Origin of the sequence: Pseudoxanthomonas indica, from assembly GCF_900167565.1 — a bacterium.
Lineage (GTDB): Bacteria > Pseudomonadota > Gammaproteobacteria > Xanthomonadales > Xanthomonadaceae > Pseudoxanthomonas_A > Pseudoxanthomonas_A indica.
Genome location: NZ_FUZV01000001.1, coordinates 1581968 through 1639638, shown reverse-complemented (window position 1 = coordinate 1639638; position 57671 = coordinate 1581968). Strand labels below are relative to the sequence as shown.

At 65.9% G+C, this 57671-nt stretch carries 35 protein-coding genes and 2 pseudogenes (2 of these 37 running past the window's edge); 23 read left to right on the top strand and 14 right to left on the bottom strand.

Going from position 1 to position 57671, the window contains the following annotated elements; translation table 11 throughout:
* Positions 1-1376, bottom strand: partial view of a hypothetical protein gene (locus tag B5X78_RS07700; RefSeq protein ID WP_139381452.1) — the 5' portion only. The gene continues 484 nt to the left of window position 1, outside the view; only the first 1376 of its 1860 coding nucleotides appear in the window; it begins with the start codon at positions 1374-1376; its stop codon lies beyond the left edge, outside the window.
* A 271-nt stretch (positions 1377-1647) separates the two neighbouring features.
* Here B5X78_RS07700 and B5X78_RS07695 point away from each other — a divergent pair.
* From B5X78_RS07695 to B5X78_RS07670, 6 genes and pseudogenes are all read left to right on the top strand, one after another.
* A pseudogene (locus tag B5X78_RS07695) lies at positions 1648-2295 on the top strand (response regulator transcription factor); the annotation flags it as partial.
* Between the two features lie 404 nt (positions 2296-2699).
* Positions 2700-12263 carry an SdrD B-like domain-containing protein gene (locus B5X78_RS07690; protein WP_079723833.1) on the top strand — a complete coding sequence of 3188 codons (9564 nt, stop codon included), beginning with the start codon at positions 2700-2702 and terminating at the stop codon, positions 12261-12263.
* Positions 12260-15721 (top strand): TonB-dependent receptor, encoded by a 3462-nt coding sequence (locus tag B5X78_RS07685; RefSeq protein WP_139381451.1) that lies wholly within the window; start codon positions 12260-12262, stop codon positions 15719-15721. Before B5X78_RS07690 ends, B5X78_RS07685 begins: the two co-directional genes overlap by 4 nt.
* The gene (locus B5X78_RS07680; protein WP_079723831.1) at positions 15718-16737 is read left to right on the top strand and encodes an OmpA family protein; all 1020 of its coding nucleotides are present in this window, start codon (positions 15718-15720) and stop codon (positions 16735-16737) included. The genes B5X78_RS07685 and B5X78_RS07680 overlap by 4 nt, the downstream gene beginning before the upstream one ends.
* A gap of 84 nt (positions 16738-16821) precedes the next feature.
* Entirely contained in the window at positions 16822-18237 is a 1416-nt protein-coding gene (locus B5X78_RS07675) for a sensor histidine kinase (protein ID WP_139381450.1), read from the top strand.
* A 122-nt stretch (positions 18238-18359) separates the two neighbouring features.
* Positions 18360-19541, top strand: coding sequence for a cation:proton antiporter (locus B5X78_RS07670; protein ID WP_079723829.1), 1182 nt, complete (start codon positions 18360-18362; stop codon positions 19539-19541).
* Between the two features lie 36 nt (positions 19542-19577).
* Here the strand turns inward: B5X78_RS07670 and B5X78_RS07665 are convergent, their stop codons facing one another.
* Positions 19578-21641, bottom strand: coding sequence for a phytase (locus tag B5X78_RS07665; protein ID WP_079723828.1), 2064 nt, complete (start codon positions 21639-21641; stop codon positions 19578-19580).
* A gap of 209 nt (positions 21642-21850) precedes the next feature.
* Between B5X78_RS07665 and B5X78_RS07660 the strand changes: the two genes are divergently transcribed.
* On the top strand, positions 21851-24439 hold the full coding sequence (locus B5X78_RS07660; protein WP_079723827.1) for a TonB-dependent receptor: 2589 nt from the start codon (positions 21851-21853) through the stop codon (positions 24437-24439).
* A gap of 104 nt (positions 24440-24543) precedes the next feature.
* Positions 24544-25890, top strand: coding sequence for a histidine-type phosphatase (locus B5X78_RS07655; RefSeq protein ID WP_079723826.1), 1347 nt, complete (start codon positions 24544-24546; stop codon positions 25888-25890).
* 132 nt (positions 25891-26022) lie between these two features.
* On the opposite strand, the gene B5X78_RS07650 is transcribed toward B5X78_RS07655, so the two are convergent.
* The 7 genes from B5X78_RS07650 to iolG (B5X78_RS07620) all read right to left on the bottom strand — a co-directional run bounded on the left by B5X78_RS07650 (position 26023) and on the right by iolG (B5X78_RS07620) (position 31655).
* The gene (locus B5X78_RS07650; RefSeq protein ID WP_079723825.1) at positions 26023-26427 is read right to left on the bottom strand and encodes a hypothetical protein; all 405 of its coding nucleotides are present in this window, start codon (positions 26425-26427) and stop codon (positions 26023-26025) included.
* Positions 26428-26722: 295 nt separating this feature from the next.
* Positions 26723-27232 carry a hypothetical protein gene (locus B5X78_RS07645; RefSeq protein WP_139381449.1) on the bottom strand — a complete coding sequence of 170 codons (510 nt, stop codon included), beginning with the start codon at positions 27230-27232 and terminating at the stop codon, positions 26723-26725.
* A gap of 72 nt (positions 27233-27304) precedes the next feature.
* Positions 27305-28039 (bottom strand): DUF429 domain-containing protein, encoded by a 735-nt coding sequence (locus B5X78_RS07640; RefSeq protein WP_079723823.1) that lies wholly within the window; start codon positions 28037-28039, stop codon positions 27305-27307.
* Positions 28040-28153: 114 nt separating this feature from the next.
* A complete protein-coding gene (locus B5X78_RS07635) occupies positions 28154-28438 on the bottom strand; it encodes a hypothetical protein (RefSeq protein WP_079723822.1) in 285 nt (94 codons plus the stop codon).
* A gap of 244 nt (positions 28439-28682) precedes the next feature.
* Positions 28683-29477 carry a hypothetical protein gene (locus tag B5X78_RS07630; protein ID WP_079723821.1) on the bottom strand — a complete coding sequence of 265 codons (795 nt, stop codon included), beginning with the start codon at positions 29475-29477 and terminating at the stop codon, positions 28683-28685.
* A 204-nt stretch (positions 29478-29681) separates the two neighbouring features.
* The gene (iolG, locus tag B5X78_RS07625; protein ID WP_079723820.1) at positions 29682-30659 is read right to left on the bottom strand and encodes an inositol 2-dehydrogenase; all 978 of its coding nucleotides are present in this window, start codon (positions 30657-30659) and stop codon (positions 29682-29684) included.
* A gap of 9 nt (positions 30660-30668) precedes the next feature.
* On the bottom strand, positions 30669-31655 hold the full coding sequence (iolG, locus tag B5X78_RS07620; RefSeq protein WP_217698649.1) for an inositol 2-dehydrogenase: 987 nt from the start codon (positions 31653-31655) through the stop codon (positions 30669-30671).
* Between the two features lie 130 nt (positions 31656-31785).
* Here iolG (B5X78_RS07620) and B5X78_RS07615 point away from each other — a divergent pair, with 130 nt between their 5' ends.
* The 9 genes from B5X78_RS07615 to B5X78_RS07575 all read left to right on the top strand — a co-directional run bounded on the left by B5X78_RS07615 (position 31786) and on the right by B5X78_RS07575 (position 43470).
* Complete coding sequence (locus tag B5X78_RS07615) at positions 31786-32685, top strand: MurR/RpiR family transcriptional regulator (protein WP_079723818.1); 900 nt, start codon at positions 31786-31788, stop codon at positions 32683-32685.
* Between the two features lie 89 nt (positions 32686-32774).
* Complete coding sequence (locus B5X78_RS07610) at positions 32775-34694, top strand: bifunctional 5-dehydro-2-deoxygluconokinase/5-dehydro-2-deoxyphosphogluconate aldolase (protein WP_079723817.1); 1920 nt, start codon at positions 32775-32777, stop codon at positions 34692-34694.
* A gap of 1 nt (position 34695) precedes the next feature.
* On the top strand, positions 34696-36540 hold the full coding sequence (gene iolD / locus B5X78_RS07605) for a 3D-(3,5/4)-trihydroxycyclohexane-1,2-dione acylhydrolase (decyclizing) (protein ID WP_079723816.1): 1845 nt from the start codon (positions 34696-34698) through the stop codon (positions 36538-36540).
* A complete protein-coding gene (gene iolE / locus B5X78_RS07600; RefSeq protein ID WP_079723815.1) occupies positions 36537-37427 on the top strand; it encodes a myo-inosose-2 dehydratase in 891 nt (296 codons plus the stop codon). Before iolD ends, iolE begins: the two co-directional genes overlap by 4 nt.
* Complete coding sequence (gene iolB / locus B5X78_RS07595; protein ID WP_079723814.1) at positions 37424-38233, top strand: 5-deoxy-glucuronate isomerase; 810 nt, start codon at positions 37424-37426, stop codon at positions 38231-38233. The genes iolE and iolB overlap by 4 nt, the downstream gene beginning before the upstream one ends.
* A gap of 24 nt (positions 38234-38257) precedes the next feature.
* Positions 38258-39757: a CoA-acylating methylmalonate-semialdehyde dehydrogenase gene (locus B5X78_RS07590; protein ID WP_079723813.1), complete on the top strand. Its 1500-nt coding sequence runs from the start codon at positions 38258-38260 to the stop codon at positions 39755-39757.
* 46 nt (positions 39758-39803) lie between these two features.
* A complete protein-coding gene (locus B5X78_RS07585; RefSeq protein ID WP_079723812.1) occupies positions 39804-41147 on the top strand; it encodes an MFS transporter in 1344 nt (447 codons plus the stop codon).
* Positions 41148-41206: 59 nt separating this feature from the next.
* Positions 41207-42016 (top strand): inositol monophosphatase family protein, encoded by an 810-nt coding sequence (locus tag B5X78_RS07580; protein ID WP_217698648.1) that lies wholly within the window; start codon positions 41207-41209, stop codon positions 42014-42016.
* A complete protein-coding gene (locus B5X78_RS07575) occupies positions 42013-43470 on the top strand; it encodes an alkaline phosphatase D family protein (RefSeq protein WP_079723811.1) in 1458 nt (485 codons plus the stop codon). Before B5X78_RS07580 ends, B5X78_RS07575 begins: the two co-directional genes overlap by 4 nt.
* A 60-nt stretch (positions 43471-43530) precedes the next feature.
* On the opposite strand, the gene B5X78_RS07570 is transcribed toward B5X78_RS07575, so the two are convergent.
* Together B5X78_RS07570 and B5X78_RS07565 are read right to left on the bottom strand one after the other, a co-directional pair.
* Complete coding sequence (locus B5X78_RS07570; protein ID WP_079723810.1) at positions 43531-44460, bottom strand: alpha/beta fold hydrolase; 930 nt, start codon at positions 44458-44460, stop codon at positions 43531-43533.
* A gap of 30 nt (positions 44461-44490) precedes the next feature.
* The gene (locus tag B5X78_RS07565; RefSeq protein WP_079723809.1) at positions 44491-45240 is read right to left on the bottom strand and encodes an SDR family oxidoreductase; all 750 of its coding nucleotides are present in this window, start codon (positions 45238-45240) and stop codon (positions 44491-44493) included.
* Between the two features lie 104 nt (positions 45241-45344).
* On the opposite strand from B5X78_RS07565, the gene B5X78_RS07560 reads away from it, so the two are divergent.
* Entirely contained in the window at positions 45345-46259 is a 915-nt protein-coding gene (locus tag B5X78_RS07560) for a LysR family transcriptional regulator (protein WP_079723808.1), read from the top strand.
* A 20-nt stretch (positions 46260-46279) separates the two neighbouring features.
* Here B5X78_RS07560 and B5X78_RS07555 read toward each other — a convergent pair whose 3' ends face one another.
* Entirely contained in the window at positions 46280-48517 is a 2238-nt protein-coding gene (locus B5X78_RS07555) for a CocE/NonD family hydrolase (RefSeq protein ID WP_079723807.1), read from the bottom strand.
* 70 nt (positions 48518-48587) lie between these two features.
* Between B5X78_RS07555 and B5X78_RS07550 the strand changes: the two genes are divergently transcribed.
* The gene (locus B5X78_RS07550; protein WP_217698647.1) at positions 48588-49142 is read left to right on the top strand and encodes a dihydrofolate reductase family protein; all 555 of its coding nucleotides are present in this window, start codon (positions 48588-48590) and stop codon (positions 49140-49142) included.
* A gap of 67 nt (positions 49143-49209) precedes the next feature.
* A complete protein-coding gene (locus B5X78_RS07545; RefSeq protein WP_079723806.1) occupies positions 49210-49617 on the top strand; it encodes a hypothetical protein in 408 nt (135 codons plus the stop codon).
* A gap of 36 nt (positions 49618-49653) precedes the next feature.
* Here B5X78_RS07545 and B5X78_RS07540 read toward each other — a convergent pair whose 3' ends face one another.
* Positions 49654-51138, bottom strand: a complete 1485-nt coding sequence (locus B5X78_RS07540) for a DUF1254 domain-containing protein (RefSeq protein WP_079723805.1) — start codon at positions 51136-51138, stop codon at positions 49654-49656.
* Between the two features lie 238 nt (positions 51139-51376).
* On the opposite strand from B5X78_RS07540, the gene B5X78_RS07535 reads away from it, so the two are divergent.
* From B5X78_RS07535 to B5X78_RS07525, 3 genes and pseudogenes are all read left to right on the top strand, one after another.
* Positions 51377-53998 carry a TonB-dependent receptor plug domain-containing protein gene (locus B5X78_RS07535; protein ID WP_079723804.1) on the top strand — a complete coding sequence of 874 codons (2622 nt, stop codon included), beginning with the start codon at positions 51377-51379 and terminating at the stop codon, positions 53996-53998.
* Between the two features lie 80 nt (positions 53999-54078).
* A pseudogene (locus B5X78_RS07530) lies at positions 54079-56663 on the top strand (M14 family zinc carboxypeptidase).
* A gap of 194 nt (positions 56664-56857) precedes the next feature.
* Complete coding sequence (locus B5X78_RS07525; protein ID WP_079723803.1) at positions 56858-57439, top strand: hypothetical protein; 582 nt, start codon at positions 56858-56860, stop codon at positions 57437-57439.
* An 81-nt stretch (positions 57440-57520) separates the two neighbouring features.
* Here the strand turns inward: B5X78_RS07525 and B5X78_RS07520 are convergent, their stop codons facing one another.
* Positions 57521-57671 carry the 3' end of a right-handed parallel beta-helix repeat-containing protein gene (locus tag B5X78_RS07520; protein WP_176140795.1) on the bottom strand. The gene runs 959 nt beyond the window's last position, so only the last 151 of its 1110 coding nucleotides appear in the window; its start codon lies beyond the right edge, outside the window; its stop codon occupies positions 57521-57523.

Sequence of the window (57671 nt, the reverse complement as noted above, 5' to 3'; positions counted from 1 at the left end):
TCGTAGGTATGCGAGGGGTAGTTGTCGTAGCCGGTCAGGCGCACGTCCTGCGCATTGCTGAAGACCTGTTCCTGCTGCACGGTGGTGTCGACGCGGCCATGCGACGTGTTGACGTAGCCGGCGATCTCCCAGGCGCGGCGATAGCTGCGTGCCACCTGGCCGATCAGCGTCGTGCCCTCGATGCTCCAGTCGTTCTGCTCCGTGCTGGCCTGCACCGGCACGCCGTTTAAGCTGTTGCGCAGCACCGCCCCGGTGATCTGCGTGCTGCCCGCATCCAGGTGCAGCAACAAGGCCGCGGTGGAGTAGGTGCCGCGGAAGGATCCGCTCACATCGCCGTACTGCACTTCCAGGATATGCACGGAGCCATTGCTCAACAGCGCGGCGAACGGGGTCAGATCGACGCGGAACGGCATCAAGTTGATCGACTGCGGCGTCGGCACCGGCACGTCCACGCTGCGATGGAAGCGGATGTTGATGTCGCTGTTCAACCACGGATACAGCGGCGCGGTGCCCACCGCCTGGCCATCGAGGAAGACGATCACATCCTTGTATGCGCTGCCTGCGCAGCCCTGCGAATCAGGCTCGTAGGTGCCGTCGTTGTCGCCGGGCGCCAGCGGTGTCTGCACCAGCAGCGGCCAGTTGGTCGCGGCGTTGTCGGGTACGCAGGTGAACCAGAACGGCGGCAGTTGCGCGTACACGTCCAGGTAGGCGCGTTCGATGTTGCGCGGCAGGTTGTCCAGTTGCGCCGAGCCGTACGCCAGCGGCATCACCACGTCGGCGGTGCGCGCCACCGTCTGCGGCGTGGTGGCCGGGTAGAAAATCATGCGGCCGCTGGCGCGTGCGCCGTCTTCGCGATTGGGATCGCGATAGTAGCCATCGGTATCGCGCGCGAAGCCCGGGCGTGGCGTGCGCAGCAGCGGCGCGTACTCGGTGATGTCGCGCTCCACCCGCCAGCTGGGCTGGCCGGCATTGAACTGGGCGCCGCCGACGAACAGGCGCGTGGAAAACACCGGGTTGTGGCTGGCGTCGCCCAGCCCGATGGTGATGTTGGCGATGTGGGTGGTGCCGGGTCCGGCCAAGTCCACGCTCAGGATCACTTTGGCCCATGGCCAGGGACACGCTGCGGGCGGCGCGTAGGCGAATTCCGGTTCGTTCTCCGGCTCGGCGAAATAGCCGGTGCCCACGTCGCGGAACAGTTCCACCACGCAGGGCGTGACGCCCAGTCTTGGCACGCGCGGTTCCACCGACAGTCGATTCATCGGTGGCGCCGGCGCGGGCGCACTTTGCGCGTTGAGCGTGGCCACGTGCGAGAAGGCGGCAATCACCAGGCCGCAAACCACGACGGGAAGAGTCGAGCGCAACGACGGCAGATGCATGGCACACCTCGCGGAGCTGGCGCGCTCGACGGGCTGCGCAGCCGAGCGGGCGGCAAGTCTTCGCTCGTGCGGGTGATTAGCAGGTGACCAACCGGCGCTGCGCGCGGGCTGGATCGGCGCCGCGTGCGTGCTGGTCCGTCGTTGAGCAACTGTGAGCCAGTGAAAGGCGGCGATAGCGCGGTGTGCGAAGGAAGAAAATCCATTTTCCCGCCTGTCGGAATGTGGACACAAACTGGGTTACGCTGCGGACGTCCCCCGCAATTTGTTGCCCATGCGCGATTCCAGCTTGCACCTTTCGCCGCCGCGGGTCGCGGTGGTCGAGGATGAAGACGAACTGCGAGACCTGTTGGTTGACGATCTGAAGGCCAAGGGTTTCGTGGTGACCGGTGTCCCCAGCGCGGAGTCGCTGTACCGGCATATGAGTGTCCAGCCGCTGGATGTGGTGGTGCTCGACATCGGCCTGCCAGGCGAAAGCGGACTGGGCGTGGCCGCACACCTGCGCCAGCTGTCCTCGGTGGGCATCATCGTGCTGACCGCGCGCGGCGAGGCCAAGACCATGGCCCGGGCGCTGGCCGAGGGGGCGGATCTGTTCCTCAGCAAGCCGGTCGACTTCGATGTGCTGGCGGCCGGCATTGCCAACCTGCATAGGCGTCTGCGTGGGCCGGCAACGGCGGATGCCAATGCCGGCAGTCGTGCGTCCGGCCAGGGCTGGAAACTGATCGAAGGCGGCTGGACGCTGCAGACACCCAATGGCCAGACCCTGGCCTTGCAGGAAGCCGAGCGCGCCTTCCTGCAGTTGCTGTTCGCGCATCCGGGCAAGCCGGTGGCGCGCGAGACCCTGATTGCCGCGCAGACCAGACAGCCGCAGGACTTTGATCCGCATCGGCTGGAGGTGTTGCTGCATCGGCTGCGCACGCGTCTGAAGACGAGGACGGAGTTGGCGTTGCCCGTGCGGGCCGTGCGTGGCTCGGGCTACTTGATGGTGGTGGACGCCTCGGCGGAAAGCTGACCGGCTTCCAGCCCCTTCCCCCGCCTGCGGGGAAAGGCGGGGATGGGGGCAGACCGCGTGCGGGAGATCCTTTGAGAGCGAGAGTGAGCGCACGTCATTGACGTGACGAACTTCACATTACAAAATATAAACACCTGTGGTTCGGGCAGATGGTCTTCCTTTGTCCTCCGCAGTGGCGTCTGAGTTTTCGGGCGTCCTTCGCTTAGCCACCTCGAAGGTCCGGACACGCCGCGGCTGACCAGTCGCAGCGCTGGTCCGTTTTCGCGTGTGGTTCGGCCGCGTATTTGCGCGGCATACGGAACAGGGGAAAACCAGTGACCCAGCAGATGGCAACGGCGCCCGGCGCCGTGGGCGCGTTCGCGCGCGCGTGGAAAACGTGGACCGCGGCTTCGTCGCGTCCGTCAGTGATGCTGTCGCGCGTGCCCGCCGCACGCAGCGCCGTCGCCCGCTCGTTGCTCACCGGCGTGCTGTTCGCCGCCTTGCCGCTGTCCGCCTTCGCCGCGGATCTGCAGATCACCGATCTCTCCGACACCGACTACGACCCCACGCCGGCCGGTGGCCAAATCCGCTACAGCGTGACGATCGAGAACGGCGCCGCCGACACCGTCACCAACGCGGTCACCATTTTCGATTTGCCGGCCGGTACCACCGCCGGCACCCTGCCGGCCTACTGCAGCGCCGATGCCGTGGTGCCCACGCGCATCGTCTGCCTCAACGGCACCCTGGTGGGTACGCAGAGCGCCAGCGGTGAGCCGGTCACCTTCACCCTGGGCGTCAACACCACCGGCCATGCGCCGGGCACCATCAACATCCGTGGCGCCGTCGGCTTCGCCAACAACATTCCGGCCGCCACCACGCCGATCAGCAGCCTCACCAGCGCCGATCCGTTCTTCGTGGGCGATACCAACACCGCCAACAACCAGCGCGGCGAATCCACCACCCTGACCACCGCCGGTGATCTGCGCCTGAGCAAGACCGCCACGCCGGATCCGGTGGTCGGCGGCGCGATCATCACCTACCAGCTGACCGTGACCAACGACGGTCCCAGCGCTTCGTCCAACTTCAACGTGGTCGACACGCTGCCGGCCGCCACCAGCTACATCGCCGGCAGCTTCAACGGCGGCAGCGCATGGACCTTCGCGCGAGGCACCATGACCGCCACCCATGCCGGCACCTTGAACGTCGGCCAGAGCGCGAGCTTCACCTTCCAGGCGCGCGTCAACGCCGGCAGCGGCAACATCGTCAATGCCGCGGTGGTCAATCCGGTCGGCACGCCGGATTCCAACGCCGACAACAACGATGCCGAAGTGACCACGCCCGTGGTCCCCGGCGCCGACCTGGCGATGAGCAAGACGGTGGCGCCTGCGCCGGCGATTTCCGGCCAGCCGGTCACCTTTACCCTGACCGCACGCAACCTGGGTCCGAGCGCGGCGCAGAACGTCAGCTGGACCGATGCCTTGCCGGCAGGCTTCGTGATCACCGGCGGCACCCAGCCGGCGGCGTGGACCTGCAGCAACAACGCCGGCGCCACCGAGCGTAGCTGTACCCGCAACAGCGACATGCTCAACGGTGCGGTGGAAACCTTCACCATCGAGGCCACGGTGCCCGCCACCGGCGCCAACAGCAGCGGCAACGTCAGCAACAGCGCCACCATCACCTCCAGCACTGCGGATGCCAACAGCCCCACGCTGGGCACCAACAACAACACCGGCACGGTCAACTTCACCGTACTGGCCGACGGCGCGGATCTGACTCCGAGCAAGACCAAGACCCCCGAACTGGTGGCGATCTGGGACGGCATCGGCAGCGATGCCTACAGCCTGATGACCTCCACCATCACGGTGCACAACCAGGGCCCGCGTGCGACCACCGGCCAGGTGCAGATCGTCGATGAACTGGCTGCTGGCGAAGAGTTCATGTCCCACTCCAGCACCGGCGCATGGACCTGCACGGTCAACGCCGCCTATGCCGCGCCGCCGGCGCGCCAGCGCGTCACCTGCGATCTCAACTCCGGCGTCGTCGCCGTTGGCGGTACCAGCCCCAACCTGGTGCTGATCACCCGCGCGCGCGCGGCCGGCACCCTGACCAACCAGGTCTGCACCGGCGGCACCAATGGCTCGCTGGAACCGCTGACCGGCAACGGCGTCAACGTCGACCCGGTCGACAACAACGACTGCACCGGCGCCGGCACCCGTACCACCAACGAGCGCACGGACCTGCGCATCAGCAAGCGCACCAATGCGCCGGGCGACAGCGACAACGTGATGAGCGCCGGCGAAGACGAGGTGACCTACACCATCGTCATCAACAACGACGGCCCGGACGCCACCACCGGCGTGGTGATGAACGATCCCATCCCCGGTTACGTCCCCGGCCGCACCCGCATCGACTGGGTCAGCGTGCCGCCGGGTTGGGACTGCTTCGAGGGCAGCACGGTCATGTGCTCGTCCACCACCACCCTGCTGGGCGCGGGCGACAGCGTCACCATCGCCTTCACCGTGCGCCGCGCGCTGTTCGACAGCGCCGGTTTGGGCGCAAGCACCTGCGGTGGCGTACCGATCAACAACGCCTTCTGCAACACCGCCGGCGTGGGCATCGATGCCAGCGTTCCCGGTTCGGTCGGCGAGACCAACCCCAGCAACAACTCGGCGTCGGACTGGTTGCGCGTGGATCGCGTGGCCAACGTGCAGACCACCAGCAAGGCCATCACCTCGGCCGCCACCGGCCAGGCCGGTGTCAACACCACCTATGTGATGTCCTACCTCAACGAAGGTCCGTCGGCGGTGCCGGCGGTGCGCTTCCGCGACACCTTCTACCTGCCCGCCAACGACGCCGGCTTCGTGTTGATCTCGGCGATCCGCACCGGCGGTGGCACCACCACCTGCGTCGGCGCACCGGGTCCGGGCATCACCACCGCGCCCGCGGCCGGTGGCACGTCCTATGCCAACCCCACGCCGGGCACCGCGCCGATCACCATCACTTGTACGGCGCTGGACATGGCCAATGGCCAGACCGAAAGCCTGACCGTGGTGATTCGCCCCAACGTCAACGTGGGCAACACCGGTCGCCAGTTCACCAACGAGGCCGACTTCTTCCTCGATCGCAACAACGACGGCGTGGCCGATTCGGCCACCGGCAGCGACGCCAACGGCAGCTTCAACTACAACGTCGACTTCAGCGGCGGCGATGACAAGCGCAGCGCCACCCTGACCTTCGGCAGCGGCAGCGTCGATCTGATCACCAACAAGGTCGACACCGGCTTCACCGGCGGCATCGATCCGTTGGGCTTCGACGCCACCAACCTGGCCAACAACGCCATCACCTACCGCGTGACCGTGCGCAATGATGGTCCGTCGGTGGCCACCAACGTACGCATCAGCGACACCCTGACCCCGCGGCCCAACCGCACCGTGCGCTTCCTCGGTGCATCGGCGAGCACCAGCGGTTTCGATCCGGCCATGTGTACGGTGACCGGCGGCGCCAACCCGACCACCGGCGCGCCGCTGACCGTGGACTGCCCGATGCCGGGCGCCGGCTTCGGCAACAACATCGAAGGCGTGGTCGGTGCATTGCAGACCAGCACGATCTATCTGCGCTACCAGTACGAGTCGGCGCCGGGCGCTTCGGGCGATACGCTGGACAACTCGGCTACCGCCAGTGCGGCCGAAGCCGACACCAACCTGGAAAACAACACCGCCGACCAGGACACCACGATCCGCGCGCGCGCCGATCTGGCAGTCAGCAAGAGCGCCATGGTGATCGCGCCCGACGCCAATCCCGGCGTGGCCTTGCCGGCGGCGGTGACCAGCGTGTCGCTGCGCCAGCCGTTCTACTGGGTGGTGGAAGGCGTCAACAACGGTCCCGGTGCGAGCCTGTCGCGCGATCGCAGCGGCACCAATCCGCTCAATGGCACCGGTACGGTGATCGTCGATACGCTGCCGGCCGGCCTGGTCGTCACCGGCGACATCACCTGGCAGAAGATCGGCCCGGATCCGGGCGGCGATGAAGTGCCCAACGGCGTCGGCGTGTGCGCGCGCAATGGCGTCAACGTCACCTGCAACCTGGGTGACATGACCGTGACCGGCCGCGTGCGCATCATCGTGCCCGCGCGCTGGGATGCGTACCCCACCGGCGGCACCGCCAACAACACCGCCACGGTCAGCACCGAACAGGTCGACCCCAATCCGAACAACAACACGGTGACCGTGCCGTTGGCGGTGACGCGTTCGTCGCTGGCCGGCGTGGTGTTCCAGGATCGTGATCGCGCGGGCGCCAACGGCGGTACCCACCAGGGCGTGGGTACGGAACCGGGCATCGGCACCGTGCAGATCCGCCTGACCGGTACCGACGCCTATGGCAACGCGGTCAACCTGGTCGCCAACACGGTGGCCGCCGGCACCTACAGCTTCACCAATCTGTCGCCGGCCAACGCGGCCGGTTACACGCTGACGCAGACGCAACCGGCCGCCTACATCAACGGCCCGATCGATCCGCCCACCACCGGCCCGAATGCGCCGTCGCTGGGCGGCACTTACGCCGCCGGTTCGCCCAACTCCACTTACACCGCCATTCCGGTGGGCGTGGACCAGGCCGGCGTGCGCTACAACTTCCCGGAAGTGCGGCGCCCGTCGCTGGGTGGCTACGTTTACGTCGACACCAATTTCAGCAACGTGCGTGACGGCGCGGACACCGGCATTGCCGGCGCCACGGTGGAGCTGCTCAATGCCACCACCGGTGTGTTCATCACCAGCACCACGACCAATGGCAGCGGCGCCTACACCTTCACCAATCTGGATCCGTTGATCGTCTACACGCTGCGCGAAGTCTTGCCGGCCGGCAACTACCGCAACCGTCCGACCGCAGTGAACCCGGGCCTGATCGGCACCGTGGCCTGCACCAGTGGCTGCGTCCCGGGCACGGCGGTCAGCGGCGACGCCGCCACCACCGATCGCATCAGCACCATCGATCTGGGCAGTGGCCAGGACGGCACCGTATTCAACTTCGGCGAAGACGCCATCGCCGCGATCAGCGGCAGCGTCTATCTGGATCGCAACCGCAACGGCGACTTCGACATCGCCGACGCCGGCACCGTCAACTCGCAGCCCAATGGCGGCCTGCGCAACGTCACCGTCACCCTCAACGGCGCGGGTGCCGACGGCATCTTCGGCAATGGCGATGATCCGCTGCCGGTGTCGGTGCAGACCGACGCCAATGGCGCCTACCAGTTCACCGATCTGGTGGTGGGTCAGAACTATCTGATCACCGAAAGCCAGCCCGACGGTTACGGCAACGGCGTCGAGAACGCCAGCAACGCCATCAATGTCACCACGCTGCCCGCCGCCGGCGTCACCGGTCGCGACTTCGGCGAAGTGCTGGGCTCGCTGGCCGGCTTCGTGTACGAGGATTTCTCGAGCACCGCCGCCAACAACAACAACGGTGCGTTCAACAGCGGCGAGAATCCGATCGCCGGCGTCACGGTCACCCTGACCGGCACGGACCTGCTTGGCAACCCGGTCAACGTGGTGCGCCAGACCACGGGCACGGGCGCGTACGTGTTTGACGATCTGCTGCCGCCGTTGGCCGCCACGACGTACACGATCACCGAGACGCAGCCCACCGGCTACCTCGACGGTCGCCACACCGCCGGCAACGCCGCCACGCCGGGTGGCACCAGCACCGCCAATGTGATCGACGGCATCGTCATCTCTGCGGGCCAGCAGGCCACCGGCTATCTGTTCGGCGAACTGGCCAACGCGATCATCAGCGGCACGGTCTACCTGGATCGCAACGACAACGGCGACCAGGACGGCACCGACGTGGGCATTGCCGGCGTCACCGTGACGATCCAGGGCGCGGGCCCGGATGGCATCCATGGCAACGGCGATGATCCGGCGCCCGTGGTGCTGATCACCGATGCCAATGGTGGCTACAGCTACGGCGGCGCGATCGCCGGCCAGGACTACCGCATCACCGAAACCCAGCCCACCGGCCTGGCCAACGGTGAGGAAAACACCAACAACCTGATCGAACTGGTCAACCTGCCGGCCACCGGTTCAAGCGACAACAACTTCGGCGAACTGGCCTCGGCCATTGCCGGCCGGGTCTGGCTGGACGCCAACAACAACGGCCTGATCGACGGCACCGAAACCGGCATTGCCGGTGTCAGCCTCAGTCTGCCGGCCGGCACCCTGGACGCGGTGGGCAACCCCGTCGCTGCGGTGACCACCGACGCCAACGGCAACTATCGCTTCAATGATCTGCTCGGCGGCACCTACACCGTCACCCAGCAGACCGCGCAGCCCGTGGTCGGCGGCATCACGACGCTCAATGGCATCACCGTGGCCGGCGTCATCGGCACCGTCAGCACGGGCACCGCCACCGGCGTGGCCGTTGTCCCCAGCGCAGTCAGCGGCATCGTGCTGCCGGGCGGCGCCGCCTCGGTGCAGAACAACTTCGGCGAAACCCTGGGCGTGACGCTGGGCGGCCGCGTGTTCTTCGACGCCAACAACGACGGCGCGCAGAGCGGCGCTTCGGAAGCCGGCATCGTCGGCGTGACCATCAACCTGAGCGGCACCGATGACACCGGCGCTTCGGTCACCCTGAGCACCACCACCAATGCCGATGGCGAGTTCCAGTTCAACGGTCTGCGTCCGGGCACCTACACGGTCACCGAACCGAACCAGCCCACCGGCACCAGCAACGGCCAGACCGTGGCCGGCACCGTCGCGGGCGCGTCCTCGGGTACCGCCACGCCCATCACCACCGTGCCCAGCGCGATCAGCACGATCGATCTGCGCACCCCGGGCAGCGCCTCGATCGACAACCTGTTCGGCGAAATTCCGCTCAACAGCGCGATCAGCGGGCGCGTCTGGGCCGATGCCAACAATGACGGCGTGATCGATACCGGCGAGCAGGGCATCGCCAACGTCACCGTGCGCCTGAGCGGCACCGACCTGGCCGGCAACACGATCACCCGTGACGTGACCACCCAGGCCGATGGCAGCTATGCCTTCACCGAGCTGCCTCCGGGTACTTACGTCATCACCGAACCCGACCAGCCCACCGGCACGCTCAACGGCATCACCGTGCCGGGCAGCGCAGGCGGCACCGCCACCGCGGTGACCACCACGCCGTCGGCGATCAGCGCCGTGGTACTGGGCGTGGCCGAAGAAGCCACCGCCAACAACTTCGGCGAGATTCCCTCGGGCAGCATCAGCGGCCGCGTCTACAACGACGGCAACAACAACGGCGTGATCGACAGCGGCGAAGGCGGCTTCGCCAATGTGCCGGTGCGCCTGACCGGCTTCAATGATCTGGGCGAAACCATCAACGTCACGGTCAATACCGACAGCGAAGGCCGCTACCGCTTCGACGATCTGCGTCCGGGCATCTACGGCGTGACCGAAACCGTGCAGCCGCCGGAAACCCTCAACGGCATCACCAGCGCCGGCACCATCGATGGCGTCAGCACCGGCATTGCCACGCCGGTGGAGACCACGCCGTCGGCGATCAACGCGATCACCCTGCCTACCGGCGGCCAGTCGATCGACAACAACTTCGGCGAGATCGGCGATTCGCCGGACCTGGTGGTCAGCAAGGCCGCCACGCCGACCACGTTCACCGTCAACAACGACGCGCGTTACACCGTGCGCGTGCGCAACATCGGCCAGCAGCCGACCGCGGGCGAGTACGTGGTGGAAGATCGCCTGCCGGCCGGCATCACCCTGGCCGCCACGCCCACCGGCAACGGTTGGATCTGCGTCGGCAACCCGGGCGAGAGCCGCTTCAGCTGCCGCAACAGCACGGTGATCGCGGCCGGCGCCACCCTGGCCGACACGATCATCGCGCAGGTGCGCGTGGCGGCCAGCGCCGCCACCGGCACGCCGGTCAACAACGCGGTCATCGTGCAGGGCGGCGGCGAGAACCCGTTCCGCACGCCGACCACCGAAGAGCGCAGCGATTTCGAAGGCAACACCGGCGATCTGCCGGTCTGCGATCCGGCGATCAGCCAGAACGCCTGCCGTCTGCCGACCGCGGTGCAGTTGTCGGCCTCGGTGTCGGGCACGGTGTGGTACGACCTGGGCAGCGACTACGGTCACCTGGACGGCGGTGATCGCCGCCTGGCCGGCTGGAACGTGGAAGTGGTGAACGCCGACGGCCAGATTGTCGGCACCGCCAGCACCGCCGCCGATGGTTCGTACTCGGTCGCCGATCAGGTGCCGGGCGTGCCGCTGCAGATCCGTTTCCGTTATCCCAACACCGGCGTGATCTGGGGTTGGCCGGTCAATGGCGAAACCGCCGGCAGTGCACCGGCCGTGTGCGACGCCAGCAATGCGATTGCCAATGGCACCGCCAGCTCGTGCGTGAGCACCGAAGGCAACAGCACCCACCTGGCCGTGATCCTGGCGGCGGGCGCCAACCTGCCGCAGCAAAGCCTGCCGCTCAATCCGGGTGGCGTGGTGTATGACGCGATCACGCGCAACCCGGTGCCGGGTTCGCGGGTGACCCTGTCGCCGGTGGGCAGCTGCCCGGCCTACGCGCCGGAGCAGCATCTGCTCAACACCAGCCTGGGCGGCTACACCATCGAAGGCACCTCGGTGTCGATGACCGTCGGCAACGAAGGCTTCTATCAGTTCCTGATGGCGCCGAGCGCGCCGGCCACCTGCCGCTTCTCGATCGTGGTGGTGCCGCCGGCCGGTTATGGCTTCCAGTCCGGGATGATCCCGGCGGAAACCACACCGCTGGTGCCGGCCGCCACGCCGGGCGTGGGCCAGCCGGTGCAGCCCAATGCCACCGCGCCGACCGGCCCGGTCGGGCCGGCCACCACCTACTACCTGGAGACCGATCTCGGTTCTTCGGTCGCCACCCCGGTGCACAACCACATCCCGCTGGATCCGCAGATCGCACCGGGCCTGGTGATCACCAAGGTCGGCGATCGCAAGACCGTGGAAGTGGGCGACAGCCTGGTCTACACCATCACCATCCGCCAGACCGCGGGTGAGTCGCTGGCCACGGTCAACGTGATCGACCGCCTGCCGCGCGGCTTCACCTACATCGACGGCACCGCGCGCCTGGATGGCGCCGGTATCGCCAACCCGCGTGGCAAGCCGGGTCCGGTGCTGGTGTTCGACGTCGGCTCGCTGGCGGTGGGTGCACAGAAGACCCTGAGCTACCGCGTCCGCGTGGGCGTGGGCAGCCAGCAGGGCGACGGCATCAACCGTGCGCGCGCCCATGGCTGTTCGATTGACGGTGGTTGCGTGGATGACAGCACGCTCACGCCGTACACCCACGGCGGCGTGGTCAGCTCCAACCCGGCCGAATACCGCGTGATCATCACCGGTGGCGTGTTCACCGACGAAGGTTGCGTGCTCGGCAAGATCTTCGTCGACTGCAACGTCAACCACGTGCAGGACAGCGAAGAGCTGGGCATCCCCGGCGTGCGCATGTACTTCGAGGACGGCACCTGGTTGATCAGCGATTCGGAAGGCAAGTACAGCTACTGCGGCCTGCCGCCGAAGAGCCATACGCTGAAGGTCGATGCCTCCACGCTGCCGGTCGGCTCGCGCCTGACCACCAGCAGCAACCGCAACCTGGGCGATGCCGACAGCCTCTTCATCGATTTGAAGAACGGCGAGCTGCATCGCGCCGACTTCATCGAGGGCAGCTGTTCCAACCCGGTGATCGAGCAGGTCAAGGCACGCCGCACGCAGGGTGAGGTGCGCGCACCGGAAACCGAACGTGGGCAGCCGCCGCTGCGCTTCGAGAGCAAGCCGCAACGCTCGCCGCAGCAGGGCACCGACTCGGCCAAGCAACAGCCGATCGTCGACCCGAGGCCGACCACGCCGGATGCGGACGCAGGCCAGGAGGTGCAGCCATGAGCCGCACCTTCCTCTGCCCCTCGTCCTTGCCGGAAGCCTCGCCCATGCGTGTCACCTCAGCGCGTGCTGCCCGCCAGCACGTGATCCGCTCTCCGCTGCATCCCTTGGCGCTGGCCTTGCTGGTGGCCTGTGTGCCGGCCACGCTGCAGGCGCAGACCGTCTCCGGTGATCAACGCTTCACCCCGGTGCTGGGCCAGGCCACCCCGCTGTATCCGCAATCGACCACCACCACCAGCCGCGACAACGGTGCGCAGCCGCTGTTCGCGCAGCCGGGCAATGTCGACTACCGCATCAATGCCGGTGTCGATCGCGTGGTGGTGGAAGTGGATCGCGACGGCGTGCCGGCCGATGGCCAGTCGCCGGTGCATGTGGTGGTGCAGCTGTTCAACGCCGACGGCACGCCGATACAGGGCGATGCCTTTGCCACCATCGAGAACAGCGGTGGCCGCATCAAGCTGATGGACGGACGCACCGACGAGTTCGGTCCCGGCCAGCTCGACGCCGACAAGGCCACGCCCGGCGTGCAGTTGCCGGTGCGCAACGGCCGCGCCGAGTTCGACCTGCTGGCCCCGCATGATCCGCAGGACGTGTTGCTGCGGGTCACCGCCGGTGGCCAGAGCGCCGAAGGCGTGATCGGCTTCGTCCCGGAAATGCGCGACATGATCGCCACCGGCCTGCTGGAAGGCGTGATCAACTTCCGCCGCAACGGCAGCGGCCTGCTCAACACCAGCCAGCAGGGCGACGGCTTCGAGCGCGAAATCCGCCGCTGGGAAAAGCAGTTCAACAACGGCAAGGCCAACGGCGCCGCGCGCGCCGCGTTCTTCGTCAAGGGCACGATCCAGGGCAAGTACCTGCTGACTGCCGCCTACGACTCGGACAAGGAAGTGCGGGGCCGCCTGCTGCGTGACATCCAGCCGGAAGAGTTCTACCCGGTGTACGGAGATGCCTCGATGCGTGGCTTCGATGCGCGTTCGGCCGAGCGTCTGTATGTGCGCGTGGATCAGGACCGCAGCTACCTGCTGTACGGCGACTTCCAGACCGGCGACAACATCACCACCACCACCGGCGTGGATTTCGGCAGCCGTGCCGCGCAGCGCGTGCTCGGCACCTACAACCGCACCGCCACCGGCCTGGGCTGGCATTTCGAGAACGAGCGCGTGCGCGGCAATGTCTTCGCCGTCGAGGACTCGCTGCGCCAGGTGATCGAAGAACTGCCGGCCTCCGGCAGCGGTCCCTACGGCCTGCGCAACAACGCAGTGCTGGAAGGCAGCGAGCGGGTGGAAGTGATCGTGCGCGATCGCGACCAGCCTTCGCGCATCGTCTCGGTGCGGCCACTGGGGCGACTGGTGGACTACAGCTTCGAGCCGTTCTCCGGCCGCATCCTGCTGGCCAGCTTCCTGCCGTCGTTCGACTCGGATCTCAATCCGGTCTCGCTGCGCATCACCTACGAACTGGATCAGGGCACCGAGAAGTTCCTGGTACTGGGCGCGGATGCGCAGTTGCGCCTGGGCGAGAACGGCGAAGTCGGCGGCTCGGTGGTGGATGATCGCAATCCCTTCGCCGAGTTCCAGATGGGCAGCGCCAACGTCGGCTATCGCCTGGGCGAGAACACCTGGCTGGTCGCTGAAGCCGCGCGCACGCGCAGCGAGGTCAACACCAACTCGATCAACCAGTACGGCACGCCCGCATTGCAGGGCCTGAGCGGCTTGGTCGAAGGCGACGCCTGGCGGGTGGAACTGGGCCATGCCGGCGCCGCGTTCGACTTCAAGGCCTTCGCCGGCCAGTCGGATCCGGCGTTCAACAACCAGGCCTCGCCGCTGTACGGCGGCCGTGGCGAATACAGCCTGAGCACGCGCTATCGCTTGAACGAGCGCTTCGAGCTGTACGCCGAAGCGCTGCGCAGCGAAGACCGCAACCCCGATGGCGGCGAACGCGAGTCGGCCAGCGCCGGCACCCGGGTCAAGGTCACCGACAAGCTGACCCTGGACTTCGGCTACCGCGCGATCCGCGAGACCGTCGGCGCGTACTACACCTGGGCGACCAACAGCGGCTACGGCAACATCGGCGGCCTGTCCGGCGGTTACGCCACCGGCGCCGGCGGTGGTGCGTTGGGCTATGGCCAGCAGCCGCTGGATCCGTCCACCGGCCTGCCGATCATCCAGAACGGTACGAGCAACGACGTCGCCAGCGGTTTGCCGGTGGGCACCGAGTTGTCTTCGGACATGCTGCGCTTCGGCCTGGGTTATCGCGCCAGCGATCGCCTGAGCCTGGGCGGCGAAGTGGAGCAGGACATCCACGGCGAGGATCGCAACCGGGTTGCGCTGGGCGCCGACTTCCAGCTGCGCGAACGCAGCCGCCTGTACGGCCGCTACGAAAAGCAGACCGGCATCAGCGGCGTCAACGGCCTGACCCAGGATGGCCGCGAGGCCAACACCCTGGCGGTGGGCGTGGACACCAGCTTCCTGCGCGACACCACGCTGTTCTCCGAGTACCGCCTGCGCGATGCCATTGCCGGCCGCGACATCCAGGCCGCCTCGGGCGTGCGCAATCGCTGGGACATCAGCGAAGGCCTGCGCCTGGACACCTCGCTGGAGCACACCAACGTGATCAGCGGCAATGTCGGTGATTCCACCGGTGCGGGCGTGGGCCTGGACTACAGCGCCAACCCGCTGTGGCGCGGCAGCATGCGGCTGGAACACCGCATCTCCGACGATATCGAGCGCACCCCGACCAACGAGGGTTACCACACCACGCTGCTGCAGTTCCTGGCCGCACGCAAGCTCAACCGCGACTGGACCGTGCTGGCCCGCAACTACCTGCTGCGCACGGTGTACGAAGCGCGCGGCGACGTGTTGCAGGATCGCTTCCAGATCGGTGCGGCTTACCGCGATACCGACACCAACCGCATCAACGCCCTGGCCCGCTACGAGTACAAGCTGGAGAAGGACGAGAGCGGCATGGACAGCGGCGGCTTCGGTTCGGATACCGGCCAGGAAGTACGCACCGCCGCGCACATCGTGTCCGCGCATGCCGACTGGCATCCGTCGCGGCCGTGGTGGCTGACCGGTCGCGTCGCTGCGAAGTGGCAGAAGGATCGCTTCGTCTACGCCGATACCGGCAGCGTCGATGACGACTTCAATGCGGTGCTGTTGTCCGGCCGCGTGGTCTACGACGTCACCGAGAACTGGGACATCGGCGTGCTGGCTTCCACCTTCCGTGGCCAGGACGGCGCCAACCAGTACGCGTTCGGCGTGGAAGTGGGCCGGCTGCTGCGGCAGAACCTGTGGCTGTCGGTGGGCTACAACGCCACCGGTTTCCGCGGCGACACCGATCTGACCGGCTACGAGTACACCCAGCAGGGCGCCTTCATCCGCCTGCGATTCAAGTTCGACGAAGACCTTTTCATCCGCGAAGACGCCCGTTACCGCGACCCGGTGCGCGCAGGAGCCACGCCATGATCAAACAGCCCTCCCATCTGCTCGCCGCCGCGTTGCTGGCCGCACTTGCTTTCGGCGCGCAGGCGCAGCAGACCCAGTTGAACGCGCCGAAGAATCGCGTGACCGACGAGGCCATCCACGCCGATCTGTCCGGCTACGAAGCCACCCAGGGCCGCATCCAGGCCTTGAACGACGGCGGCCGGCCGGTGCGCGATTACCACCTGTCCAAGGCGCAATGCTGGCTGGACGTGTCCTTCCACGAATACACCCGCAACGATCGCAGCGCCTTCCCGCAGGAAGCGCTGACCGAGTCGGAAAAGCTGATCGTGGGCATGGAGCAGGGCGTGGAGCCGCTGCCCACCGACACCCCGCTGGTCAACAACGCGGCGCGCGTGCGCGAGGATCTGTGGAAGCGCTTTGCCGCCCTCCACGGCACCCCCGGCTTTGTCTGCGCGCAACAGGCCGTGGCCTGCGGCGAAGTGGAACTGGTGCACGCCGGCAACGAGTACAACCAGCAGCAGTGGCGCCACGCCAAGCCCTACATCCAGATTGCCGAAGACTGGGTGAGTGATGCCGAGTCGCTGGCGCGCACCTGCGGCGTGGCGCCGGCCGGCCTGGCCGCGGCCGCGCCGGTGGAGCCGGTGCTGACCGCCAACGTGTTGTTCGAGTTTGATCGTTCGGGCCCGAAGGACATCCGCGCCTATTCGATCACCAGCCTGGATCGCGAACTGGGCCGCCTGCAGCAGGAAGGCCTGGTGCTGACCCGGGTGGAGCTGGTCGGCCATGCCGATCGCCTGCAAGGCCGCGGCCATGACTACAACCAGGCGCTGTCGGAGAAGCGTGCGCAGACCGTACGCGCGCTGCTGCAGGCGCGTGGTGTGGATGCGGGCGTGATCGAGTACACCTTCAAGGGCGACAGCGAGCAGGTGCAGACCTGCGAGGGCGTCAAGCCTGGTCCGACCCTGAAGGAATGCCTGATCCCCAACCGTCGCGTCGAAGTCCGCCTGCACGCGCAGCCGCAGGCAGGCGCGCGCTGAGGCAAGGCCTGCCTATAATCCGGCGTCATGCCAGGAGGGCGCCGGTAGGGGCAGCGGATTCCCCCGTAATCCGAGAGCGAATGCATGAGTGACGGTGATCTGTCAGTCGCCCGCCCCTGGCGGGTTGCGTTGTCCCGGCTGGGAGGCGCGGCGGCCTTGCTGTGGCGCGGGCCGCTGGCCTGGTTGCGGCGGGTGCCCATCGACGATCCGGTGGATCGGCGCAACGCGCCGATGCTGCAGTTGATATCCCTGTTGCTGGCTGTATTGCCGGCATTGGCCTGGCTATACCGGGCGGTGGTCGTCGACATCCCCTGGCGCCCGGGCGAAGTCTTGAGCATGGCCATGGGCCTGACGGTCTGCGCCGCCGCCGCCGCCAGTTTCGGACTGATCCGTTACGGCCGTTTTGCCTGGGCCTCGCGCCTGCTGTTGCTGGCGTTCGCCATCACGATCATTCCCGCGTATCTGTCCACCGGCTTCGGCGCGCAACGTTTCGAGCAGCCGGTGCTGGTGATCTGGATGGCGGTGGCCGGACTGGTGGTGGGGCGCGCGGCCTTGTGGTTGATGTTCGCCACCGTGGTGGTGGCGTTCCTGGCCGGCGCCAATGTCGATGTGGCGATCCAGGGCGAGGCCGCGGCGATTTACGCCGATGCCGTCTTCAGCATCGCCATGTTCCTGATGATCGCCATCGTGCTGGATCGCAGTGCCTCGGCCCTGCGCCACAGCCTGCGCGAGGCCAACGAACGCGGCGACCAGCTGGCGCTGAGCAACCAGCACCTGCGCCACGAGATCAGCAAGCGCGAGCAGGCGCAGGAACAGCTGGTGCATTCGCAGAAGGTGGAAGCGGTCGGACGCCTGGCGGCCGGTGCCGCGCACGACTTCGGCAACCTGATGGCGATCATCACCGGCTACCTGCGCAAAGGCCTGCGCGCCGACTCGCTGGATGACGTGCGCCACACTTTGTCCGGCATCGACGCCGCCGCGCGCCGCGCCACCCTGGTCACCCACAAGCTGCTGGCGCTGGCGCGCGAGGATCAGGAGCCGGAGCAGGCCGAAGTCTTCGACCCGGTGCAGGTATTGCTGGAACTGCAGCCGCTGCTGCGCCAGCTGTTCAACCCGGACGTGCATATCGACTATCGCCTGCCCGCGGTCTTGCCGGGCGTGCGCATGGACCGCCAGCGCTTCGAACTGATGGTGCTCAACATCGCCGCCAATGCCGACCACGCGATGGCCGAGGGTGGGGTGTTCATGGTCCAGGCCGAGTCGTTGCCGGGCGAGGCGGAAGTGGCGCTGAGTTTCCGCGATACCGGCAGTGGCATGGGACCCGAGGTGCTGCTGCGCGTGTTCGATCCGTTCTTCACCACCAAGCCCAAAGGGCAGGGCACCGGTCTGGGGCTGTCGGTGGTGCGCGATCTGGTGGTCAAGGCCGGCGGCGAGATCACCGCCTCCAGTTCGTTGGGCCACGGCACCCGTTTCAGCGTGCATCTGCCGGTGGTGGCGTGACGAACTAACAATGGTGCGGGCGTGCTTCGCACGTCCCCGCCCATGTGCAAGGCTGTGCCGCCGGCGCCGACAGGCGCTGGCCTGAAACGGGGCATTCGCCCCGCCTGCGCAGGAGCCCGGCGATGGACAAGGAACTGGTTTACGTACTTTTCGTCTGCGGCCTGCTGATCGTGCCGCGCTGGCTGCAACGCTTTCGCATTCCCGCCCCGCTGGCCTGCTTTGTCGGCGGGATGGTGGTGGCCTGGCTGCTGCCGGGCGAGTCGAGCGGCTTGATCCACTTTGCCGCCGTGCTGGGTATCGCCTCGCTGTTCCTGTTCGCCGGGCTGGAAGTGAACCTGGCCGAGTTGTTCGCCCATCGCGGTCCGCTGCTGCGCTATCTGGCGGTGCGCAGCGTGACGATCGGGGTGACGGCGTGGCTGGCGGCCACCTTCCTGGGCCTGGCCTGGCAGCCGGCGCTGCTGATCGCCCTGGCACTGCTCACCTCATCCACCGGCTTCATCATCGACTCGCTGGATCGCTTCGCGATGAGCGCGCAGGAGCGTTTCTGGGTGACCAACAAGGCCATCTCCGGCGAGTTGCTGGCGCTGGCCTGCATGTTCGTGGCCTTGCAGAGTGACAGCGCGGTGTCGATGGCCACCGGCACCGGCACGCTGGTGGCGCTGGTGGTGGCGGTGCCGCTGGCTTACCTGGCGATGGCGCGCTGGATATTGCCGCATGCGCCGGGCGCGGAGTTCTCGCTGTTGATCCAGATCGGCATCGTCGCCGCCTTCATCACCGATCGGCTGGGCGTGGAGTACCTGCTGGGCGCGTTCATCGCCGGCCTGGCGGCACGCCAGCTGGACCAGCGGCTGCCGGCCTTTGCCAGCGAGCGCAATGTCACCGCGATCAAGCTGTTCTCCAGCTTCTTCGTGCCGTTCTACTTCTTCCGCAATGGCGCGCAGGTGCCGTGGTCGGCGTTCAACCTGCAGTCGCTGCTGATTGGCCTGGCGTTGTCGCTGCTGATTCCGCTGCGCATCGGCGCGGTGTGGTGGCAGCTGCGTCTGCAGGGCTTGCCGGCGGCGTCCTGCCGGCGCATCGCGATTTCGCTGACGCCGACGCTGATCTTCACCCTGGTACTGGCGCATATCCTGCACGAGCACTTCCAGCTGTCGGATGGCTGGTATGCGGGTCTATTGATCTACGCGGGCTTGAACACCTTGTTGCCGTCACTGCTGCTGAAGACGGGATTCGATCTGGCGATGGCGCCCGGCCAGGCCGGCGATACCGAGGCGCAGCCCGAGTCGCCTCCCGTGCAGACAAGCTGACGGCCGGCGACGCAGCGCGCCGCCGGCCGTATTGCCTCAGCGCATTTCCAGCTTCAGCGCCTTGGCGATGTCTTCCCACGACACATACTTGTAGTTCTGGTTCTCCACCGGCATGACGTTGCGGCCGTCCTGCGCCACCATCGCGCCGTGTTCGAAGCCCGGGCCCAGGTTGCGGCTGGTCACTTCCAGGCCGTCGGTCTCGGAGATGCCGTCGATGCCGCGCACCGGATCGGCGACCACCGCGAACGAGCCCACGTACTCATGCTCGCCTTCCAGGCGGAACACCGCATAGGTGTCGTTGCCCTGGCTGGAGACCACGATGTAGCCGCGGCCATTGCCCAGGTGGTAGATGCCCAGGCCTTCCAGATCGTCCTTCACCGCTGGCAGATTGGCCACCCGCGCAATCGCGGTCTTGGCATCGCCGCCATCGGGTTCGGCCGAGAGCTTCCACATCGCCACGTCTTCTTCGTTGACGTAGAGCGCGCCGGTTTCATCGTCGGCCACGCAGCCTTCGGTCTGCGAGTCGAACGTCATGTCGCGCACCAGCTCGGCGCGCACCTTGCCGGCCGGGGTGGCGTTGAGCCGCCACTGGCGCTTGCGGGTGTCATCGCCGTTGATGAAGACGTAGGTGTCGCCGTTCTTCGCGCTGCGGTACATGCACAGGCCGTAGGGGTCGCCCAGGCCGGTGGGCTGCACGCCGTCGGCCACGTTGATCAACTTGCGCTGCTCGGTGTCCAGGCGATAGATGGCGATGCTCTTGTCGGTGCGGTTGCTGGCGGTGACCAGCACCACCTTCTGCCCGCCCAGCTCATAGCCTTCGCGCAGGTCGACGTTGTTCATCTTGCCGTCCGCCAGGAACTGCACCACCTGGCCCTGCATGTCATACAGATACAGACCGGCCTTCTTGTCGGTGGCAATCACCAGGCTCTTGCCCGGATCGGTCGGGTGGGCCCAGATCGCCGGGTCATCGGCGGCATCGCCGTAGCTGCCGGCAAAGCGGGTTTCCACCCGCGCGCTGACGGCCACGACTTTGCTCGCCGGTGCAGCGGTGGCGGCCGGTGCGGTGCCGGGATCGCGGCCGATCGCCTTGCCGATGTCGGCCAGCGACACCAGCTTGGTGTTGGCATCGGCTTCGTCGTTGACCAGCAACACGCCCTTGGGGAACTTCGCACCCACGGCCTGGCTGCTGGCGTTGAGCAGGCCGGGTTCTTCAATCAGCTTGTCGCTGGAACCCGGCGCGGACACCTGGAACGAACCCAGGTAGGCGCCGTCATCAGAACGGTCATAGACATTGATGCGACCGGCATTGGCATCGGAGGCAAACAGCCACTGCGCGTCCTTGCCGCCGTCATGCACGGCCAGGCCGGCCACTTCTTCCTTGATATGGCCCAGGCGCGGCGCGTCGATCAAGGTGGCGGAGACATCGGCTTCGGCATCGGCGTTGAAGCGCCAGATGCCCACGGCTTCTTCCGAGGCGTAGACATGGCCATGGCTGTCGGTCACGCATTGCTTGAGCGGCGAAGGCAGGCTGATGCGGCGCACCGGGCGCGCATCCAGCTTGTCGCCCTGGGCGAAGATGATCTGCTGATCCACTTCGCCACCGTCGCCGACGATGAAGGCGTGCAACGAGCTGTCCAGCGGATTGCGGAACAGGCAGATGCCTTCGGCGGCGAAACCCAGCGGTAACTGACGCGCGCCGACTTCGGTCAGCGTGCCGCCGTTCTGGGTGAACAGCCGCAGGAAATTGCCGGTGGTGTCGATCGCCGCCACCACGTTGACCCGCTTGTTGCCCAGCGGCTGATCCGCGGCAATCGCCAGCGAAGCCACTTCACCGGCCGGGGTGCTGCGCAGACGCTTGCCCGACAGATCGTAGATTTCCAGTCCGCCCAGGGCGGCCGTGGCGATCAGCGTGCTCTTGTCCGGCTTGGCGGCATCGCGCGCCAGGATCGCATCGTTGGTCTGCCCGCTGGCGGTGGCCTGGGTCTGCCCCAGCGCCGTCACCACCGGTGCTGCCTTGGCCGCGTCCTGCGCCTGCGCCATGTTGCTGCTCAAGGCCAGGACCACCGCTGCGGCCACACCCGAAAATTGCCAGTTCCTCATCTTTTTCCTCCCCTACCTTTAAAGATTGGACCCGCTACTGCACGGCGGGCCGGCTGGTAGCCGCACCTTACCCGGGCGGGTTTCGATTTTGCAAGAGAAATTCCAAAAGTGTTGCAAAATGGAATTTTTGTTCGTAACCTCCGTCCTGCAGCCTCGGACCAGGCAGCATTGCCTGGGCGTGGGCTTAGTCCTCGGGAGGGACCAAGACAATGCGGAAGATCCACCGTAATGCGCTGACAGTAATCATCTTGAGCAACCTGGCGGCGATGGCCGCGGCACCTGCCTACGCGCAGGACGCCGCTGCACAGAGCACGCCGCAACAGCAGGGGAGCGACGTCACCCAGCTGGAAACCGTGGAAGTGACCGGCCGCCGCGCCGCCGATCGCGCCGCGATAGATGACAAACGCTATGCCGATGCACAGGTTGACGCGATCCGTTCGGACGATGTCGGCCGCCTGCCGGATCAGAACGTGGCCGAGGCCGTGCGCCGGCTGCCGGGCGTCACCACCGTCAACGACCAGGGCGAAGGCCGCTACCTGACCGTGCGCGGCGTGTCGCCGGACCTGCTCAACGTGACCCTCAATGGCCAGACCGCGCCCGCGCCGGAACCGGACGGCCGCCAGGTCAAGCTCGATGACATCCCCTCGGCGCTGATTGGTGCGGTGACGGTGTCCAAGACGCTGACCGCCGACATGGATGCCAACGCCATCGCCGGCCAGGTCAACATCGAGACGCTGAGCGCCTTCGATCGCGAGGGCACCTTCGGTACGTTCCGCGGCGCCTACGGCTACAACGATTTGAACAGCGAGAACCCGTACGAGTTCGACGGCTCGTTCGGTGGCCGCTTCGGCGCCGACAAGCAGTTCGGTGCGGTGTTCGCGCTGAACTACTCCAACCGCAAGATCGGCACCCAGAACATCCAGAACACCGGTGACTGGATTGAAGTGGACGGCCAGACCGTGCCGGAAGGCCTGGACCTGCGCCAGTACAACACCGATCGCACGCGCAGCGGCGCGGTCGCCAACTTCGACTGGCGCCCGAACGACGACACCAAGGTGTTCCTGCGCTTCGTGTACTCCAAGTACGAAGACTCCGAGACCCGTGATCGCTTCGCCATCGAGATGGACGAGGACGGCATCAGCCCCACCAGCGCCACCGCCGGCACCTTCGTCGATGGCGAGGGCATCCGCGCCCTGCGTACCCGCGCCGAGAACACCAGCACCTTCACCACCAGCACCGGTGCCGAGTTCAAGTTCGCCAACGATGCCAAGTTGAATGCCGAGCTGACCTACTCGCGCGCCAACAAGCGCGACCCGCACCGCGACGAATGGGGTTTCACCCAGGGCGACATCAGCGGCAGCTATGGCCTGGGCGGCGACGAGTTCTCGGTCGTCCCCAATGGTCCGGAAGCCTACGACGCCAGCCTGTACGAGCCGGATTTCTGGGAGCCCGAGTCGCGCAAGGCGGTCGAGGATCTCTACCAGGCACGCGTGGACTACACCCTGCCGATCGAGCTGGGTGACGGTTCGGACCTGCAGTTTGGCGTGAAGTACCTGCATCGCAAGAAGACCAATGATCAGAACGGCGAAGCCTGGGAATACGACGATGGCCCGCTGCTGCTCTCCGATGTGCAGGGCAAACCGCTGGGTAGCGTATTCGGCGGACGTTACAGATTTGGTCCCACGATCGACGGTCCTTCGGCCAATGCCTACTTCAACAGCCACACCGGCGAGTTCGAAGAGGACGAAGAGGGCACCCTGGCCACCACCCTGGCTGCCGATTACCGCATCACCGAGAAGATCACCGCCGCCTACGCCATGGGCCGCCTGCGCTTTGGCGACTTCACCCTGATTCCGGGTGTGCGCGTGGAGCGGACCGAGGGTGACTACGCGGCGATTGCCTTCGACGTGGAGACCACCGGCATCGACCAGAGCTACAACACCTTCGGCAAGCGCAGCTACACCGACTGGTTCCCGGGCCTGACCGTGCGTTACGACGTTGGCGACAACCTGGTGTTCCGCGGTGCGGCCACCCGCGCCATCGGCCGCCCGAACTACGAGTCGCTGGCGCCGTTCGTGCAGATTGAAGGCGCCAGCGAAGGCGAGCCCGAAGTGTCGATGGGCAACCCCAACCTGAAGCCGCTGTACTCCAACAACTTCGATCTGTCGGTGGAGTACTACGTCGGCAACCGTGGCGTGCTCTCGGCGGCGGCGTTCTACAAGGACATCAAGAACCCGATCTACGAGACCACCCGCACCGGCCAGGACGGCGTGTTCGGCGGCCAGACCCTGACCGATGCCGAAGTCGGCACCTGGACCAACGCCGAGAAGGCCACGGTCAGCGGTATCGAGTTCAACGCCCAGTACGAACTGAGCATGCTGCCGGCGCCGTTCGATGGCCTCAGCGTCGGCGCGAACATGACCTTCGTGGATTCCGAGGCCGAAGGCCTGCCGGGCCGCGATGACAAGGTGCCGCTGCTCAACCAGTCCGACCGCGTGGCCTCGGCGCAGATTTCGTACGAGAAGTACGGCTTCGCCGCCCGCATCGCCTACACCTATCGTTCGCCGCAGTTGAACGAGGTCAACGAGGAAGTGGCCTCGGGCGATGTCTACCTGGACAAGCTGGACTCCTGGGATGCGCGCGTGAGCTACGACTTCAGCCCGGGCTTCACCGTGTTCCTGGAAGGCAGCAACCTCAATGACGCCGCCATGCGCACCTACGTGGGTTACCGCAATCGCCTCGGCGAGAAGGAAATCTACGGCTGGACCGCGCGCATGGGTTTGAGTTTCAAGTTCTGATACCCCCCCACGTTCTGTTGCTCCAAGGCAAATGCTCTCTGCGTTGAGTGCGTAGTAACTTGCGGCGGTCCCTGCGGGCCGCCGCTCTTTTTTGGAGGAAGGCAATGAATCAATCCGACACCTTGTCGCGCGGCCCGCGCCATCATGGATATGTCGCCGCCGCTCTGGCTCTGCTGCTGACGGCCTGCACGCACAGTGGCTCGCCGGCACCGGCAGACGCCGCGTCCGCCGCCGATGCCGCTGCCAGCGCATCAACGGTTGCGGCCGACGCACCGCTCAAGCTCGAACGCGTGGTGATGCTGATGCGCCACGGCGTGCGCCCGCCGACCAAGGCCAAGGTGACGCCCGAAGGCATGGCCGATCAGCCGTGGCCGACATGGTCGGTGGATTTCGGCGAGCTGACCCAGCACGGCTACGACGCGGTCAAGTTGGTGGGGCAGTGGGACCATGCCAACTGGGTCAAGCGCGGCCTGCTGCCGGCGCAGGGTTGTCCGACTGCGGGCGAGATTGAGGTCGCAGCAAGTTCCAAGTCGCGCACCCAGGCCACCGCGCGCGCGCTGGTCGAAGGCATGTGGGCCGACTGCAAGGTGGCGGTGACCTATCCGGCCACGCCGGACGCCGACGTGGAATTCCACCCCATCGATGCCGGCGCCATGCCGATGGATGCTGACGAGGCCTATCGCGCCGTGCAGGCGCTGGCGCCGCCAGGCGGCATGGAGCAGGAAGTAAAGAACCGAGCCGCCCTGTTCGCCCTGCTCAACAAGGCGCTGGGCTGCTGCGCGCCGAAGTTCTGCGAGAGCCAGGGCAAGCCCAAGGGCTGCGACATGTCGCAGATGGCGCCGGGCATCGTCCGCAATGAAGACGATCGACCCGACGTGGGCGATCCCTTTGGCCTGGCCTCCACCGTCAGCCAGACCTTCCTGCTCGAATACCTGGAAGGCATGCCGATGAAAGACGTGGCTTGGGGCCGCCTCAGCCGCGAAGAGATCGAGACCCTGCTGGAGTTCCACTCCATCAAGTTCTACTACGAAGGCCGCGCCCCCTACGTAGCCGCGCGCGCCGCCTCACCGCTGGCCTCGCGCATGCTCGGCGCGATGGAGAAGGGCCCCAAGCTGACCGTGCTGGTGGGGCATGACACCAACATCGCGGATCTGGGGGGCTTCCTGGATCTGCACTGGACCGTGCCGGGATATCCGCGCGACGACCCGCCGCCGGGTGGCGCGATTGGTTTCGAAGTGTTGGCCGATGCGGAGGGCAAGCGATTCGTGCGTGCGTTCTACCGCTCGCAGAACATGCCGCAGGTGCGCGAGCTGCAGGTGCTGAGTGATGCCAACCCGGCTTCGTATACCTACCTGGAGATTCCGGGATGTGCGGAGAAGTGCACGTTGGAGGAGTTCGGCACGTTGGTGCGGGGGAAGTTGGTGGCGCCGATCAAGCCGATTGCGGAGTGAGGAGTCGGCGAGCGTGATACCCAGAAGCCCGGCGAAAGCCGGGCTTCTTGCTGTGTTGCTTCGTAAAGCTATCAACTACATTGGGCTGACAACGTCCGTGCCCTTTGATCTGAGCCCTGATTAATACTGTTATCAGTCCTCTCGTCGAAACCTCTGATGAAGCCACAGGAACGCCAAGGCACAGATCACGGGTGCGAAGACAACAAGAGTGGTCGTCACCCGATAGTCTTCATTCTTCAAGAAAACCAACAAGGGAAGGGCCGTGCTTAGAACTGATGCAATCAAGGGCAGCCTTGAACTTTTGAACGAAGCACTACGCACCAGAGTTCTAAAATAGACAATCCATTGAAATGCCACTCCGAGTGAGGTTAGCAGCAAAGCTGCCATCGAGGGGAGGAGGTCTTCAGGGCTAAGGAACGCGCCTTTGTCCAGGGACTTTACGAATTCTCGAACAAAGATGAATCCAACGAACAAGGTCCACATCGTTGCGGGAATCAGTAAAAGACCCGCAAGGTGAAGCATGACTTTATTCTTCATGGGTATGATGCCTCAGTTAGGTCGGCATGCCAGCCGCCACGATGTCTGTTTCTTCTGCTGCCAAGCGCTTCGTTCAAGACCACGAACGTGGTCTTCTGACCCACGGACCCGATCGTATTGCTCGTCTTCTACCCAGCCTCATCGGCGTCGTTACATGCCGGTCTCGCCAATACAGTTGTGAGTGGATGCAAATATAGTGAAGCAACTTGTAGCAGGATCCCTAGGTCGGGTCGTACGCCGTCCGCAAAGAACCGCATGAAAGCTATCTCGCAGATAGCCAGATCCCTCACCTGTCCTACTTACTGACAAGCTGATCCCGTGGCATGTCAATCAAATGCTTGCGGAAGTTCAGCACGGTGCCGGACGTTGCATTGGTCACCACAAAGGCGATCGGTATCGCCGGCTCGGCGTCCAGCACCACCTTGGCTTCAAATCCGCGATCACGCAGGAACTGCGCCGCATCCTTGGCACTGGCCACCGGATCATCCGACACCAGCCCGATGCTGGCCGAGGCGTGGCCCAGCTTCTGAAGCACCTCAGGCGGGGAGTAGTTGATGATGGTGCCGTCCCACATGATCGAGCGCAGGATGCCGGTGCTGTTGGCTTCAAAACGTTCCTTGACTCCATGGCGGGCCAACAGCGCCACCATCGCCTCTTTGGCTTCGGGCGAAGGGGTCGTGAATATGCGGGATCCCCGATCGGGGAAGGGGAGCGGGTTTCGCCCCGAGGCAAGCAGGTAGGTCCACGTTGCAAGACAGGCAACGACCACGCACACGAGCACGACCAACCATTTGGGCACGTACATGCTTCTCTCCCTTGGAGTGCGAGATACCGATTGTTGAAGTATTCCGCTCGAATCGGATGGGCCAAAGTCGCGTTAGATGCAACGCCTCGTGGGGACATAGATGTAGCCGTCCACTGGACTCCCAAAAACAGTTTGATCTTGTCCTGACTGGAATAGCGCGCCAACGTACATGCACACAATGGAGTCAAGAACGTCCTCATTGTGCTTCAGCTGGTCACCTCGCAACGCACTGATTCGCTCTGTATCTAGATAGCGGCAAAGCGCGTCAGGCACGCGTAAGCGCAAGATGACCGAATTTTCGAGTGAACGGACTAGATTACAAAGTGCGATCTGGCCAGATCGCTTCTGAAGCACAGTCCCCTTCTTGTACGCCAACCTTTCCGGCAGCCCGAATATCTCGATTAACGCGGGATGCGGGTAGCACTCAAGCTGCCATTTCTGATCCGACGATGCAAGGTGTCGAAATCCAGCCTCTGCCAGATGCAATGACAGCTGTGTTCCAGCTGCATCCGGAAATCGACCTAGATTTGACGTGTGACACGAAGCCTTTCTTGCACCGTAGGTCACACCAATCTTCCTTTCACATTCCCGTTGGCCTGCTTCATTTCTGATGATTAGCGGTCCATCAATGGCGACGCCGTGCAGGTCCGCGATGCCATCGAGCGCCTCGATAACGGTTCGAGTCCCATAGAGACCTTCGACCACCGACGTGAGCTCGACAATGCCTGGCCGAAATCTTCCGACAGCAACAGCCGTTGGATTTCGCGTGCCCATCCAAGCAAGATCTACACCAGCAATGATGTGCATCAATGGCCTCGTTCTGGCCTCGCCGCGAATCGGCGTGGCCCGTTCTGAATATTAGGCCGCAATGCCCGCTGCCGCATCGAAAAGGTGAAGGTAGCCAGACTTGCTCTCTTGCCATCACTGTCCGCCACGCCTCTGCTCGTTCTCCACAGCCTTGCTCACGATGTGGCTGTACAGCTGCACGATGCGCACGCCGATCTCGTGATACTCGGGATTGCGGACGACGTAATGCTGGCTGTCCTGCGCATCCGTCATCGAGGCTTTCAGGAAGGCGATGTCGTCATCCGTCAGTGGCTCACCCTGGTCGACACGATCCTTGATCGCAAGCAAGCGCGGAAGCCGGAAGCGGAGCAACCGGTCCATCAAGGTCTGCAGGACAGCGTCGTCGTGTTCGTCGGACATCTGGCCGCTCCGTCACACGCCTTTGAGCAACGGGTCACCTTACGAGCGGCAGGCACACTTTGATATTGCCCCTTGGTCCACTGCTTCGGGACCAGATCGAGTTGTCGCCTGATTACCTGAACGCCGGAACCCTGAGTCTGATGCTGCGACTGGAGCCGTTCGAGCAGCGTGATTGTCATGGTAGTGCCCAACGCCTGAGGCGACACGAGCCGCATGGCGGTGTCGACAGCGTCAGTCCGCTCACCTACTCCTTGAACGAGTCGCGCCAGCGCGGGAATACGTAGCGATAGGCCACAGACCACTTCTTTCCGTCGATTTCCACCGCACCTTTTTCCTTTTGGGTTGCGAGTAAGGCAACCAAGGCGCCTTCTTCTGTGCCGGGCAGGTATATCGAATAGTCGTCGCGACGCTTTCGGGTAGTCGGATCACTTAAGCCAGGCCAGCGAGTCGGCCACTGGATGGACGCATCGGGTGCGTGGCTGTAATCCCAGATCATCACTTCGATCTGCTCGGGAATCCACTGGGTGGCAGCCGCCACATGAAATTCGGATAGATACTGATGCAAGCCCTTGATGTTGTCGGGGAGTGCGTCGGCTCCCTCTCCACCACCGGGCAGGTCTTCTTCGGACCGGGCTGGGGTTCCAAGGCCGTAGACGGACGTAACCAAGGTGTGCCCGTCAACTTCCACAAAGAATTTCGATTGAGGCTGATCGGTCCAACCCGGTCGCACATTGATTTCCTTCGGAACCGGCTCTGCGACGTAGCTGAGGAGTTTTGCCTTGACGCTGGCCAGCTCCGTCGGGGTCAAGCGAGCCGACATGTGCGTGAACTTGTCCTTGGAAGTTTGCTCAAGGTAGATCACGAGGCCATCGTCGTAGAGCGCAAACCAGGGTGTGTCAGAACCGATCACCATCAACCACGGATCGGTGGTGAGCAGCACCGCGATGGGACGTGGCCCAGCAGGCGCCGATGTCGCTTCGCTGGCCGAACTGCCGAACGACGTAATCAGAATGACGAACGCGAAGACGATGCGGAGCATATGGGTCAGGCGCTTGAGGTTCGCCGGATCATCGCATGGCAGGTGGGTTTACTAGCTTCGGGGCTGAAGCCCCTCCTACAACGGCACGCCATCGATTGCACGGGTCGAATGGCGACCCTGTAGGAGGGGCTTCAGCCCCGAAGCTAGCGAATACGGAACCACCGGATACCACGAACCAGTCGCTCCCATCGCCTCGCGCCAACCTCAGAGCTTCACCGCCTTCCCCACCACCACCGACTCCGCCGCCGCTTCAGCCAGCGCCAGCGCCGCCACACCATCGGCATACCCCACCGACGGCTTGCCGCCTTCCAGAATGTCGACGAAATGATCCATCTCGCGCCGATACGCTTCGGCGTAGCGATCCAGGAAGAAATTCTGGAACTTGTCCGCCGCCGCGCCGTTCTCGCCCCACACCTGCACCGTGGACTCGGTGACGTTGTCGGCACGCACCATGCCGGCCGAGGCATAGGCCTCGATGCGCTGGTCGTAGCCGAAGCCGGAGCGGCGGCTGTTGGCGATCACACACAGGCGGCCTGATGCCGTGCGCAGCAGCGTGCGCGCGGTGTCGACGTCGCCGAGCTTGCCGATTTCCGGATCCACCAGGCAGCTGCCGGCGGCGAAGACTTCCACCACTTCCTCACCCAGCAGCCAACGTGCCATGTCGAAGTCGTGGATGGCCATGTCCTTGAACAGGCCGCCGGAGACGGCGACATAGGACGGTGGCGGCGGGCTGGGATCGTTGGACGTGATTTGCAGGCTTTCCAGCGTGCCGACCACGCCGCTGTCCAGCCGCTGCTTGAGCGCCTGGAAGTTGGGATCGAAGCGACGGTTGAAGGCGAGCAGCAGGCGGGCATCCGACAATTGGCCGGCTGCCGACTTCGCACGCGCCAGATCCTGATCAATCGGCTTCTCGCAGAAAATCGCCTTGCCCGCCGCCGCGGCGCGCAGGCTGTAGTCCAGGTGGGTGTCGGTGGAGCTGGCGATGATCACGCCATCGATGCTGTCATCGGACAGCGCCTGGTCCAGGCTGATCACGCTGCTGTTCCATTCCTGCGCCAGCGACTGCGCCGAGGCTTCCATGGGGTCGACGATGCCGGCCAGGTGCAGGCCCGGGTGCAGGGCCGCGTTGCGGGCGTGGATGCGGCCGATGCGGCCGGCGCCAATCAAGGCAATCTTGTGCATGGAGTTCTCTCAGAGACGGACGGGCGCGCCGGTGCGCACCGATTCCTGGCAGGCTTCGGCAAGCACCAGCGCCGCCACGCCGTCGGCATAGCCGGCCTGCGCGGTGGCCCGGCCATGCAGCACCTGGGCGAAGTGATCGAGCTGGCCGGCGTAAGCGGCGCGATAACGCTCGGCGAAATTGGGATGGATCGGCGCAGCGTCCACGCCTTGCTCGTTCAAGGTCACCACGGTGTTGGCGTGCACGTTGGCGGCGGTGAGCATGCCCTTGGAGCCGTAGGCTTCGATGCGCTGGTCGTAGCCGTAGCCACTGCGGCGGGTATTGGAGATAACGCAGAGCTTGCCGGTCGGCGTCTTCAACAACGTGCGCGCGGTATCGACGTCGCCGAGCCGGCCGATTTCCGGGTCCACCAGGCAGCTGGCGCTGGAAAAGACTTCGCTGGGCTCCTCGCCGAGCAGCCAGCGCGCCAGATCCAGATCGTGGATGGTGAAATCCTTGAACAGCCCGCCGCTGGTGGGAATGAAGCCCGGGGGCGGCGCGGCGGGATCATGGTTGACCAGCTGCAGCGATTCCAGGTTGCCGGCCTCGCCCGCTTCCAGCCGGCGCTTGAGCGCCTGGAAATGCGGATCGAAGCGGCGGTTGAAACCGAGGAGGAAGCGCGCGCCGGCAAATTCCGGCTCGGCCTTGCGCACCTTGTCCAGGTCCAGATCAATCGGCTTTTCGCAGAACACCGCCTTGCCCGCGCGCACCGCAGCCAGCGCGTGGCCCAGATGCTGGTCGGTGGAGCTGCAGATCAGCACGCCACCAATGCCGGGGTCGGCCAGGGCGCTGTCCAGTTCCGCCACCTGCGCACCCCAGCGCGAGGCCATGGCGGCCGCCGCGTCCGGGCGCGGGTCCACCACGTACTTCAGCCGCAGGCCGGGGTGGTTGGCGGCATTGGGTCCATGGACCTGGCCCATCCGACCGGCACCGATCAGGGCTACATCGATTCGCTCCACAATAGGCTCCGCGCCAGGGATAGGTGACAAATAGAATATTTGTTCCTTTTCCAATTGCAATAGAATTCTTCCGCACTACACTGGAATCCCCACCGGGCCCTTCGGACCCGCACCCACAAGGAGTGGCCGCATGGCCCCATCGAGCACCCCGGCCACCGCAGAGGAACTGCGCGCGGCGATCCTTGAACAGTACGAATCCTTGAGCAAACGGCTCAAGCAGATTGCCCGCTATGTACTGGACGAGCCGAGCGCGGTGGCGCTGGAAACGGTGGCGGTGCTGGCCGACCGCACCGGCGTGCAGCCTTCGGCGATCGTGCGCTTTGCCAAGCATTTCGGCTTTGACGGCGCCAGCCAGATGCAGCGGTTGTTTGTCGACGGCCTGCTCGGCAGCGCGCCGCAGGGTTATGGCGAACGCGTGCGCGAGTTCACCCAGGCGGTGGACAGCAAGGCGGTCGGCGACCCCGGCCAGGTGCTGGCCGAATTCGTCGAAGGCAACGTGCTGGCGCTGGAAAACCTGGGGAAAATCGTCGGCCGCGACGAGCTGGCGCGTGCGGTCAAGCTGATCACCCAGGCCGATACCGTGTATGTGGCCGGCTTCCGGCGCAGCTTTCCGGTGGCGGCGTATCTGGCCTATTCGTTGCACCAGGCCGACAAGAAAACCGTGTTCATCGACAGCGTCGGCGGCATGGCCTTGCAGCAGGTGCACTCGATCGGCCCACGCGATCTGCTGGTTGCGGTCAGCTACCACCCGTATGCGGAAGAAACCGTGCATCTGGTCGATGTGGCAGTAGCACAGGGCTGCAAGGTGCTGTCGATCAGCGACAGCCTGGTCAGCCCGGTATCCAAGCCGGCCACCCAGGTGCTGCAGGTGCGCGAGGCGGAAATCCGCAAATTCCGCTCGCTGTCGGCCTCGATGTGCCTGGCGCAGGCGCTGGTCATTTCCTACGCATTCGCCGCCACCGGCGGCGGCAAGCCGGCCAAGCCGGCCAAGCCGGGCAAGGCGCCTGCGACCCGGCGCACGAAAAAATGAAATAAATATTGCCTTCATTCCAAAATTGGAATATATGTTACAAACAGCGAGGGCGATGGGCGTCCGACACGGCTGAGGAAACGGCCTTCATGGCGGAGCAGCAACTGGATCTGATCACGATTGGCCGCTCCTGCATCGACCTCTACGGCGAGCAGATAGGCGGACGTCTGGAAGACATGGGTTCGTTTGCCAAGTACATCGGCGGCAGCCCCACCAATACCGCGGTGGGCGCGGCCCGGCTGGGCCTGCGCAGCGGCGTGCTGACCCGGGTGGGTGCGGATCACTTCGGCCGTTTCATCCGCGAGCAGCTGGCGCGCGAGCAGGTCGACACCCGCGGCGTGCTGGACGATCCCGAACGCCTGACCGCGCTGGTGTTCCTGGGCATCCGCGACCCGGACACCTTCCCGCTGATTTTCTATCGCGAGAACTGCGCCGACATGGCGCTGCAGGCCAGCGATGTCGACGCCGGGTTTGTCGGCGCGGCCGGCGCGGTGCTGATCAACGGCACCCATCTCTCGCGTGACAACGTCTTCGAAGCCTCGGTGCGCGCCTGCGAAATCGCCCGCGCCCACGGCGGCAAGGTCGTCTTCGACATCGACTACCGGCCAGTGCTGTGGGGCCTGACCGCCAAGGACATGGGCGAGAACCGCTTCGTGGCCAGCGACGCGGTCACCGCGCGCCTGCAACGCGTGCTGCCACTGTGCGATCTGATTGTGGGCACCGAGGAAGAAGTGCATATCCTCGGCGGCAGCACCGACACCATCACCGCCTTGCGCGCCATCCGCGCGCAGTCCGATGCGCTGCTGGTGTGCAAGCGCGGTCCGCTGGGATGCGTGGCGTTTCCGGATGCCATTCCGGATCGCCTGGATCAGGGCGTGGTCGGGCAGGGCTTCTCGGTCGACGTATTCAACGTGCTGGGCGCGGGCGACGCCTTCATGGCCGGTTTCCTGCGCGGCTGGTTGCGCAATGAGCCGCTGGCCACGTCCTGCAGTTACGCCAATGCCTGTGGCGCAATCGTGGTCTCGCGCCATGGCTGCTCGCCGGCCATGCCGACCTGGGAGGAACTGCAGCAATTCCTGGCCAGCAAGAATCCGCCATTCCGCCTGCGCGATGACGCCGCGCTGGAACAGACCCACTGGGCGACCACGCGTACCGGCGACTGGCCGCGCCTGACCGTGCTGGCCATGGATCACCGCAGCCAGTTCGAAGCGCTGTGCGAGAAGACCGGCGCTGATCCCGCGCGCATTCCCGCCTTCAAGGCGCTGGCGTTGAAGGCAGTGGATCGCCTGGCCCAGGGCGACACCGGCTTCGGTGTATTGCTGGATGGCCGCTTCGGCATGCGCGGGCTGGAAGCCGCTGCCGACTATCCGTACTGGATCGGCCGGCCGATTGAACTGCCGGGCTCCTGCCCGCTGGAATTCGAAAGCAGCGCCGACGTCGCCACCGAACTGGCAAGCTGGCCGCGCAACCATGTGGTCAAGTGCCTGGCGTTCTATCATCCAGACGATGCCGCCGACTTGCGCGAACGCCAGGAACGCCAGCTGCTGCGCCTGCAGGACGCCGCGCGCAAGACCGGCCATGAGCTGCTGGCCGAAATCATTGCCTCGCGCAATGGCGAGGTCGACGACATGACCGCCTCGCGCGCCATCCAGCGCCTCTACGATCTGGGCATGAAGCCGGACTGGTGGAAGCTGGAACCCAGCGACAGCGTGCAGGCCTGGCGCAATATCGAAGCCACCATCGAACGCAACGACCCGCATTGCCGCGGTGTGGTGCTGCTGGGCCTGTCGGCGCCGGAAGACGAGCTGATTTCTTCGTTCCAGGCGGCAGCGGCGGTGCCGGTGGTCAAGGGCTTCGCGGTGGGCCGTACCATCTTTGCCGACGCTGCCGAGCGCTGGTTGAGCGGCGCCATTGATGACGACGCCGCGATAGACGATCTCGCGCGACGTTTCCGCGTGCTGGTCGATGCCTGGCACGCCGCCAAGATCACCCACGGAGCCACCGCCTGACATGAGCACCGTCCGTCTCACCGCCGCCCAGGCCACCGTGCGTTGGCTCGCCGCGCAAAAGGTGATCGTGGACGGCGCCACCGTGCCGTACTTCGCCGGCGCCTGGGCGATCTTCGGTCACGGCAACGTGGCCGGCATCGGCGAGGCGCTGCATGGCGCACGCGAGCAGTTGCCCACCTTCCGAGCGCACAACGAGCAGGGCATGGCGCATGCCGCCGTTGCCTACGCCAAGCAGATGCGACGGCAGCGGGCGATGGTCTGCACCACCTCCATCGGCCCGGGCGCGACCAACATGGTCACCGCCGCCGCCGTGGCCCACGTCAATCGCCTGCCGGTGTTGTTCCTGCCGGGCGATGTGTATGCCAACCGCCGGCCGGATCCGGTGCTGCAGCAGATTGAAGCCTTTGCCGATGGCACGGTTTCGGCCAATGATTGCTTCCGCCCGGTGTCGCGTTACTTCGATCGCATCCAGCGCCCGGAGCAGATTCTCGATGCGCTGCCCAAGGCGATGGCGGTGTTGCGCGATCCGGCGCAATGCGGCCCGGCCACGCTGGCGTTCTGCCAGGACGTGCAGGCCGAAGCCCATGACTACCCCGTGGAATTCTTCGAACCGCGCGTGTGGCTGCAACGCCGCAATCCGGCCGACAGCAATGAGCTGGCCGCGCTGGTGGCTGCGATCCGCAGCGCCAAGCGGCCGCTGCTGGTTTCCGGCGGCGGTGTGCTCTACAGCCAGGCCGAGCAGGCGCTGACTGCGTTGGCCGAAGCCACCGGCATGCCGGTGGCCGAGACCCAGGCCGGCAAGGGCGCGCTGGCCTGGAATCATCCGCGCAACCTCGGTTCGATTGGCGTCACCGGTTCGTCGGCCGCCAATGCTGCGGCAAGCGAAGCGGATCTGGTGATTGGCGTCGGCACGCGCCTGCAGGATTTCACCACCGGCTCGCGCAGCCTGTTCCCGGACGCGAAGCTGTTCCAGATCAACGTGCAGCCTTTCGATGCGCACAAGCATTCGGCGCAGGCCGTGGTCGGCGACGCGCGCGAAGTGCTCACCGCCCTGCGCGAGCATCTGCACGACTGGGCCGTGGCCGAGTCGGTGTTGCGCCAGGATCGCGACGCCATCGTGCAGTGGCAACAGCAGGTCGATGCCGCCACTGCCGGCGGCTCGGAACAGGTACTGCCCAGTGACGCGCAGGTCATCGGCGCGGTGCAGGCCAGCGTGGACGACAACGCCGTGGTCGTCTGCGCGGCGGGCGGCCTGCCCGGCGAACTGCACAAGCTGTGGCGCTCCAGCCATCCCGGCGGCTATCACCTGGAGTACGGCTACTCCTGCATGGGCTACGAGATTGCCGGCGGCCTGGGCGTGAAGATGGCCAATCCCGATCGCGAAGTGGTGGTGATGGTCGGCGACGGCAGTTATCTGATGATGAACTCCGAACTGGCCAGTGCGGTCATGCTCGGCCAGAAGCTGATCGTGGTGCTGCTGGACAACCGCGGCTTTGGTTGCATCAACCGCCTGCAACAGGCCACCGGCAGCCCCGGCTTCAACAACCTGCTTGCCGACAGCCGCCACGCGCAGCTGCCGGACATCGACTTCGCCGCACACGCGCGCAGCCTGGGTGCCTACGCCGAGCACGTATCTACTTTGGGTGAACTGCGAGCCTCGCTCGCCCGCGCGTGTGCGGCGAACCACACCAGCGTCATCGTCATCGACACCGACCCGCTCAAGACCACCGAAGCCGGTGGCTGGTGGTGGGACGTGGCGGTGCCGGAAGTATCCGAACGTCCTGAAGTCAACGCCGCGCGCCAGGCCTACGAGGCCGGCGTGCGCATGAAGCGAGATCTGTCATGAGCATCCGATTTGGTGTCAGCCCGATTGCGTGGGCCAACGACGACATGCCCGAACTGGGCGGCGATACCCCGCTGGCCGACATCCTGCGCGACATCCAGGAGCTGGGCTTCGAAGGCGTGGAACTGGGCGGCAAATTCCCGCGCGATGCCGCCACCCTGAAGGCGCTGCTGGCGCAGTACAAACTCGATCTGATCGGCGGCTGGTACAGCGGTTCGTTGCTGGCGCAGGATGGCGAGGCGGAAATCGCCGCGCTGCAACCGCACCTTGCATTGTTGAAGGCGCTGGGCAGCACGGTGTTCGTGTTCGCCGAAACCAGCAACGCCGTGCACGGCGATCGCGGCACCGCGCTGACCGGCACGCCGCGCCTGCCAGCGCTGGAGTGGAAGACCTTCGGCCAGCGCCTGACCCAGGTGGCTGACTACATCCAGGCGCAGGACCTCAAGTTCGCTTACCACCATCATCTGGGCACGGTGGTCGAGCGCGCTGAAGATCTGCAGGAATTCCTGCGCCACACCGGTCCTGCGGTGGGCCTGACCCTGGACACCGGCCATGCCGCACTCGGCGGCATCGATGCGCTGGAAGTGATCCGCCATCACCCCGAACGCGTGGCCCACGTGCATTGCAAGGACGTGCGCTGGGAAACCTTCGCCACCGCGCGCACCGGCGGCGCCAGCTTCCTCGACGGCGTGCTGGCCGGCATGTTCACCGTGCCCGGCGACGGCGGCCTGGATTACGCCGAGATCATGCGCGCGCTGGCACGCATCAACTACTCCGGCTGGATCGTGATCGAAGCCGAACAGGATCCCGGCAAGGCCGATCCGCGCACCTATGCCGATCTGGGCTTGAAGACGCTGCGCGCAGAAGCCGCGCGGGCAGGTCTGCAATGACTTCGCCGCTGCTCGTGCGTCCGCATGCACCGGCTGCCGACGGCACGGTGCTGGAAGTGACCCCCGCCAGCGCCGGCTGGTCGCATGTGGGCTTCGCGGTGGTGCGACTGGCGGCAGGCGAGACCTACAGCGGCGGCGCCGCCGATCGCGAAACCTGCCTGGTGCTGGTGGCCGGCACCGCCGACGTGCAGGCCGGCGATGCGCTGTTCGCCGCCATCGGCGGGCGCGCCACCCCGTTCGAAGATCGCGCACCGGGCGCGGTCTACGTGCCGGCCGGCAGCGATTACACAGTCAAGGCGCTGGATGCGGTGGAACTGGCGGTATGTTCTGCGCCCGCAGCGTCACAAGGCCAGCCGCGCGTCATCGATTCGGCGCACATGTCGCGCGAAGTGCGTGGCAGCGGCACCAACACCCGCCACGTGCGCAACATCCTGCCGGAGACCGAACCGGCGCAGAGCCTGCTGGTGGTGGAAGTGATCACCCCCGGCGGCCACTGGTCCAGCTACCCGCCGCACAAGCACGACACCGCCACCCCGGGCGAAGAGACCCTGCTCGAGGAAACCTACTACCACCGCCTGCAACCGCCGCAGGGCTTCGCCATCCAGCGCGTCTACACCGACGATCGCTCGCTGGACGAAACCATTTCGGTGGAAGACGGCAATGTGGTGATGGTGCCGCGCGGCTACCACCCGGTCGGCGCGCCGCATGGTTACGACCTGTACTACCTCAACGTGATGGCCGGTCCGCACCGCCATTGGGTGTTCCGCAACGATCCTGCGCACGACTGGATCGTGCGCAAGGTCTGATCAACGAAAGGAAAGCTTCCCCGCATGCGCAGCATCGAACATTTCATCGGCGGCCAACGCGTCGCCGGTCGCTCCGGTCGCCACGGCGACGTCTTCGATCCCAACAGCGGCCAGGTGCAGGCGCGCGTCGCGCTGGCCAATGCCGACGAACTGGAAGCGGCCGTGCAGAACGCCGCCGCCGCCCAGGTGGGCTGGGCCCGGACCAATCCGCAGCGCCGCGCGCGGGTGATGTTCGAGTTCAAGCATTTGCTGGAAAAACACATGGACGAGCTGGCGGCGCTGCTGTCCAGCGAACATGGCAAGGTGCTGGCCGATGCGCGTGGTGACATCCAGCGCGGCCTGGAAGTGATCGAGTTCGCCTGCGGCATCCCGCACCTGCTCAAGGGCGAGTACACCCAGGGCGCCGGCCCGGGCATCGATGTCTACTCCGCGCGCCAGCCGCTGGGCGTGGTGGCGGGCATCACCCCGTTCAATTTCCCGGCGATGATTCCGATGTGGATGTTCGGCCCGGCGATTGCCTCTGGCAACGCCTTCATCCTCAAGCCGTCCGAACGCGATCCTTCGGTGCCGGTGCGCCTGGCCGAACTGATGATCGAAGCCGGCCTGCCGGCCGGCGTGCTCAACGTGCTGCACGGTGACAAGGACACGGTGGATGGCCTGATCACCCATCCGGCCATCAAGGCGATCAGCTTTGTCGGCTCGTCCGACATCGCCCAGTCCGTGTATGCGCTGGGCAGCTTCCACGGCAAGCGCGTGCAGGCCATGGGCGGCGCCAAGAACCACGGCATCGTGCTGCCGGATGCGGATCTGGATCAGACCGTGGCCGATCTGCTGGGCGCGGCCTATGGTTCGGCCGGCGAGCGCTGCATGGCGCTGCCGGTGGTGGTGCCGGTCGGCGAGGAAACCGCCGAAGCCCTGCGCGCCAAGCTGGTGGAGAAGATCGCCGAACTGCGCGTGGGCGTGTCCACCGATCCGCAGGCGCACTACGGTCCGCTGATCAATGCCGCGCACAAGGCCAAGGTGGAAGCGTATATCCAGACCGGCGTCGACGAGGGCGCCGAGCTGGTGATCGATGGCCGCGGCTTCAGCTTGCCCGGGCACGAGGGTGGCCACTTCCTCAAGCCGTGCCTGTTCGATCACGTCACCGCCAGCATGACCACCTACAAGGAAGAGATCTTCGGCCCGGTGCTGCAGATCGTGCGTGCGCGCAGCTTCGAGGAAGCCATCGCCTTGCCCAGCCGCCACCAGTACGGCAATGGCGTGGCCATCTTCACCCGCAACGGCGATGCCGCGCGCGAGTTCGCCGAGCAGGTGGAAGTGGGCATGGTCGGCATCAACGTGCCGATTCCGGTGCCGGTGGCCTACCACAGCTTCGGCGGCTGGAAGCGTTCGGGCTTCGGCGATCTGAATCAGTACGGCCTGGACGGCGTGCGCTTCTTCACCCGCACCAAAACCGTCACACAGCGCTGGCCCAAGGGTGGCGTGGTGTCCGATCAGAGCTTCGTGATTCCGACCATGCGTTGACCACCGGAGCCACGGGGCCGCCACACATTCCTGGGAGGAGGGAAGCGTGAGGGGACTACTGAGCTTTTTCGCGACCGGCGCCGATCGTGCGCCGATCACGGATGCAAACCAGATCGACAGCCTGTATCGCCGCCATCGCCTGCGGGTGATGCTGGCCATCACCCTGGGCTACGGCCTGATCTACACCTGTCGCCTCGCGCTGGGCGTGGTCAAGAAGCCGCTGATCGATGCCGGCGTATTCTCGCCCAGCGAGCTGGGCACCATTGGCTCGGCGCTGTTCTACACCTACGCGGTGGGCAAGCTGACCAACGGCTTCCTGGCCGATCACGCCAACATGAAGCGGTTCCTGGCGGTGGCCTTCCTGCTCACCGCGCTGTGCAACCTGGCGATGGGCTTTGCCACCTCGCTGTGGATGGCGGTGCTGATCTGGGGTTTGAACGGTTGGTTCCAGAGCTTCGGCGCGCCCGGTGGCGTGGTGGCGATGACCAGCTGGTTCTCCAATCGCGAACGCGGCCGCGCCTATGGCGTGTGGAGCACCGCGCATTCGATTGGCGAAGGGTTGACCTTCCTGGTGGTGGGCGTGGCGGTGAGCGCGCTGGGCTGGCGCTGGGGTTTCTGGGGGCCGGGCATCATCGGACTGGTCACCGCACTGGGCTGCTACCTGTTGATCCAGGATCGTCCGCGCACGCTGGGCCTGCCCGAGGTCAACGACTGGAAGGGTGATCGCTACGAGCAGAGCAACAAGCCCGGCATGAAGTCGGTGCTGGCGCTGCAGTTGTCGATCCTCAAGATTCCGGCGATCTGGGTGCTGTGCCTGGCCAGCGCCACCACCTACGTCACCCGCTACGCGATCAACTCCTGGGGCATCCTGTACCTGCAGGAGGCACGCGGGTTCTCGTTGCCGGCCGCTGGATCGTTGTTGATGGTCAGCACGCTGGCCGGCATTGCCGGTGCGGTGGCGTTCGGCTTCATCTCCGACAAGTTCTTCCACGCGCGCCGTCCCCCGGTGAACCTGCTGTTTGGTCTGCTGGAGCTGGCCGGCCTGCTGCTGTTCTTCTACGGCCCCAACACCATGCCGGTGCTGGTGGCGTCGATGCTGATGTTCGGCATGGGCCTGACCGGCCTGGTCACCTCGTTGGGGGGACTGTTCGCGGTCGACATCGCACCCAAGCGCGTGGCCGGCGCCACCATGGGCGTGATCGGCATCTTCAGCTACATCGGTGCGGCGCTGCAGGAACACGTGTCCGGTGCATTGATTGAGCGCGGCATGACGATGGTGGGCGATGTGCGCCACTACGACTTCGGCCCGGTGATCTGGTTCTGGATCGGCTCCTCGGTGCTGTCGATGTTGTTGGCCGCCAGCCTGTGGAATACCCGCCTGCGCGATTGACCCTGTAACGAACAAACGCCGACGATGGCGTCGACGCTGGACCGAATGAGGACGAAAACGTGCTGAACCCCTCCGAAGAACTCACCGCCATGATCGCCGCCGCACAAGCGGCCGGCGCCGGCTTGCAGAAGCATTTCGCCAAGCTGTCGGATCTGAGCATCCGCGCCAAGAGTGGACCCGCCGACATGGTCTCCATTGCCGACGAGGAAGCCGAGCGCACCACCCGCGGCATCCTGGCGCAGGCGCGGCCGGAGTACAGCTTCCTGGGCGAGGAGGGCGGCATCGTCGGCGGTGGCGACAGCCGCCACAGCTGGATCGTCGATCCGCTCGACGGCACCACCAACTTCCTGTTCGGCAGCCCGCTGTGGGGCGTCAACGTGGCGCTGGCGCGCGACAACGAAGTGATTGCCGGCGTCACCTACCTGCCGATGCTCGATGAGCTGTACATCGCCGAGCGGGGCAAGGGCTGCTGGCTCAATGGCCAGCGCATCCATGTCTCCGATCGCGGCGATCTGATCACCGCCGTACTGGCCTGCGGCATACCCTTTGCCGGCAAACCGGATCACCCGCTGTTCGCCCGCGAGATGGCCCTGCTCAGCGCGCACGTGGCCGGCATCCGCCGCACCGGCGCCTGCGCGGTGGACATGGCCTGGGTCGCGGCCGGTCGCTGGGATGCGTACTGGGAACGCGCTCTCAACGCCTGGGATATGGCGCCGGGCGTGATCCTGGTGCGTGAAGCCGGCGGCGTGGCCACCTCCGCCGATGGCTCGCCGCTGGATCTGCATGGGCAGAATGTCTGCGTGTCCAACGGCGCCGTGCAGGATGCGCTGATGAAGGTGTTGAACCAGGCCCGGGACGAAGCCGCATGAAGCTGCCCCGGCGCAACTTCATGAAGTTGAGCGGCCTGGGTGGCCTGGGCGCGCTGCTGGCGGCCGCACCGCGCGCCTTCGCCGTCGCCATCGGTTATCCGCGCGCGCTGCAGGGCCCGATGATCGGCGCGCCGGGGCCGAGCCATTTCAGCGTATGGGTGCGCGCCAGCGGGTTGTTCGACGTGACGCTCGAATATTCCACCGACCGCGACTTCACCACCTTCATCACCGGCCCCACCGCGCGCGCACGCGCCGAGGATGAGGGCAGCGTGGTGCTGCGTGCCGAGGGCCTGCAGCCCAACACCACGTATTGGTACCGGCTGCGCTACGACGGCGAGTACGACAAGTTCCAGCCACTGCCGCACAAGACCACGACCGCACCGGCCGGCGCGGCCTCGTTCCGCGTGGCCTTCGGTTCCTGCTGCCGGCTGCAGTTCGATCCGGAGCAGAAAATCTGGAGCGCCGTGCGCGCGCTGGAGCCGGACATGTTCCTGTGGCTGGGCGACAACATCTACGCCGACAGCGACCAGACCGCCGCGCTGGTGGACCTGTATGGTCGCGGGCGTTCGGTCGAACGGCTGGAGCCGCTGCTGCGCTCGACTCCGCAGCTGGCCACCTGGGACGATCACGATTTCGGTTACAACGATTCCGACGGCCGCAGCGCCAGCAAGGGCGAGTCGCTGCGGGTATTCAAGAGCTTCTGGGCCAACCCTTCCTACGGCGAAGCCAACAACCCCGGCGTGTACTTCAAGCAGCACTACGGCGGCGTGGATTTCTTCATCCTCGATGGCCGCTACCACCGCGATCCCACCGACCAGGTCGACGACGCCAACAAGACCATGCTCGGCGCCGCGCAGAAGGCCTGGCTCAAGCGCGAGCTCAAGGCCAGCAAGACGCCCTTCAAAGTGCTGGCCATCGGCGGCGGCTGGTCGGCCGCTGAGAACGAAGACGGCGGCGACTCCTGGGGCGTGTACCTGACCGAGCGCAACGAAATCTTCGACTACATCCGCGACAACCAGATCAGCGGCGTGGTCTGCATCTCCGGCGACTCGCACATGGGCGAGTTGAACTGCGTGCCGCGTTCGCAGAACGGCGGCTACGACATCTACGACTTCTGCTCCTCGCCGCTGGCGCAGATGCCGGCCAACAAGAACATCCGCCAGGTGCCGGAAGTGCGGGTGCGCGATACCTGGACCCGTTCAGTCAACGTCGGCCTGATGCGCTTCGACATGACCGGCGGCAAGCCCACCCTCACCTACACCTTGCACGACATCCTCGGCGAGGCCGTGTGGGATGCGCTGGTGCTGACCCCCGACGACCTGCGCAACGGCGTCAGCACCTGGGAAAAGAAATCCGACCCCAAGGAACTCAAGCGCCTGCAGCGCTTCCGCGAGGGCAAGGGCTACTACGGCTACGACCCGCCAGCAGGCTGGCCGGATCAGCCACACCCGTAACAGGGGGCGGAGCGGCAATGCCTCGGGTGACGTAGACCCGCTCCGGCCCTTGTTCTATCGCTAGCGGTTGAGGAAGGCGACCAGCGCCGGCATGGTCTGCTCAGGGGCTTCTTCCATCAGCCAGTGGCCCGAACCTTTGATGATCACGCCCTGCACGTGGGTGTCGACCAGCTTGCCTTGATCAATCAGGAACTGCCCGCCGGCCTTCTCGCCCGACAGCACCAGCATGGGCATGTGCAGCGGCGTCTGCGCGAAGCCGGCAAAGTCCTTGGCGTCCTGCTCGAAGTTCTTGAAGTACTCAAAGCCCGCACGCATGCCGCCAGGCCGCGCGTACTCGGAGGCATAGAACTGCCGATCGGCTTCCGGGATCGAGTGATTGCGGTCGGCGGCAAAGTCGTTCCAGAAGTGCTCGAAGTAGATCCGCTCGCGGCCGTCGACCAGCTTCAGCGGCGTCTCGCCGTAGAAGTGGAAGTGCCACAGATCGCGCAGCAGCCAGACGTGGGTCCAGTCGCCGACACCCGGCAGGAAGGCATCCATCAGCACGATGCTCTGCACCTCGTCCGGATACTGCGCTGCGTAGGCATAGGCCACCATCAGACCGATGTCGTGGCCGACAATCTTTACCTTGCGATAGCCCAGTGACTGCACCAGCGCATGGATGTCCTGGGCCAGGGTCTTCTTGTCGTAGCCGCTGTCGGGCTTGGAAGACTGGCCCGCGCCGCGCAGATCGGGCGCGATCACCACGTGGCGATCCGCCAATTGCGGCATCAACGGACGCCACATGTGGCTGGTCTCGGCATAGCCATGCAGCAGGATCACCGGCTCCCGTTTGCCTTGACCCGCCTGCAGGTAATGCAGACTCACGCCGTTGACGTTGGCGGTATGTTCCTGGATGCCCGGCTTGCCCGCCGCCTGCGCGGTGGACTGCAGGGCAAAGACGGCCAGCAGGGCCAGGGCCGCATGCTGGAATGATCGCAACACAGGGTTCATGACGCTCTCCTTGGGTGGGTGGTGCGGGAATCAGAGCTGGCTCATGCCGCCGTCGGCGATGATTTCGGTGCCGACGATGAAGGCCGACTCGGCCGAAGACAGGTGCAACACGGTGGCGGCGATTTCTTCCGGCGTGCCGAAGCGGCCCAGCGGAATCTGGTTCTGGATCTGCGCCGCCGTCGCTTCCAGCTCCGCGGCGTCCAGGCCCAGCTTGTCATACAGCGGCGTGGACACCGGGCCCGGGCTGAGCACGTTGACGCGCACCCCGCGCGGCAGCAGTTCGGCCGACAAGGTCTTGGCCAGCGAGATCATCGCCGCCTTGCTGGCGGCGTAGACCGTGGTATTGGGCATGCCGACATGCGCGTTGATGGACCCATTGATGACGATCGACGCACCCGGGTTGAGCAGCGGCAACAACGCCTGCACCTGGAAGTACGGGCCCTTGGTATTGGTGTTGAAGATCAGATCCCACAGCGCCTCATCCACCTCCGGGAATGCGGCGAAGCGGGCCGCACCTGCGTTGAGGAAGACCGCGTCCAGGCGAACCTCATGGGCCGCCAGCGTGGCAGCCAGTGCTTTGGCCCCGGCGATGCTGCCGGCATCGTTCGCCACCGCGATGGCGTGGGCGCCCAGGCTGGCCTTGGCTTGTTCAAGCGCGGCGGTGTCGCGGCCGGTGATCACCACCCGCGCGCCCTCGGCGACGAAGGCCCGGGCCGCAGCCAGGCCGATGCCGCTGCTGCCGCCGGTGACGAGGATGGTCTTGTGGGTGAAGCGGTTCATGGGGAAGTCCTTCGATGGCAGCCGATTGCTGTGAGGCCATACTGGACAGGGTCGAGTGGCTTTCCGTGCCACAATTCCGACGAACTCGTTCGAAGGTATCGAACATGTTGTCAGCCGATGAACTGGCCCTGCTGGAAGCCATCCGCGAGAGCGGCAGCCTGTCGCGTGCCGCCGCGCGGTTGGGCAAGGCGCCTTCCACCGTTTCGCACGCGGCGCGGCAGATGGAGGCCCGCTTTGATGCGTTGCTGTTCGACCGTCGCCGTTACCGCCTGCAGCTCACGCCCGCCGGGCAACTGCTGGCGCAGGAAGCGGCGCGGCTCACCCTGGATGTCGCGCGACTGACGCAACGGGTCAAGCAGGTGGCGGGCGGTTGGGAAGATCGGCTGTGGATCGTCACCGACGAGATCCTGGAATTCGACACCTTGCTGCCGGTCATCCGCGCCTTCGACGCATTGAAGTCCGGCGTGACGCTGCGGATTACCCACGAAGTGCTCAGCGGCACCTGGGACGCCCTGCGCGATGGCCGCGCGGATCTGGTGGTGGGCGCGACCAACGAACCGCCGGTGATTCCCGGCCTGCGCTGGGCCGAGCTGGGGGTGATGGAGTGGGTCTTCGCCGTCTCGCCCCGGCATCCGCTGGCCAAGGCCAAGGAACCGATCGACGCGCTCACCGTGCGCCAGCATCGCGCGGTGGTGGTGGCCGACACGTCGCGTCGCGTCGATGTGCGCGGCTACGGCGTGGTGGGTGGCCAGGCCGCGCTGGCGGTGCCGAGCATGCGCGCCAAGATCCAGGCCCAATGCGAAGGCCTGGGCGTGGGCTGGTTGCCGCGTGATCGCGTCGCCGGCCTGCTCAAGCGTGGCGATCTGGTCGAGAAGCAGATGGTCGATCCGCGCGAACCCAACCTGCTTTATGTCGGTTGGCGTGGGGATCACCAGGGCAGGGCGCTGGAGTGGTGGCTGGCGCAATTGCAGAACAAGCGTCTGGCGGCGCGCCTGGTCAAAGGAATCGCGCTGGCCTAGCGGTGCTGCCCCGCTAACGCTCACTCGCGCAGGCCAAATTCCAGACAGCTGCTGCCGCGCCAGAGGATCTCCATCGGCTCGCCGGCATCGGCGAGGGTCTCGTCCGCGGGCTCCTTGCCGCTGCCCAGGTTGAGCTGCCGATCCGGCTGCTTGATCACCCCCAGCGTCACCACCAGCCGGCTGCCTGCACTCAACTTGCGGCCAAGCACGCGGGAGTCCTTGACCACGAGCCGGTGCGGCGCGTTGGCCGGGAGCAGCTGGCGCTGCCGACGATCGGCGTTGTAGCTGGCGCGCTGCAGCCACCAGCCCAGATCCAGATACTCGCCTTCGGCATTGAGTTCATACACGGCCAGCACCACGTCCACATCGCGTTTGTTGGTGCTGAAGTCCAGCACGCCCTGGAACGGGCCGGCCAGTTCGGCGTCCTGTGTCATCGCATCGCTGACGAACACCAGCCCCGCATGCGGATCCAGCGAACGATTCACCACGTTGGTCGGTGGCGTCCATGCGGCATCACTGCGATCGGTGAAGTCCACGCGCTGCGTGACCACGGCGTCCGGCTGCGCGCGCGGCGCCAGCCGATGGACCCCGTCCGCGCCGCCGGGCAGCAAGCACAGTGTCTGCGTACGCGTGGCCATCGCTTCCAGCGTGGGCGCGTGTCGCCACTGGTCCGCGCCCATCACCTGCCAGTTGATCCGGTCGGCCAGCAGATCGGGTTTCGCTGCGCCTTTCAGCACATGATCGAACCAGGCCAAGCGCAGCGCTTGCAGGTCAATGCGCGCGCTGGGGTCAGGCGCATAGCCCTGAATCGTCGGCGGCACGCCAGTCTGCAGGGTGAAGTGTTCGTAAGGCCCAATCAGCAGGGTGTGATCGGCCTGCGGACGCTGCCGCAGGTGTTCACGGAAATAATGCAGGGCGCCGATCTGTGCGCCATCGAAGTAGCCAGTGGTGGCGAATACCGGAATGTCGAACGCAGCGAAGTCTTCTGCCTGCGGCGTCATCGCCTGCCAGTAACTGTCATAGGCCGGATGCTGCAGCCAACGGGCGAACAGCGGATTGGCGCTGCCATCCAGCATCGGCAGATCGCGGTAGGCGCGGCCGCTGGCATACCACCTCTCATTGAGCGCGGCCCAGCGTGCGCTGTCGCCATAGCGCGCGTCGTCCAGTGTGCGGTTGCTGGCGACGTACAGCGGCCATGGGACCATGAAGTTGAGGAAGACAGCGCCTTCCATCGGCACGTCGATGCCCGGCGCCATGGTCGCCGATGCGGCGATGGCCTTGAGCGCGGCGGGACGATGCTTGCTCGCGGCCCAGGCCGTGTAGCCGCTGTAACTGCCGCCGTACATGCCCACGCGGCCGTCGTTCCAGGAGTGCGCGGCGATCCAGTCGATCACCGCGGCGGCGTCGGCGCCATCGTGTTCCAGTGGCACGATGGCAGCCTGGCTGCGGCCCTTGCCGCGCGTGTAGGCCACCACGCCCGCATAACCGTAGGCGGCGGCCTTCTTCGCATCGGCCCAGGCCCAGTCGTCGTTGGCGTAGATGGTGAAGGTCAGCAGGGCCGGCAGCGGTGCGGCCCGTGCCGGACGCACCACCAGCACCGCGATATCCGCACCATCGGCGGTACGCACCCATGCGTCGCGATCAATCGCGTAACGGCGTGCGTCATCGTCGGCCAGCCCTGCGGCAAACAGGGGTTGGAACTGCTGATAGGCCGCATGCACCTGCCAGGCGCGGATCAGATCGATGGCTTCAGGCAACGGCAACTGCCTGCGGCCCGCCACCTTGGCCAGCGCCGCGTCCAACTCGCCGCGCATGCGCGGCAGGTAACCGCCGAAGGCGAACTCCGCCTGCAGCGCCACCTTGTCATCCAGTGGCGCGAACGCCTGTTCGAACGCCATCCGCCATGCCGGTGCGTACGCCAGCCCGCGTGCGCCCTGCAAGGCCTTGGCCTGCGCATGGATCTCGTACTGCAGGTACAACGGCGGTTGCCCGGGCGGGTCGTTGCGCAGGGCGCGCAGGGCGCGGATGCTCGCCATCGCCTCGTTGTATTGCCCGGCCGCCAGCTGCAGGCGGAACCGCGTGCCCAGGTAGCGCTGCGGGTCCTCATCGCGATAGCTGGCCAGGGTGGCGCGCGCCACTGCGGGCATGGCCTGGTCCAGCATGCTCGCCTGCAGGCCCGGCGGCAGTGGCACCTCCACGGCACGGGCCAGCGGACACAGGGAGAGCGCGAACAACAGCCATGCCAGGAGAACCTTCATGCGTGAGCGCCAAGCCGGGACCGGGGTGCGCGGATGCTAGCATCGGATTGTCGATTTCCAGGACTAGGCCATGCCCCTGCGACCCCTGCGCTACACCATCAACGTCACCCTCGACGGCTGCGTCGATCATCGCTCCTGCGATCCGGATCCGGCCCTGCACCGCCACGCCGAGCACAACCTCAATCGTGCCGACGCATTGCTGTTTGGCCGCACCACCTACGAAATGATGGAAGTGGCCTTCCGGCCGCCCGGGATGCTGGCGGGCATGCCCGAGTGGATGCTGCCATTCGCGCGGACGATCGACGCGGCGAAGAAGTACGTGGTGTCTTCGACACTCGAACGCGTGGACTGGAACGCCGAGCTGCTGCGCGGCGATCTGGCGCAGGCGGTACAGCGCTTGAAGTCGCAGCCGGGCAAGGGCGTGATGGTCGGCGGCGTGCAGCTGCCGCTGGCGCTGGCGGCGCTGGGCCTGATCGATGAGTACGAGTTCGTCGTCCATCCCCGGGTGGCAGGCCATGGGCCGACCCTGCTCGCGGGTTTGCCGCAGAAGATCGACCTGAAGCTGGTGGACAAGGTGGAATTCCCGTCCGGCGCGGTGGCCTCGCGGTACGTGCCGAAAGGATAGGTGGCCCCTACCCACAGGGCTTAAGCTGTACCGGGAATAGAGGCCCACACGCCAGGGAAGGGGATGCATGGACATCATCAAACGACTCGTAATCTGGTTCCTCTCCGGCGCGGCGCTGGTGGCCGGCGGTTATGCGGCGGCCATGGCGCTGGGGCTGGGTGAGGACAAGCGCGGCTTTGTCGAGTTTCCGACCGACCTCGAGATCGACCAACTCAAGGCCTCGCCGGTCAGCGAGCACCTGACGGTTGTCGGCCGCATTACCAGTACGTCGGCACGCCACTACCGGTCGGTGTTCGTGGATCTGGATGTACGTGACAAGGACACGCTGCTGGTCCGCTGCCAGCAAGTCCACTCGGGTTCGGTGTTGCCGAAGGGCAGCCGCAGTTTCCAGGTGACGTGCCCGGATGTGCTGACCAGCAAGGTGCCTGCCGGCGTCACGTTTGCGGCCACGGTCAGCAGCGCTTCGTACGACTGATTGCGCCGGCGACGGCGGGTCGGAGCCGAGGCGGGCTCAGGCGCGCACCACCTCCGGCAACACATGGCTGCCGTCAAGAAGGCTGGCATCTGGCACGTAGGCGCGCACAATCAGCGCGAACTGATCATCCGGCGCCTGCAGCCAGTTGGCCAGGGCGTCCTCGCCGGGCGGCGGCGCATGCGACAGATGCAGGGTCAGTGAACCATCGGCGGCAAACTTCAGCTCGTTGGCCTCCAGCGAGACGGTGCCGATGTTGGTGCGTCCGTTCTCCGGCTTGGACAGCATGTAATAGTCGCGGTCATACATCGTCAGCGACCAGAAGCCGCCGCGCTCACGATCCACCGGCGGCAGCGCGCCCTTGGCAAAGGTCAGCGTGTAGTGATAGCGACCCTGCAACAGGTTGGCTTTTGAATCCGTGCCGCGGATGAAGTACACCGCCTCGTGAAAATCGTTGACGTAGATGTAGATCACGGCCGCCTGCGCGCGCCCGAACCAGTCCGTGCCCCACAGCCCGCCGTTCTCCTGCTTCTGCCAGCCGTTGCCCGCGTCGACGCCGGTCTGGTGGAAGCGCGCTCCCTCGTGCAGTTCCGCATCGGCGCTCAAAGCCGTGCGGTCGAGCAACGCCTTCCATGCGTCGCTGGACTGGCGCAGCGCCAGCAGCGTGCGCGCCTGGTCGGCCATCGCCGCGTCGTCCGCGCTCACCTGCGGGTTGAAGTCCAGCGCCTTCTGCAGATCGTCCCAGAAGGTCACGGCGTTCACCGGCCGGACGCGCAGCATGTCCGGGTCGGCCGCGACCATCTCCGGCGTGACGCCTTTGGGGTACACCTTGTTGCGTGCACTGGCTTCGCAATCGAAGGTCCACCGGTGTGGCTGGTCCTTGCTCAGCGGCACCACGCCGATCTGGTTCAGTACGGCGCGGGCTTGCTGCTTGGATTCGGGGGTGTGGGCGGTGAAGCTGCGTCCAAAGATGCCGGCCACATTCGTGGGGGAGCGGATCACGTCGACATATCCAGTGGGCACTTCGCCATGCCAGTCCGGACCTGCGAGCAGGAACTTGCCGCCCGGCGTCGCCGACGCCGAACCCAGCTGGCGCAGCACGGTCGTGAACACATCGGTGATCTGGATGGTCCAGTAATGGTGGGCGGGAACGGACTCCGGTGTCTGGATCACCAGCGGTTCGTGGGTCAGATCCGCAAAGCACACGCCATAGATGGTGTCGTTGTTGGGGGTGACCACCTTGCGTTGCGCGGGCGACATGTAATCGTCCAGATACCCCATGGTGTTCTTGGGCGCACCCGGGAACAGGCCCATGGTCGCGCCGGGTCCGTCCTTCATCAGTTCCCAGGCACTGGTGCGGCCAAAGCCATCCACGGCCGGATAGCCCCAGTAGTAGACCAGCCGCGCCAGCGATTCCACGTAGCGCTCGTTGGCCAGTTGCGCCGGCGCACCGGCGCCGTTGGGCAACAGCGGATGCGCAGGGTTGAACGCGCGCGCGGCGTAGGGCGTGCTGGGAGTAGGCATCAGCGTGTCTCTGCGGGAAGGCCTCGATTGTGTCCACCCAGCCCCTACCCGCACATCCGAAAAAACCGCCGGCACGCCCAGTAAAAGTACCGACGAAGCCGTGGCAGGCGCGGCCCGCTTGCGCGCGGCCGCGCCCATCTATTCCGCCGATAGTGCATAAGCGGATAAAGAATCTTCATTTCGCTTAATAGGGATGCGATGGCTCACTGAAGGGCCACCACGTCACCCCGGATTCCTGATGCCCTGCGTTGTTCCTTTGACTGCCGCCATCGCGACGGCGTTGTTGTTCGCTCCACACCTGGCCCGCGCAGACGAAGCACCGGCTTCCAACAGCAAGACGCTCTCCACCGTCGTGGTCACCGGCTCCAACATTGGCCGCGCCGATGCCGAAGGCCCCAACCCGGTGCAGGTGATCAGCCGCGAGCAGATCGAAACCTCCGGCAAGGCCACCGTCGCCGACCTGCTGCGTTCCATCTCGGCCAACACCGGCAACGCCGCCAACGAAACCAGCAACAGCGGGTGGGCCTCGGGCTCGGCCGGCATCGGCCTGCGTGGCCTGTCGCAGAAGAACACCCTGGTGCTGCTCAATGGTCGCCGCCTGGCCAACTACGGTTTCCCGGCCGGCGGTCTGTCCGATACGTTCGTCAACCTCAATGCGCTGCCATTGGTGGCGGTGGAGCGGATCGAAGTGCTGAAGGACGGCGCCTCGGCGGTGTACGGCTCCGACGCCGTGGCCGGCGTGGTCAACATCATCACCCGGCAGAATTTCGAAGGCCTGGAAATCGGCGGCCGCATCGGCATCTCCGACGAAGGCGGGCTGGATGAGCGCCAGGCCAAGATCGTCGGCGGCTTCGGCGATTTCGACAGCGACGGCTACAACGTCCTCTACAGCGTCGACTACTACGACCGTGATCGCCTCGACCAGAGCGAGCGCGATCTGACCAGGTCCGGCATCTACACCGGCCCCGGTGGCCGCTGGAACGGCTGGTCGGCCAAGGGCGCGCGCTTCCTGGTCGACGGCGTGTCGGTGCCGCTGCTCGATGCCAATGGCAATTGCCCCACCGGCACCGTGCTGACCGCCAGCGCGCCCATCGACGGCCTGGCCGGCGACACCTGCGCGTTCAACCAGGCCGACTACACCACCCTGATTCCGGCCACCGAGCGCCTGCAGGGCTACCTCAACGGCACCCTGCGCATCAACGAAAACGTCGAGGCCTTCGGCGAAGCCTTGTACAGCTACATCCGCGGCACCTCGTGGTTCGGTTCCAGCCCGTACTTCACCCTGGAGAGCGGCCGCTTTGCGCTCAACGCCGAGACCGGACTGGCCGAGCCGGTGCCGGCGCTCCTGCCCGCCAACAATCCCTACAACCCCTATGGCGTGGCCACGCCGATCGAGTACACGTTCTTCAACCTCGGCGCCTCGATCAAGACCAACCGCTCCGACGCCTATCGCGTGCTCGGTGGCCTGCGCGGCCGCTGGGGCGAGTGGGACTGGGAAACCACCGCCTTCGCCGCACGCAGCAAGGAAACCGAGAACGTCGCCGGCGGTTTCGCCAATCGCTGGGGCCTGTACGACGCGCTCAACAACGGCACCTACAACCTGCACAACCCCGCCGCCACGCCGCAGTCGGTGATCGATTCCATCGCCCTGAGCACCGATCGCACCGCCGACTCCAAGCTCACCGGTGCCGACGCCAAGATCATCGGCCAGCTGTTCGAACTGCCGGCCGGTCGCGTGGGCTTCGCTGCCGGCGTGGAATGGCGGCGCGAAGAACTGGTCTCGCGCAATCCCTGGCAGATCGATGCCGGCCTGCAGATCCGTCCGGCGATTGCCGCGGTGGATGGCAGCCGCGACGTCGCTGCGGTGTATGCCGAGTTCAACCTGCCGGTGACGTCCACCTTCGAAGTGCAGGTGGCCGGACGCGGTGATCACTACAGCGACTTCGGCAATGCGTTCTCGCCCAAGCTCAGCCTGCGCTGGCAGCCGTTCGACGCGCTGCTGCTGCGCGCGGCCGCCTCGCGCGGCTTCCGCGCGCCGTCGCTGTCGGAGAATGCCGACAGCACCAGCATCTCCTACGGCTCGGTGGTGGATCCGCACGATCCCGACGTGCCGGGCTCGCGGCAGAACCCGACCTTCTTCACCGTCGGCAACACCAACCTGGAACCCGAGCGCACGCACAGCTACAACGCCGGCTTCGTGCTCTCGCCCTGGGCCGACACCAGCCTGAGCGTGGACTGGTACCGGATTGAACTGGACAACCTGATCGGCACCGGCAACAGCGCCACCATCGTGCAGCAGAACAATCCGGCCGATGTCATCCGCGACTCGCGCGGCAAGCTGCTGGCGGTCTACAACCGTTACCAGAACCTCACCGAGTTGAAGACGTCCGGCATCGACGTGGAACTGCGCCAGCGCTGGCGCACCGACTCCGCCGGTGACTTCGGCCTCTCCAGCGTCTACACGCACGTGCTGGAATACCGCCGGCAGAACACCGTGGGCGGGCCGCTGGTCGACTACGCCGGCAGCAACATCAGCTTCACCCTGCCGCGCAACAAGGCCGCCACCACCGCAGACTGGATCCTCGGCGACTTCACCACTGCGCTCACCTGGTACCACACCGGCGGCTATGCGCAGACGCGCAGCACCGCGCAGACCCGCGTGGATAACTACGACCAGCTCGATCTGTATTTCGCCTGGAGCGGCATCGACAAGCTGACCCTGTTCGCCAAGGTGCAGAACCTGACCAACGAAGAGCCGCCCTACGACGCCTCGTTCCCGGGCATCCGCGCGCCGTATGACTTCTCGCAGTACGACCTGCGCGGACGCTACTTCTCGGTCGGCTTCGACTACACGTTCTGACGCCTGCTTCGACGCGATCGCCTTTCCCGTGTTTTTCCGCACCCGGTCGCCAGGCCGGGTGCGGCTTGATGGAGTTGCTGATGCCCCGTACCTTGCCTTCCCTGTTGCTGGCCCTGCTGGCCTGGACGTTCGTCGCCACACCCGCCGATGCATTGGCGCAGACCGCGTACTTCTTCCCCAACACGCAGGTCGATGCCGACCCGGCCGTGCCCACGCCCGAGCAGTTCCTTGGCTATCCGATTGGCAGCCGCTACACCCGCCACGATGAGCTGGTCGCCTACTTCAAGGAACTGGCGCGCACCTCCGGTCGCGTCAAGCTCGAACAAATCGGCAAGACCTATGAAGGTCGCCCGCTGCTGCTGGTGACCATCACCGACCCGGCAACCAGGGCCGGCTGGAAGCGCTGCGCCAGGCCCATGCCACGCTGGCCAATCCCGCCAGCCCGGACAGCGCCGCCAGTGGCGCACCGGTGGTGGTGTGGCTGGCCTACAGCGTGCACGGCGCCGAGACATCGAGTGCCGAAGCCGCGCTGCTCACCGCCTGGTACCTGGCCGCCGATCGCAGCGAACAGACTCGCCGCTGGTTGCGCGAGTCGGTGGTGGTGATTGATCCGGCGCAGAACCCCGACGGCCGCGATCGCACCGCCAACTGGCACAACGCCTGGGCCTCCTCGCCGGCGTCGGCCGACCCGGCCGACCGCGAGCATGTCGAGCCGTTCCCCGGTGGTCGCTTCAACCATTACCTGACCGATCTCAATCGCGACTGGCTGGCGCTGTCGCAGGCCGACAGCCTGCCCAAGGTGGAGCAGTTCCATCGCTGGTATCCCAACGTGCAGATCGACTTCCACGAAATGGGCAAGGACAGCACCTACTACTTCGAACCCTCGCCCAAGAGCATGGAAAGCCCGCTGCTGCCCAAGAGCTCCTACGAGGCCAACAAGGTGCTGGCGCGCTACCACGCGCAGGCGCTGGATGGACTGGGCTCGCTCTACTACACCGGCGAAAACTTCGACAACTTCTCGCCCATCTACGGTTCCACCTACCCGGATTTCCACGGCGCCATCGGCGTGACCGTGGAGCAGGCCAGCTCACGCGGCCGCGTGCAGGAATCGGTCAATGGCCTGCTGACGTTCCCCTTCACCATCCGCAACCAGTTGAGCGTGGGCCTGGCCACGGTGCGTGGCGCGGTGGAAGAAAAGTCGTATCTGTTCAACCTGCAGAAGCAGTTCTTCCGCGGCGCGTTGGAACAGGCCAACAAGTATCCGGTGCGCGACTGGGTCTTCGGTGATGCGGCCGACCCCACGCTCAGCCGCCGCCTGCTCGCGCTGCTGCTGCGCCACCACATCCAGGTCAACGAACTGACGCAAGCCGTGGAGGTGGATGGCAAGCGCTTCCAGCCCGGTTCGGCCTGGGTGGTGCCGGCGCGTCAGCCGCAGTTCCGACTGGCGCACGCGATCTTCGAGTTCACTCCGCCGGTGAAGGGCGACGTGTTCTACAGCGGCACCTCCTACGCCATCGCGCCGGCTTACGGCGTGGCGTACGCGGGGAGTCGCCGTGCCATCGCCGCGGGTGCGCAGGTCACGCAGGCGCCGGCCGCCAGCGGCGGGATTGAAGGCGGTTCTGCGGCCTACGCCTACACCATCGATCTGCGCGACTTCGGCGCCTACCGCCTGGTCGGCGCCTTGCTGCAGGAAGACATCCGCCTGCGCGCGGCGTTTGCGCCGTTCGTGGCCGGCACCGAAGCAGGCGATACCGATCATCCGCATGGCACGGTGGTGATTCCTGCTGCGGGACAGACGCTGAAGGGCGATGCGCTCTACGCACGATTGCAGGCACTCGCCTCGGAAACTGGCGTGCGCGTGCGTCCGCTCGGCTCGGGCTTGAACCGCTCCGGCATCGATCTGGGCAGCGACAGCGTCAAGGCGATCCGCAAGCCGCAGGTGGCGCTGGTGCTGGGGCAGGGCGCATCGGCGCCGGAAATCGGCTCGGCCTGGTATGCCTTCGATACCGCGCTCGGCCTGCCGTCGAGCAAGCTGGAACCGGCGCAGCTGGGCAGCGCGCCGCTGGAGCGTTACACCAGCATCGTGCTGGCCGGCGGCAACTACGCCGACGTGCCCGAAGCCGCGGTGACCGCACTCAAGCGCTGGATTTCGCAAGGCGGCTCGCTGGTGACTTACGGCAGCGGCGCGCGCTGGGCCATCGAGAAAGGCCTGGCCAAGGCCAAGCTGCGCGAAGGCGGTGGCGAGGTGGCCAAGGAGCGGCTCGACTTCGGCAGCCAGCGCGATGTGTTCGCCCTGCGCCGGGTCAGCGGCAACATCCTCAGCGCCGACGTCGACCTGACCCATCCGCTGGCCTTCGGCCTGCAGAGCCGCTATCTGCTGGTCAACAAGGAAACCGGCCTGGTGTTCGAGAACGGCGACAACGCCTACCTCAACGTGGTGCGCATCGATGCCGAGCCGCGCGTCAACGGTTACCTCTCCGACGAAAACCGCAAGCGCGCCGCCGGCAGCGCCTTCCTGCAGGTAGCCCCGCTGGAGAAGGGCAACGTGGTGGTGTTCGCCGACGACCCGGCGCACCGCAAGTACTGGCATGGCACCGAGCGGCTGCTGCTCAACGCGGTGCTGTTCTCCGACCACCTCAATCCGATTCGCCAGCGCGGCGAGTAGCGTCAGGCAGCTTGACGAAGTGCAACCAGCCCCGGCATTGCAGGGGCATTTTTTGCCTTGCTGGCGGCGCCGCGTTTCCTGCGGTACAACTGGCATCCGCCGCCCGGCCAGGGCGGCGGGGCGCAGGAGCGGAAGGCCACAGGATCACGTGGCCCTTGGGGATCGCGATATTCAACGGTGCAGGGAGCGCTCGGATGAAGAAGTTGAATCTTGGACTTTGGCTTGCAGTGGCGATAACGGCGTTGCTGGCGGGCTGCGTGAAATACGAGCCGGTACGGCCGCCGAACATACGGGTCAATCCGTATCCGAAGACGGAACATCGCGCGGTGCTCCACGTGAATGATCAGCTCGAAGCAGGACTGATTGTCACGGCGGAAGTGATCTATGAGATGGAGAATCGATCGCCCTGCGTCCCCCTCGACCAAGGACGATCGCTGGGCGGAAGCAGGCCCATGTTCGGAAAGACGATAACGGTGCCGATCAATCGCATCGATGACCACACCTACGAGGTGAGGTACTACAACGACTACCTGATGGATGAGGACTACTACGGCCTCGGCAAATGCCACTGGACCGGCCATCCGATACTCAATGTCAATCATGCCGGTGTCGACTACATCGTCACCAACAATGCGAAGAAGACCCGGGGGCAATCCGAGGAGAAGATCTGCGTGCCCGGAACTTCGACCCAAGGTGCATGCGCCGCCCCGGAATATGCGAGAGCGAAGGATGCAGAAGGCGCCTTCCACATCACGCTCACCTCGTACAAGGACTAGCGTTGAGCCCACCGGATCCGCGTAAAGGAGAAACCCCGGCCCTGCCGGGGTTTTTACTGTTCGGATCAGCCGCGCATCGCACTATTTCGCGTAGCTGTTGGTCGTGACCTTGATGCCCGTGGCCGTTGAGACCTTGGCCACATGCGCGCCATTGCCCTTGTTGCCGCCGACCAGGCCGGTCATCGACACCAGCGGGCTGGAGGCGGTCTTGACGCCGTGCAGGCGGGTGTTG

Bases quoted from the DNA above. Each gene is read 5' to 3' on its own strand.
- B5X78_RS07685 (WP_139381451.1), top strand. From the start codon at position 12,260: ATGAGCCGCACCTTCCTCTGCCCCTCGTCCTTGCCGGAAGCCTCGCCC.
- B5X78_RS07680 (WP_079723831.1), top strand. From the start codon at position 15,718: ATGATCAAACAGCCCTCCCATCTGCTCGCCGCCGCGTTGCTGGCCGCA.
- B5X78_RS07675 (WP_139381450.1), top strand. From the start codon at position 16,822: ATGAGTGACGGTGATCTGTCAGTCGCCCGCCCCTGGCGGGTTGCGTTG.
- B5X78_RS07670 (WP_079723829.1), top strand. From the start codon at position 18,360: ATGGACAAGGAACTGGTTTACGTACTTTTCGTCTGCGGCCTGCTGATC.
- B5X78_RS07665 (WP_079723828.1), bottom strand. From the start codon at position 21,641: ATGAGGAACTGGCAATTTTCGGGTGTGGCCGCAGCGGTGGTCCTGGCC.
- B5X78_RS07660 (WP_079723827.1), top strand. From the start codon at position 21,851: ATGCGGAAGATCCACCGTAATGCGCTGACAGTAATCATCTTGAGCAAC.
- B5X78_RS07655 (WP_079723826.1), top strand. From the start codon at position 24,544: ATGAATCAATCCGACACCTTGTCGCGCGGCCCGCGCCATCATGGATAT.
- B5X78_RS07650 (WP_079723825.1), bottom strand. From the start codon at position 26,427: ATGAAGAATAAAGTCATGCTTCACCTTGCGGGTCTTTTACTGATTCCC.
- B5X78_RS07645 (WP_139381449.1), bottom strand. From the start codon at position 27,232: ATGTACGTGCCCAAATGGTTGGTCGTGCTCGTGTGCGTGGTCGTTGCC.
- B5X78_RS07640 (WP_079723823.1), bottom strand. From the start codon at position 28,039: ATGCACATCATTGCTGGTGTAGATCTTGCTTGGATGGGCACGCGAAAT.
- B5X78_RS07635 (WP_079723822.1), bottom strand. From the start codon at position 28,438: ATGTCCGACGAACACGACGACGCTGTCCTGCAGACCTTGATGGACCGG.
- B5X78_RS07630 (WP_079723821.1), bottom strand. From the start codon at position 29,477: ATGCTCCGCATCGTCTTCGCGTTCGTCATTCTGATTACGTCGTTCGGC.
- iolG (WP_079723820.1), bottom strand. From the start codon at position 30,659: ATGCACAAGATTGCCTTGATTGGCGCCGGCCGCATCGGCCGCATCCAC.
- B5X78_RS07615 (WP_079723818.1), top strand. From the start codon at position 31,786: ATGGCCCCATCGAGCACCCCGGCCACCGCAGAGGAACTGCGCGCGGCG.
- B5X78_RS07610 (WP_079723817.1), top strand. From the start codon at position 32,775: ATGGCGGAGCAGCAACTGGATCTGATCACGATTGGCCGCTCCTGCATC.
- iolD (WP_079723816.1), top strand. From the start codon at position 34,696: ATGAGCACCGTCCGTCTCACCGCCGCCCAGGCCACCGTGCGTTGGCTC.
- iolE (WP_079723815.1), top strand. From the start codon at position 36,537: ATGAGCATCCGATTTGGTGTCAGCCCGATTGCGTGGGCCAACGACGAC.
- iolB (WP_079723814.1), top strand. From the start codon at position 37,424: ATGACTTCGCCGCTGCTCGTGCGTCCGCATGCACCGGCTGCCGACGGC.
- B5X78_RS07590 (WP_079723813.1), top strand. From the start codon at position 38,258: ATGCGCAGCATCGAACATTTCATCGGCGGCCAACGCGTCGCCGGTCGC.
- B5X78_RS07575 (WP_079723811.1), top strand. From the start codon at position 42,013: ATGAAGCTGCCCCGGCGCAACTTCATGAAGTTGAGCGGCCTGGGTGGC.
- B5X78_RS07570 (WP_079723810.1), bottom strand. From the start codon at position 44,460: ATGAACCCTGTGTTGCGATCATTCCAGCATGCGGCCCTGGCCCTGCTG.
- B5X78_RS07565 (WP_079723809.1), bottom strand. From the start codon at position 45,240: ATGAACCGCTTCACCCACAAGACCATCCTCGTCACCGGCGGCAGCAGC.
- B5X78_RS07560 (WP_079723808.1), top strand. From the start codon at position 45,345: ATGTTGTCAGCCGATGAACTGGCCCTGCTGGAAGCCATCCGCGAGAGC.
- B5X78_RS07555 (WP_079723807.1), bottom strand. From the start codon at position 48,517: ATGAAGGTTCTCCTGGCATGGCTGTTGTTCGCGCTCTCCCTGTGTCCG.
- B5X78_RS07550 (WP_217698647.1), top strand. From the start codon at position 48,588: ATGCCCCTGCGACCCCTGCGCTACACCATCAACGTCACCCTCGACGGC.
- B5X78_RS07545 (WP_079723806.1), top strand. From the start codon at position 49,210: ATGGACATCATCAAACGACTCGTAATCTGGTTCCTCTCCGGCGCGGCG.
- B5X78_RS07540 (WP_079723805.1), bottom strand. From the start codon at position 51,138: ATGCCTACTCCCAGCACGCCCTACGCCGCGCGCGCGTTCAACCCTGCG.
- B5X78_RS07535 (WP_079723804.1), top strand. From the start codon at position 51,377: ATGCCCTGCGTTGTTCCTTTGACTGCCGCCATCGCGACGGCGTTGTTG.
- B5X78_RS07525 (WP_079723803.1), top strand. From the start codon at position 56,858: ATGAAGAAGTTGAATCTTGGACTTTGGCTTGCAGTGGCGATAACGGCG.